Origin of the sequence: Anaerovibrio slackiae, from assembly GCF_009695585.1 — a bacterium.
GTDB classification, from domain to species: Bacteria; Bacillota; Negativicutes; order Selenomonadales; family Selenomonadaceae; genus Anaerovibrio; species Anaerovibrio slackiae.
Genome location: NZ_VUNR01000004.1, coordinates 1 through 55866, shown reverse-complemented (window position 1 = coordinate 55866; position 55866 = coordinate 1). Strand labels below are relative to the sequence as shown.

The 55866-nt window shown below is 45.9% G+C and carries 67 protein-coding genes and 1 pseudogene (1 of these 68 only partly in view); 65 read left to right on the top strand and 3 right to left on the bottom strand.

The features are described from left to right. The 12 genes and pseudogenes from FYJ84_RS03015 to FYJ84_RS02965 all read left to right on the top strand — a co-directional run. On the top strand, positions 1 to 555 hold the 3' portion of the coding sequence (locus FYJ84_RS03015; RefSeq protein WP_205764072.1) for a PhoH family protein. Its footprint begins 420 nt before the window's first position; the window shows 555 of its 975 coding nt (coding positions 421–975); the start codon falls outside the window, past its left edge; the stop codon is at positions 553 to 555. Positions 556 to 569: 14 nt separating this feature from the next. Then, positions 570 to 1046: pseudogene (gene ybeY, locus FYJ84_RS14440) on the top strand (rRNA maturation RNase YbeY); the annotation flags it as partial. A gap of 105 nt (positions 1047 to 1151) precedes the next feature. Continuing rightward, a complete protein-coding gene (gene era / locus FYJ84_RS03010; RefSeq protein WP_328596316.1) occupies positions 1152 to 2051 on the top strand; it encodes a GTPase Era in 900 nt (299 codons plus the stop codon). Between the two features lie 21 nt (positions 2052 to 2072). Continuing rightward, positions 2073 to 3938: an OPT family oligopeptide transporter gene (locus FYJ84_RS03005; RefSeq protein ID WP_154406025.1), complete on the top strand. Its 1866-nt coding sequence runs from the start codon at positions 2073 to 2075 to the stop codon at positions 3936 to 3938. 6 nt (positions 3939 to 3944) lie between these two features. Next, the gene (locus FYJ84_RS03000; RefSeq protein WP_154406023.1) at positions 3945 to 4280 is read left to right on the top strand and encodes a PqqD family protein; all 336 of its coding nucleotides are present in this window, start codon (positions 3945 to 3947) and stop codon (positions 4278 to 4280) included. Positions 4281 to 4414: 134 nt separating this feature from the next. Beyond that, positions 4415 to 5290, top strand: coding sequence for an aldose 1-epimerase family protein (locus tag FYJ84_RS02995; protein ID WP_154406021.1), 876 nt, complete (start codon positions 4415 to 4417; stop codon positions 5288 to 5290). Positions 5291 to 5360: 70 nt separating this feature from the next. Then, positions 5361 to 5954, top strand: a complete 594-nt coding sequence (locus tag FYJ84_RS02990; protein WP_154406019.1) for a TetR/AcrR family transcriptional regulator — start codon at positions 5361 to 5363, stop codon at positions 5952 to 5954. Positions 5955 to 6057: 103 nt separating this feature from the next. Next, positions 6058 to 6207, top strand: a complete 150-nt coding sequence (locus tag FYJ84_RS14435) for a hypothetical protein (RefSeq protein ID WP_205764071.1) — start codon at positions 6058 to 6060, stop codon at positions 6205 to 6207. 169 nt (positions 6208 to 6376) lie between these two features. Beyond that, on the top strand, positions 6377 to 7747 hold the full coding sequence (locus FYJ84_RS02980; RefSeq protein WP_154406017.1) for a sensor histidine kinase: 1371 nt from the start codon (positions 6377 to 6379) through the stop codon (positions 7745 to 7747). A gap of 92 nt (positions 7748 to 7839) precedes the next feature. Continuing rightward, complete coding sequence (locus FYJ84_RS02975) at positions 7840 to 8574, top strand: response regulator transcription factor (protein ID WP_154406015.1); 735 nt, start codon at positions 7840 to 7842, stop codon at positions 8572 to 8574. Positions 8575 to 8755: 181 nt separating this feature from the next. Beyond that, the gene (locus FYJ84_RS02970) at positions 8756 to 10606 is read left to right on the top strand and encodes a glucose PTS transporter subunit IIA (protein WP_154406013.1); all 1851 of its coding nucleotides are present in this window, start codon (positions 8756 to 8758) and stop codon (positions 10604 to 10606) included. Between the two features lie 107 nt (positions 10607 to 10713). Further along, positions 10714 to 12165 (top strand): glycoside hydrolase family 32 protein, encoded by a 1452-nt coding sequence (locus tag FYJ84_RS02965; RefSeq protein WP_154406011.1) that lies wholly within the window; start codon positions 10714 to 10716, stop codon positions 12163 to 12165. A gap of 402 nt (positions 12166 to 12567) precedes the next feature. On the opposite strand, the gene FYJ84_RS02960 is transcribed toward FYJ84_RS02965, so the two are convergent. Beyond that, a complete protein-coding gene (locus tag FYJ84_RS02960) occupies positions 12568 to 13044 on the bottom strand; it encodes a type 2 periplasmic-binding domain-containing protein (protein ID WP_154406009.1) in 477 nt (158 codons plus the stop codon). A gap of 541 nt (positions 13045 to 13585) precedes the next feature. On the opposite strand from FYJ84_RS02960, the gene FYJ84_RS02955 reads away from it, so the two are divergent. The 41 genes from FYJ84_RS02955 (at position 13586) to FYJ84_RS02755 (ending at position 37914) form a co-directional block, all read left to right on the top strand. Continuing rightward, complete coding sequence (locus FYJ84_RS02955) at positions 13586 to 13726, top strand: hypothetical protein (RefSeq protein WP_154406007.1); 141 nt, start codon at positions 13586 to 13588, stop codon at positions 13724 to 13726. Between the two features lie 416 nt (positions 13727 to 14142). Next, on the top strand, positions 14143 to 14388 hold the full coding sequence (locus tag FYJ84_RS02950; RefSeq protein WP_154406005.1) for a ribosomal L7Ae/L30e/S12e/Gadd45 family protein: 246 nt from the start codon (positions 14143 to 14145) through the stop codon (positions 14386 to 14388). 128 nt (positions 14389 to 14516) lie between these two features. Beyond that, positions 14517 to 14897: a 30S ribosomal protein S12 gene (rpsL, locus tag FYJ84_RS02945; protein WP_154406003.1), complete on the top strand. Its 381-nt coding sequence runs from the start codon at positions 14517 to 14519 to the stop codon at positions 14895 to 14897. A 42-nt stretch (positions 14898 to 14939) separates the two neighbouring features. Beyond that, complete coding sequence (gene rpsG, locus FYJ84_RS02940) at positions 14940 to 15410, top strand: 30S ribosomal protein S7 (RefSeq protein WP_154406001.1); 471 nt, start codon at positions 14940 to 14942, stop codon at positions 15408 to 15410. 31 nt (positions 15411 to 15441) lie between these two features. Then, positions 15442 to 17520 carry an elongation factor G gene (gene fusA / locus FYJ84_RS02935; RefSeq protein WP_328596312.1) on the top strand — a complete coding sequence of 693 codons (2079 nt, stop codon included), beginning with the start codon at positions 15442 to 15444 and terminating at the stop codon, positions 17518 to 17520. Positions 17521 to 17535: 15 nt separating this feature from the next. Further along, entirely contained in the window at positions 17536 to 18723 is a 1188-nt protein-coding gene (gene tuf, locus FYJ84_RS02930; protein WP_154405999.1) for an elongation factor Tu, read from the top strand. A gap of 267 nt (positions 18724 to 18990) precedes the next feature. Next, positions 18991 to 19302: a 30S ribosomal protein S10 gene (gene rpsJ, locus FYJ84_RS02925; RefSeq protein ID WP_154405997.1), complete on the top strand. Its 312-nt coding sequence runs from the start codon at positions 18991 to 18993 to the stop codon at positions 19300 to 19302. 14 nt (positions 19303 to 19316) lie between these two features. Next, positions 19317 to 19961, top strand: a complete 645-nt coding sequence (gene rplC, locus FYJ84_RS02920) for a 50S ribosomal protein L3 (protein WP_154405995.1) — start codon at positions 19317 to 19319, stop codon at positions 19959 to 19961. A gap of 23 nt (positions 19962 to 19984) precedes the next feature. Beyond that, entirely contained in the window at positions 19985 to 20608 is a 624-nt protein-coding gene (rplD, locus tag FYJ84_RS02915) for a 50S ribosomal protein L4 (protein WP_154405993.1), read from the top strand. Then, positions 20608 to 20889 (top strand): 50S ribosomal protein L23, encoded by a 282-nt coding sequence (gene rplW, locus FYJ84_RS02910; RefSeq protein ID WP_154405991.1) that lies wholly within the window; start codon positions 20608 to 20610, stop codon positions 20887 to 20889. The genes rplD and rplW overlap by 1 nt, the downstream gene beginning before the upstream one ends. A 22-nt stretch (positions 20890 to 20911) precedes the next feature. Continuing rightward, the gene (rplB, locus tag FYJ84_RS02905) at positions 20912 to 21739 is read left to right on the top strand and encodes a 50S ribosomal protein L2 (protein WP_328596311.1); all 828 of its coding nucleotides are present in this window, start codon (positions 20912 to 20914) and stop codon (positions 21737 to 21739) included. Positions 21740 to 21767: 28 nt separating this feature from the next. Continuing rightward, entirely contained in the window at positions 21768 to 22049 is a 282-nt protein-coding gene (rpsS, locus tag FYJ84_RS02900; RefSeq protein ID WP_154405989.1) for a 30S ribosomal protein S19, read from the top strand. 25 nt (positions 22050 to 22074) lie between these two features. Further along, the gene (gene rplV / locus FYJ84_RS02895; protein ID WP_328596310.1) at positions 22075 to 22407 is read left to right on the top strand and encodes a 50S ribosomal protein L22; all 333 of its coding nucleotides are present in this window, start codon (positions 22075 to 22077) and stop codon (positions 22405 to 22407) included. Between the two features lie 18 nt (positions 22408 to 22425). Next, positions 22426 to 23094: a 30S ribosomal protein S3 gene (gene rpsC, locus FYJ84_RS02890; RefSeq protein WP_154405987.1), complete on the top strand. Its 669-nt coding sequence runs from the start codon at positions 22426 to 22428 to the stop codon at positions 23092 to 23094. Then, the gene (gene rplP, locus FYJ84_RS02885) at positions 23094 to 23540 is read left to right on the top strand and encodes a 50S ribosomal protein L16 (protein WP_154405985.1); all 447 of its coding nucleotides are present in this window, start codon (positions 23094 to 23096) and stop codon (positions 23538 to 23540) included. Before rpsC ends, rplP begins: the two co-directional genes overlap by 1 nt. Further along, positions 23530 to 23721, top strand: coding sequence for a 50S ribosomal protein L29 (rpmC, locus tag FYJ84_RS02880; RefSeq protein ID WP_154405983.1), 192 nt, complete (start codon positions 23530 to 23532; stop codon positions 23719 to 23721). The genes rplP and rpmC overlap by 11 nt, the downstream gene beginning before the upstream one ends. Before the next feature lie 46 nt (positions 23722 to 23767). Next, positions 23768 to 24025 carry a 30S ribosomal protein S17 gene (gene rpsQ / locus FYJ84_RS02875; RefSeq protein WP_154405981.1) on the top strand — a complete coding sequence of 86 codons (258 nt, stop codon included), beginning with the start codon at positions 23768 to 23770 and terminating at the stop codon, positions 24023 to 24025. Positions 24026 to 24064: 39 nt separating this feature from the next. Beyond that, the gene (gene rplN, locus FYJ84_RS02870) at positions 24065 to 24433 is read left to right on the top strand and encodes a 50S ribosomal protein L14 (RefSeq protein WP_154405979.1); all 369 of its coding nucleotides are present in this window, start codon (positions 24065 to 24067) and stop codon (positions 24431 to 24433) included. Next, the gene (gene rplX / locus FYJ84_RS02865; RefSeq protein WP_405722845.1) at positions 24433 to 24783 is read left to right on the top strand and encodes a 50S ribosomal protein L24; all 351 of its coding nucleotides are present in this window, start codon (positions 24433 to 24435) and stop codon (positions 24781 to 24783) included. The genes rplN and rplX overlap by 1 nt, the downstream gene beginning before the upstream one ends. 22 nt (positions 24784 to 24805) lie before the next feature. Continuing rightward, complete coding sequence (gene rplE / locus FYJ84_RS02860) at positions 24806 to 25345, top strand: 50S ribosomal protein L5 (protein ID WP_154405975.1); 540 nt, start codon at positions 24806 to 24808, stop codon at positions 25343 to 25345. Positions 25346 to 25363: 18 nt separating this feature from the next. Continuing rightward, the gene (locus FYJ84_RS02855; protein WP_027397562.1) at positions 25364 to 25549 is read left to right on the top strand and encodes a type Z 30S ribosomal protein S14; all 186 of its coding nucleotides are present in this window, start codon (positions 25364 to 25366) and stop codon (positions 25547 to 25549) included. Between the two features lie 345 nt (positions 25550 to 25894). Continuing rightward, the gene (gene rpsH, locus FYJ84_RS02850; RefSeq protein WP_154405973.1) at positions 25895 to 26293 is read left to right on the top strand and encodes a 30S ribosomal protein S8; all 399 of its coding nucleotides are present in this window, start codon (positions 25895 to 25897) and stop codon (positions 26291 to 26293) included. A gap of 26 nt (positions 26294 to 26319) precedes the next feature. Then, positions 26320 to 26871: a 50S ribosomal protein L6 gene (gene rplF, locus FYJ84_RS02845; RefSeq protein ID WP_154405971.1), complete on the top strand. Its 552-nt coding sequence runs from the start codon at positions 26320 to 26322 to the stop codon at positions 26869 to 26871. Between the two features lie 23 nt (positions 26872 to 26894). Next, positions 26895 to 27254: a 50S ribosomal protein L18 gene (gene rplR / locus FYJ84_RS02840; protein ID WP_277008581.1), complete on the top strand. Its 360-nt coding sequence runs from the start codon at positions 26895 to 26897 to the stop codon at positions 27252 to 27254. Between the two features lie 22 nt (positions 27255 to 27276). Further along, a complete protein-coding gene (gene rpsE / locus FYJ84_RS02835) occupies positions 27277 to 27777 on the top strand; it encodes a 30S ribosomal protein S5 (protein ID WP_154405969.1) in 501 nt (166 codons plus the stop codon). A gap of 13 nt (positions 27778 to 27790) precedes the next feature. Further along, on the top strand, positions 27791 to 27973 hold the full coding sequence (gene rpmD / locus FYJ84_RS02830) for a 50S ribosomal protein L30 (RefSeq protein WP_154405967.1): 183 nt from the start codon (positions 27791 to 27793) through the stop codon (positions 27971 to 27973). Positions 27974 to 27996: 23 nt separating this feature from the next. Beyond that, positions 27997 to 28437: a 50S ribosomal protein L15 gene (gene rplO, locus FYJ84_RS02825; RefSeq protein WP_154405965.1), complete on the top strand. Its 441-nt coding sequence runs from the start codon at positions 27997 to 27999 to the stop codon at positions 28435 to 28437. Position 28438: 1 nt separating this feature from the next. Next, positions 28439 to 29695, top strand: coding sequence for a preprotein translocase subunit SecY (gene secY / locus FYJ84_RS02820; RefSeq protein WP_154405963.1), 1257 nt, complete (start codon positions 28439 to 28441; stop codon positions 29693 to 29695). A 12-nt stretch (positions 29696 to 29707) separates the two neighbouring features. Continuing rightward, positions 29708 to 30349 (top strand): adenylate kinase, encoded by a 642-nt coding sequence (locus tag FYJ84_RS02815; protein WP_154405961.1) that lies wholly within the window; start codon positions 29708 to 29710, stop codon positions 30347 to 30349. An 11-nt stretch (positions 30350 to 30360) separates the two neighbouring features. Beyond that, positions 30361 to 30579, top strand: a complete 219-nt coding sequence (gene infA, locus FYJ84_RS02810; RefSeq protein ID WP_009645081.1) for a translation initiation factor IF-1 — start codon at positions 30361 to 30363, stop codon at positions 30577 to 30579. Positions 30580 to 30623: 44 nt separating this feature from the next. Next, positions 30624 to 30737: a 50S ribosomal protein L36 gene (gene rpmJ, locus FYJ84_RS02805; RefSeq protein WP_058965281.1), complete on the top strand. Its 114-nt coding sequence runs from the start codon at positions 30624 to 30626 to the stop codon at positions 30735 to 30737. A 23-nt stretch (positions 30738 to 30760) separates the two neighbouring features. After that, positions 30761 to 31129, top strand: coding sequence for a 30S ribosomal protein S13 (gene rpsM, locus FYJ84_RS02800; protein ID WP_154405959.1), 369 nt, complete (start codon positions 30761 to 30763; stop codon positions 31127 to 31129). Between the two features lie 14 nt (positions 31130 to 31143). Beyond that, complete coding sequence (gene rpsK, locus FYJ84_RS02795; RefSeq protein WP_027397572.1) at positions 31144 to 31536, top strand: 30S ribosomal protein S11; 393 nt, start codon at positions 31144 to 31146, stop codon at positions 31534 to 31536. Between the two features lie 17 nt (positions 31537 to 31553). After that, positions 31554 to 32147 carry a 30S ribosomal protein S4 gene (rpsD, locus tag FYJ84_RS02790; protein WP_154405957.1) on the top strand — a complete coding sequence of 198 codons (594 nt, stop codon included), beginning with the start codon at positions 31554 to 31556 and terminating at the stop codon, positions 32145 to 32147. A gap of 77 nt (positions 32148 to 32224) precedes the next feature. Then, positions 32225 to 33238 carry a DNA-directed RNA polymerase subunit alpha gene (locus FYJ84_RS02785; RefSeq protein ID WP_154405955.1) on the top strand — a complete coding sequence of 338 codons (1014 nt, stop codon included), beginning with the start codon at positions 32225 to 32227 and terminating at the stop codon, positions 33236 to 33238. Positions 33239 to 33276: 38 nt separating this feature from the next. Beyond that, complete coding sequence (gene rplQ / locus FYJ84_RS02780; RefSeq protein WP_154405953.1) at positions 33277 to 33624, top strand: 50S ribosomal protein L17; 348 nt, start codon at positions 33277 to 33279, stop codon at positions 33622 to 33624. A gap of 188 nt (positions 33625 to 33812) precedes the next feature. Further along, on the top strand, positions 33813 to 34649 hold the full coding sequence (locus FYJ84_RS02775) for an energy-coupling factor transporter ATPase (protein ID WP_154405951.1): 837 nt from the start codon (positions 33813 to 33815) through the stop codon (positions 34647 to 34649). Beyond that, a complete protein-coding gene (locus FYJ84_RS02770) occupies positions 34634 to 35515 on the top strand; it encodes an energy-coupling factor transporter ATPase (protein WP_154405949.1) in 882 nt (293 codons plus the stop codon). The genes FYJ84_RS02775 and FYJ84_RS02770 overlap by 16 nt, the downstream gene beginning before the upstream one ends. Further along, the gene (locus FYJ84_RS02765; RefSeq protein ID WP_154405947.1) at positions 35509 to 36309 is read left to right on the top strand and encodes an energy-coupling factor transporter transmembrane component T family protein; all 801 of its coding nucleotides are present in this window, start codon (positions 35509 to 35511) and stop codon (positions 36307 to 36309) included. Before FYJ84_RS02770 ends, FYJ84_RS02765 begins: the two co-directional genes overlap by 7 nt. A gap of 27 nt (positions 36310 to 36336) precedes the next feature. Beyond that, a complete protein-coding gene (gene truA, locus FYJ84_RS02760; protein WP_154405945.1) occupies positions 36337 to 37110 on the top strand; it encodes a tRNA pseudouridine(38-40) synthase TruA in 774 nt (257 codons plus the stop codon). A 15-nt stretch (positions 37111 to 37125) separates the two neighbouring features. Beyond that, complete coding sequence (locus tag FYJ84_RS02755) at positions 37126 to 37914, top strand: type 1 glutamine amidotransferase family protein (protein WP_205764070.1); 789 nt, start codon at positions 37126 to 37128, stop codon at positions 37912 to 37914. Between the two features lie 68 nt (positions 37915 to 37982). Here the strand turns inward: FYJ84_RS02755 and FYJ84_RS02750 are convergent, their stop codons facing one another. Together FYJ84_RS02750 and FYJ84_RS02745 are read right to left on the bottom strand one after the other, a co-directional pair. Then, positions 37983 to 38174 (bottom strand): hypothetical protein, encoded by a 192-nt coding sequence (locus tag FYJ84_RS02750; RefSeq protein WP_154405941.1) that lies wholly within the window; start codon positions 38172 to 38174, stop codon positions 37983 to 37985. A gap of 21 nt (positions 38175 to 38195) precedes the next feature. Next, on the bottom strand, positions 38196 to 39002 hold the full coding sequence (locus tag FYJ84_RS02745) for an Rpn family recombination-promoting nuclease/putative transposase (RefSeq protein WP_154405939.1): 807 nt from the start codon (positions 39000 to 39002) through the stop codon (positions 38196 to 38198). Between the two features lie 155 nt (positions 39003 to 39157). Between FYJ84_RS02745 and FYJ84_RS02740 the strand changes: the two genes are divergently transcribed. The 12 genes from FYJ84_RS02740 to FYJ84_RS02685 all read left to right on the top strand — a co-directional run bounded on the left by FYJ84_RS02740 (position 39158) and on the right by FYJ84_RS02685 (position 55667). Beyond that, the gene (locus FYJ84_RS02740; protein ID WP_154405937.1) at positions 39158 to 39403 is read left to right on the top strand and encodes an AbrB/MazE/SpoVT family DNA-binding domain-containing protein; all 246 of its coding nucleotides are present in this window, start codon (positions 39158 to 39160) and stop codon (positions 39401 to 39403) included. Beyond that, positions 39403 to 39645, top strand: coding sequence for a type II toxin-antitoxin system Phd/YefM family antitoxin (locus FYJ84_RS02735; protein ID WP_154405935.1), 243 nt, complete (start codon positions 39403 to 39405; stop codon positions 39643 to 39645). Before FYJ84_RS02740 ends, FYJ84_RS02735 begins: the two co-directional genes overlap by 1 nt. A gap of 424 nt (positions 39646 to 40069) precedes the next feature. Continuing rightward, a complete protein-coding gene (locus tag FYJ84_RS02730; protein WP_235901331.1) occupies positions 40070 to 41611 on the top strand; it encodes a phosphoadenosine phosphosulfate reductase domain-containing protein in 1542 nt (513 codons plus the stop codon). Between the two features lie 51 nt (positions 41612 to 41662). Further along, on the top strand, positions 41663 to 42592 hold the full coding sequence (locus FYJ84_RS02725) for a DUF4007 family protein (RefSeq protein ID WP_154405933.1): 930 nt from the start codon (positions 41663 to 41665) through the stop codon (positions 42590 to 42592). Further along, on the top strand, positions 42592 to 46224 hold the full coding sequence (locus FYJ84_RS02720; protein WP_154405931.1) for a restriction endonuclease subunit S: 3633 nt from the start codon (positions 42592 to 42594) through the stop codon (positions 46222 to 46224). The genes FYJ84_RS02725 and FYJ84_RS02720 overlap by 1 nt, the downstream gene beginning before the upstream one ends. A gap of 24 nt (positions 46225 to 46248) precedes the next feature. After that, entirely contained in the window at positions 46249 to 47394 is a 1146-nt protein-coding gene (locus tag FYJ84_RS02715; RefSeq protein ID WP_154405929.1) for an aminotransferase class V-fold PLP-dependent enzyme, read from the top strand. A gap of 27 nt (positions 47395 to 47421) precedes the next feature. Further along, complete coding sequence (locus tag FYJ84_RS02710) at positions 47422 to 49578, top strand: DEAD/DEAH box helicase family protein (protein WP_154405927.1); 2157 nt, start codon at positions 47422 to 47424, stop codon at positions 49576 to 49578. Further along, entirely contained in the window at positions 49578 to 49757 is a 180-nt protein-coding gene (locus FYJ84_RS02705; RefSeq protein WP_154405925.1) for a hypothetical protein, read from the top strand. Before FYJ84_RS02710 ends, FYJ84_RS02705 begins: the two co-directional genes overlap by 1 nt. Beyond that, positions 49754 to 51778, top strand: coding sequence for an AAA family ATPase (locus FYJ84_RS02700; RefSeq protein ID WP_154405923.1), 2025 nt, complete (start codon positions 49754 to 49756; stop codon positions 51776 to 51778). The genes FYJ84_RS02705 and FYJ84_RS02700 overlap by 4 nt, the downstream gene beginning before the upstream one ends. A 4-nt stretch (positions 51779 to 51782) precedes the next feature. Further along, a complete protein-coding gene (locus FYJ84_RS02695; RefSeq protein ID WP_154405921.1) occupies positions 51783 to 52331 on the top strand; it encodes a hypothetical protein in 549 nt (182 codons plus the stop codon). 51 nt (positions 52332 to 52382) lie between these two features. Continuing rightward, on the top strand, positions 52383 to 54560 hold the full coding sequence (locus tag FYJ84_RS02690) for a DUF262 domain-containing protein (RefSeq protein ID WP_154405919.1): 2178 nt from the start codon (positions 52383 to 52385) through the stop codon (positions 54558 to 54560). Between the two features lie 285 nt (positions 54561 to 54845). Continuing rightward, positions 54846 to 55667, top strand: a complete 822-nt coding sequence (locus tag FYJ84_RS02685; RefSeq protein WP_154405917.1) for an HNH endonuclease — start codon at positions 54846 to 54848, stop codon at positions 55665 to 55667. Positions 55668 to 55866: the final 199 nt, after the last annotated feature.

Below are 55866 nucleotides of genomic sequence, written 5' to 3'. Positions count from 1 at the left end.
GGCAAGACCTATCTGGCAGTGGTGCTGGCATGTGCGGCTCTCAGGAACCGGGAGGTGGAGAAGCTGATTCTTACCCGTCCGGCAGTGGAGGCCGGTGAGAAGCTGGGCTTTTTGCCGGGGGATTTGCAGGAGAAGGTTGACCCCTATCTGCGCCCCTTGTACGATGCCCTGCAGGATATCCTGGGGCAGGATGTGTTTCAGAAACTGATGCTGAAGGGCGTGATAGAGGTGGCTCCCCTTGCCTATATGCGTGGCAGGACGCTGGAAAATGCCTTTGTCATACTGGATGAGGCCCAGAATACCACGGATAAGCAGATGAAGATGTTCCTGACTAGATTGGGCTTTGGCTCCCGGATGGTGGTCACTGGTGACCCGGGGCAGATTGACCTGCCCAGGGGTGTTACCTCCGGCCTGGTGGAGGCGGCCAAGATTCTTGACGGGGTAAAGGGCATCGGCATCGTCCGCATGGAGCCGATGGATGTTATCCGCCATGATGTGGTAACGAGGATTGTGGAAGCTTATGCTGCCTATGAAAAGAAATTGCAAAAATTTTGATAAAGGAGATTTTAATGGAGATTATTATCGGGCGTGAGCCTGAAGATTTGCAGCTGCCTGAGGCGATGGGCAGCCTGGAGGAACTGGAAAATATTGTCAGGCGGGCGGTGGAGATTACCGGCCCTTTGTATGATGTGGAAAACAGCGAGGTCAGCGTAACCCTGACTAATGACGAGCATATACATAGTCTTAACCGGGAATACCGGGGACTGGACAGGCCTACAGATGTGCTGTCCTTTGCCTTTGTGGACAGCGAGGAGCCGGAAATCGAGGATGGGCCGGAGACGGAGGTGCTGGGGGATATTATTATCTCCCTGGAGCGTGCCTGGGCGCAGGCACAGGAATACGGCCACAGCATGGAAAGGGAGCTGTCCTTTTTGACCGTGCATGGCATGCTGCATCTTCTTGGGTATGACCACATGGAAGAAGAAGAACGCATGGAGATGGAGGAGGAACAGCGGTACATCATGGGAAAGCTGGGGATTTCCCGGGATGGCAAGGGCATGGTTCTGCCGCTGGCTCAGGAAGCCCAGGTGACCAGGAGCAAGGGCAAGGAGATAAAGCTGGCAGAATTGCCGTCAGAGCCGAAGCTGCAGATTGATCCCAAGACGCACAAATCCGGCTTTGTGGCAGTGATTGGCCGTCCCAACGTGGGCAAGTCAACCCTGATTAACAGCCTCATCGGGCAGAAGATTGCCATTATGTCCGACAAGCCACAGACTACCCGTACCCGTATTATGTGCGTGCTTACCCAGCAGGATGCCCAGATGGTATTTCTTGATACGCCGGGCATTCACAAGCCGAAGCACAAGCTGGGTGAGTACATGGTGCGTGCTGCCGAGGGAACCCTCAAGGAAGTGGATGCCATTATCTTCGTGGTGGATGCCACTGAGAAATTCGGCCCCGGGGAGCAGTATATCCTTGAGAGGCTGCAGGCCACTGAGAGGCCGGTAATACTTGCCATCAACAAGCTGGATTTGCTGGAGGACAAGGAGCAGCTGCTGCCGATTATTACCGGCTACAATGGCAGGTATAACTTTGCGGCTACAGTGCCGATTTCTGCCAAGGAGGAAAACAACCTGGACGGCCTTTTGGCGGAGATCAAGAAGCATCTGCCCAAGGGGCCTCAGTATTATCCTGAGGATATGGTGACGGACCAGCCGGAAAGGCTGATTGTGGCGGAGCTGATCAGGGAAAAGGCCCTTTTGCAGACCAGGGAGGAAATTCCTCACGCCATTGCGGTGGATATTGAGGAGATGAAGCCAAGGGACAATGGTGATATGTATGTCCGTGCCACTATCTATGTGGAGCGGGATTCCCAGAAGGGCATCGTCATCGGCAAGCGGGGGGCACTTTTGAAGGAAATCGGTGCCCAGGCCCGTGCCGATATCCAGATGCTGCTGGGGTGCAAGGTTTTCCTTGACCTGTGGGTAAAGGTCAAGAAGGACTGGCGCAACCGGGATAATATCCTGAAGGATTTCGGCTTTCAGGATTAATTTATATAAAGGAGAATCTATATGTCAACAGAAAAATTTAAGCCCTATATTGCGGCTGACAAGAAGCCTTTGGAGCTGACTGTTACAGCGGTTATTGTAGGCGTGCTGCTGGCTGTGCTGTTTGGCGGGGCCAATGCGTATTTAGGCTTGCGTGTGGGTATGACCATTTCAGCCTCCATACCGGCAGCAGTTATTTCGATGGCGGTTATCCGCGTGCTGATGCGCAGGGATTCGATTTTGGAGAACAATATGGTGCAGACCATTGGTTCAGCTGGTGAATCCCTGGCTGCCGGGTGTATTTTTACGCTGCCGGTCTTGTTTATGTGGGCGAAGGAATGGGGCACTGAGCCGCCGCCTATACTGGAAATTACGGTTATTGCCTTCATTGGCGGTATTCTTGGCATCTTGTTTATGGTGCCTTTGCGCCAGGCTCTGATTGTCAAGGAGCATGGCGTGCTGCCCTATCCGGAGGGTACTGCCTGTGCGGATATTCTGCTGGCAGGCGAGGGACATTCCTCCAAGGCAGGCAAGATTTTTGCCGGGCTGGGCTTTGCGGCAGTATACAAATTTATTGCAGACGGCTTGAAGATTTTTCCAAGTGAGGTTGACTGGTCTTTGGATAAGTTCAAGGGAGCAGGGATCGGCTGTGATGTCCTGCCGGCACTGCTGGGCGTGGGTTACATCTGCGGCTACAGGGTTTCCAGCCTGCTCTTGTCCGGTGCTGTCCTGAGCTGGTTCTGCCTTATGCCGTGTATTGTGATGTTTGGCGGTGATGCAGTGCTGTTTCCGGGCAAGGCGCCTATCAGCGAGCTGGGGACCTGGGGGATCTGGTCCAGCTACGTCCGCTATATTGGAGCCGGTGCGCTGGCTGCCGGAGGCATTATCGGCCTCATCAAGACCATGCCGATGCTGGTAACTACCTTCCGCCAGTCTCTTGCCACTATTGGCGGCTCTTCCGGAGCTGCTGTGCGCACCAACAAGGATTTGCCTATGACGGTGATTATTGGCGGCGTCATTCTCATGGTGCTGCTGATTGGCCTGCTGCCAATTATTCCTCTGGGCGTGCTGGGGGCATTTCTGGTAGTTATCTTCGGCTTCTTCTTTGCTACTGTGTCTTCACGGATTGTAGGTGTAGTTGGTTCTTCTAACAACCCTGTGTCCGGCATGACTATTGCGGCAATGCTCTTTACCACCTTTGCCTTTATCCTGGCAGGCAATACAGGCCAGCCGGGCATGGTGGCAGCTGTTACAGTAGGTTCTTTGGTAGCGATTATTGCAGCTATGGCAGCAGATACCTCTCAGGACCTCAAGACAGGCTATATTCTGGGGGCAACACCTTTCAAGCAGCAGCTGGGCGAGGTGGCAGGCGTTGCCGCTGCCGCTTTGTCTGTGGGCGGCATCCTGTACCTGCTGGATGCGGCATGGGGCTTTGGCTCCCAGGAGCTGGCTGCCCCTCAGGCTATGCTGATGAAGATGGTAGTGGAAGGCGTTATGTCGGCCAATCTGCCTTGGTGCTTGATTGGCATGGGGGTAGCAGTGGCTATCGCTATGGAAATTTTGCAAATTCCTGTCCTGGCAGTGGCCATAGGCATGTATTTGCCTATTCACATGAGCCTGCCAATGTGGATAGGCGGCATTATCCGCAAGTATTTTGACAGCCGCAAGCAGGCTGCTGAAGATGACTGCGTTGAAAATGGCACTCTTTTTGCTTCCGGCATGATTGCCGGTGAGGGCATACTTGGTATCTTGCTGGCACTGATGGCGGTTCTCAATGTCAATGCCGATATGTCTGATGTGCTGTATCTGGACAATGCCGGCGGCGTGGCTGCCTTTGCCCTGCTGATAGCCATTTTTGTGGCGTATATCTTAAAGGGCAGGAAGGCGTAATTTTCCATGCTGAAACCTAAAAATATTTTTGACCTTGCCTATGCAAGGAATCCTGCCATCAGCTGGCGTCAGGATGAGGAAGGGCTGGTGGAGCTGACCGTGGAAAACAAGGGGTTTTTCAACCGCTTGGTGCAAAAGGTTTTCAACCGCCCTGCCATCAGCTATATCAAGCTGGATGCTATTGGCAGCCTGGTCTGGCTTCAGCTGGGGCAGAAGGATGATGTGCTGTCTATTTCCGAGGCTGTCAAGGAAAAGTTCGGGCAGGAGGCAGAGCCTCTCCTGCAAAGGCTGGGACAGTTTTTCAATATCATGGAGCAGCATCAGCTCATCATCAGAAAATAATTCATAAAGCAATCAGGCTGTGCCGGAGAAAAATATCTCTGGTACAGCCTGATTTGCATTTTGCATGGGATTGGCATACAATGGGAAAAGAGGGGATTTCCCTCTGGTGTCATGTTTTATAAGGGGTGTTTTTTATGTATACTTTGGAAAATGAATTTTTGCGGATAAAGGTCCGCGAGCATGGCGGCGAGCTGAGAGAGGTGCTGGACAGGCAGGATGGAACCCAGTATTTGTGGGATGGCAATCCTGAGTATTGGCAGTACAGCTCCCCGGTGCTGTTCCCAATTGTGGGCAGGGTAAAGAACAATAAATACAGGTATCAGGGACAGGAGTATGAGATTCCCAGCCACGGCATCGGCAGGATTTCCGAGTATAAGCTGGCAGGGCAGACGGAAAACAGCATTACCATGGCTCTTGACTATGATGAGGAAACTTTGAAGGTGTATCCGTTTAAGTTCCGGCTGGAAATTACCTATCGGCTGGAGGGGAAATCTGTAGCTGTCCATTGGAAGGTCATCAATGCTGATGAGAAGGAAATGTATTTTTCCATCGGTGCCCATCCGGCTCTGCGCTGCCCAATTGGCGGTGAGGGGCGGTTCGAGGACTGCTATCTGGATTTTCCACGGGAGGAGGCAAGCGGTGCCTACGATTTGGCACCGGGCTGCCTGCTGAAGCATACCAAGCAGGATTTTTTGCAGGGCAGGACTTTGCCACTGAATTATGATCTGTTCAGGGAGGATGCCCGCATTGTGGATGATCTGCGCTCTGATACCATCATGGTGCGTTCCGCCAAAACCAGCAAGGCTGTGGGCATCAGGGCAGCAGGTTTTCCTTATTGGGGCATCTGGTCCCCTAGCCAGGGCGGTGCGCCTTTTATCTGCCTGGAGCCATGGCATGGCCATGCTGATTATGATGATTTTGAGGGAGAAATCAGCGAAAAGGAAGGCATCATCAGCCTGGCAGCAGGCAAAAGCTTTGAGGCTGAATACAGCATCGTGATTGAAGGGTGAGCCGGTATGTGTTGACATAAGGGCGGAATTTTGCTAGTATGAAAGTGTTCACTTGCATGGAGGTGGGGCTTTGGAGGATACCAGCAGGAAAATCGTGGAGGCAGCCATGAGGCTGGTGCGGGAAAAAGGCTATACGGCCACGACTACGAAGGAAATTGCCCAGGTGGCAGGGGTAAATGAATGTACTTTGTTCCGCAAGTTTGGCAGCAAGAAGGATATAGTGCTGGCAGGCGTCAGCCAGGCGGCATGGCGTGCCAATATTACGCCGGAGCTGTTTGCTGATGTTAAATGGGAGCTGCAGCAGGACCTGGAGATGTTCATGGAAGCATACATGGCAAGGATGACAACGGATTTTGTCAATCTCTCCATCGGCCTCAGGGCACCGCAGCTGTATGAGGAAACTGCTCCCTTTATCATGAAGGTGCCGGAGGCTTTTATATCAGCCCTGACGGATTATCTGCAAAAAATGCAGGAGCTGGGCAGGCTGCCGGGCTTTGGCAGGGAAGTGCTTGAGGCAAGGGTGCTGGCTTTTTTCTCCGCTGCCTTTGGCTATGTCTTTTTAAAGGCTTCCTTCGGGGACAAGCTGTCCGGGGTGGAGCAGCAGGCGTATATTAAGAGCAGCGTGGATATGTTTATCCGAGGGCTGCCGGGAATAGAAAAATAAGTTAAGTGGCTGGCATTTCGGTACTGTCTTTTGGCAGTACCGAAAAAAATACCTGTTATGCAAGCGAGTACATGCATGTATAAATACAGAATAATGTACAGGCATGGGAAGCTTGATAGAGGAATATAGATGGCTGATTGGCAGGACGGGAGAGGAAAACTCCTTGGTCTGCCTGACTGAGCAGGTTCCGGGTAATGTGCTGGAGCGTGAGGATGGCTGGCGCGGCTTCTACCTGTCCTTTTATAATGTCTGAACAGAATCCACGAAATATCAAACTACATCATCAGTATATGCACGAAGTAACGAATAACCACTACGACAAACTGAAATTTATATTTTAGTGGAAGGGAAAAACTGCTGATGTTATAATATCATTAACGAATTTTTGCGGTTATTTATCAGGGCATTGGCAGGTGGTGTTGATGTTGGTGCGTGATTTTGTGAAGGGGCGTGCGGACAGGGTGCATGTGATGATGACAGCCTACAATGGGGCTGTCATTTTGCTGTTGGCACTTTTCATGGGGGTAACCCAGCAGAAGATAAGTGCCGGGATGGTGGCAAGGGATTTTCTCTACAGGGTTTCACAGCTGCCCATGCCGGCAGAGGAAATGCTACTGGGAGCTGTCTGTTCTTTTACGGTGGTTGCCTGCTGCGGCTATATCTATAGCAATGTGCGGCGGCTTCCCCAGCTGTTTCGTTATTGCGTGTTTTTTGTAGAAGTAGCGGCATGTATCTTTCTCCTGCACAGCACCAGCCTTTTTTATGATGGCGTGGTGCTTTTGCTGCTGGCGGATTTTATGTATTGCTATCAGGGGGAGAAGCAGCTGAAAATCATGCTGCTTCTGATGCTGGTGGTTTATGGTGTCATTGTTTATAGTGCTTCCATGCTGAAGATGGATATTATTTCCTTTGATGTTTATCTGGCTTATTACAGCTCCGAGGTGCAGGGGATTTTGCTGGCAGTCAGGAATTTTGCCGGTTACGGCAATATCATGTTCTTCGTTGTGTACATGGTAGTGCTGCTGCAGGATAAGAGCAAGGAAAATGCTGAGATTGCAGATTTGAATTACCGCATGATTATGACCAATGAAATGCTTAATGAAAGCAACAACAGGTTGAATGAGTCAAATACTGAATTGAATCTGGCAAATAAAAAATTGCGCGAGTATGCTATGACTATCGCCAGCCTGACGGAAATCAAGGAGCGCAACCGCTTGGCAAGGGAAATTCACGATACACTGGGACATGCCCTGACAGGCATCGTAGCGGGGCTGGATGCCTGCATGGTGACGGTGGATTATGCCCCGGAGGTTACAAAAAAGCAGCTGGCGAAAATCAAGGCGGCTGCTCAGCGGGGCATTACGGATGTCAGGCGCAGCATGCACATGCTGAGGCCGGATGATTTGGAAAAGCTGGTTTTCAGGGATGCTCTGCGGAAGCTGGTGGAAGATTTTTCGGATGCCAGCGGTGTAAAGGTGGAGCTGCAATTTGACAGCTTCCCGGAAAATCTCAGGCAGGATCAGACTGATGTGCTCTATCGTATTGTGCAGGAAAGCCTGACCAATGCCAGCCGTCACGGCCATGCCAGCCGGGTGAAGATATTTATGGCAGGAGCCGGGGATATGCTGAATATTATCATTTCGGATAATGGTGTGGGCTGTCCTGAGATCAAGAAGGGCTTCGGCCTTCATCACATGGCAGAGCGGGTGGAGCTTCTGGGCGGCACTTTGGCATACTGGGGCGAGAAGGGCTTTGTGCTTGAAGTAAATCTGCCCCGGAATATGCAGGGATAACTTTGACTGTAATTTGGAAGGCAATGTCATCTTTCAGAAGATGTTTGCCCGGTGGCTAAAAAAGATTGTGAGTTGGAAGGGATGGGAATGGCATGATAAGGGTGATGATAGCAGATGACCAGGAGCTTATCCGGGAAAGCTTGCAGATTGTGCTGGATATCAACGAGGATATGCAGGTTGTAGGCGTGGCGCAGAATGGTGCGGAGCTTTTGGAGCTTTTGGAAGAACAGGCGGCGGATGTAATCCTCATGGATGTGCGGATGCCCAAGATGGATGGTGTGCAGGCAACCAAGGCGGTAAAGAAAAAATATCCTGCTACGAAGATTATTATCCTTACTACTTTTGATGATGATGAGTATGTGATGAACGGGCTGAAATATGGTGCCAGCGGCTATCTGCTGAAAGGGATTTCCGTGCCGGAGCTGTCAGCAGCCATCCGCAAGGTGGCAGAGGGCGGTGCCATGCTGAATACGGACATTGTGACCAAGGTGGTGAAGCTGTTCAGCCAGATAACGGCCACCAACAGGATTATTGAAGGCTGGGGCGGTGAGCCTGTCAGCACGGCGGAGCAGGAGGAACGGCAAAGGGGATTTTCCATTCAGGTTGACATGTGCGGGGTAAAGGAGCTCACCAGGACGGAGCGGAACATTGTGCGGCTGGTGGGGCATGGCATGTCAAACAGGGAAATTGCGGAAAAGCTGAACTTTTCCGAAGGAACGGTGCGGAACAGCCTAAGCATTGCCCTGGGCAAGCTGGCACTGCGGGACAGGACCCAGATGGCGATCTGGGCAGTGCAGACAGGCATGGCACAGCAGCCTCTAGAATAATTGCTCACGGCTGTGTTCAGCCCGTGAGATGGAAAAATGACATTTGTCATGCAAAATACGGCAAAAATTAATGATAAAAATCAGATTAAATACCTCCCCAAAATCCGTAAAATAATACCTGTAAATAAGAATCTTGAGAAGTCTTGGAGAAGCATTTACAAAGTATTGGGGAGGTTTTAACATGAAGGACATCAGGCTGGACAGCCCTTTGCAGGGAGAGCTGATTGCCTTGCAGGAGGTCAATGACCCTGTGTTTTCCGGGGGGATTATGGGGCGCGGCGGTGCCGTGAAGAATCCGGCAGGCAGGGTGACAGCTCCTTTTGATGGCGAGATAACATCTGTTTTTGACACGAAGCATGCCATCGGCTTGCTTTCTGATGATGGGATTGAATTGCTGATTCATGTGGGGCTTGATACCGTAAATTTGAAGGGGAAGTATTTTACCGCTCATGTTCAGGCAGGTGACAAGGTGAAAAAGGGCGATTTGCTGCTGGAGTTTGATGCGGCAGGTATCAGGCATGAGGGCTATGATACGACTACGCCTGTGGTAGTTGCCAATGCGGATGAGTTTGGCAAAATTACTTTGGAGCTGCAGGGCAGCAAGGTGAGTTCTGTTAATGAGTCAGCCGGAGAAAATGATAAATCGGCAGCGAGAATGGGGGATAACAAGATGGAGAGCCGTGAGGAAAGGGTTGCCGCCAGGATTGCAGAGTGTGTGGGCGGCATGGCCAATATTCGTTCTGCGGAGCATTGCGCTACGCGCCTGCGCCTGATTTTGCATGACAAGTCCAAGATTGATGAAAAGGCGATTGAGGCTATTGACGGTGTCAAAGGGCAGTTTTTTGCGGCAGCCCAGTATCAGATTATCCTGGGAACCGGCTTTGTGGATAAGGCATATGACGCTTTAGTGCATCAGAATACTTCATTGGCTGGCGGCAGCAATAAGGAAGCAGCCTATGACGAGATGACTGTGGCTCAGAAAATCTCCCGTACTTTTGGTGATGTGTTTGTGCCGATTATTCCTGTGCTGGTGGCAACAGGACTCTTTATGGGGCTTCGGGGCATGACCTTGAGCCTTGGCATGGAGTTCAGCGAGAATTTTCTGCGCATGAGCCAGATTTTGACGGATACGGCGTTTGCTTTTCTGCCTGCCCTGGTGTGCTGGTCTACCATGAAGAAATTCGGCGGTACGCCTGTTATCGGCATTGTGCTGGGATTGATGCTGGTGGCACCGCAGCTGCCAAATGCCTATGCCATCGCCGGGGGCGAGGCACAGCCTATTATGATGGATGTGCTGGGCATCAATGTTCCCGTAGTTGGCTATCAGGGCTCTGTGCTGCCTGCCCTGGTGCTGGGAATTTTTGCTGCCAATATGCAGAAATTCTGCAAGAAGTTCGTGCCTGATGTGGTGGATTTGATTGTTACTCCTTTCGTTACGCTGCTGGTTTCCATGCTGCTGGGACTTCTGGTGGTTGGCCCTATTATGCACACTGTTGAGGCAGCTGTGTTCGGGGCAGTTCGTGCTTTCCTTGAGATGCCTTTCGGCATTGGCGGCTTTATTGTGGGCGGCGTGCATCAGGTTATTGTGGTCAGCGGCGTGCATCATGTGTTTAATGCCCTGGAGGTACAGCTTTTGGCGGCTACCGGCAGGGATGCCTTTAACGCTATTATTACCGGTGCTATTGTGGCGCAGGGCGGTGCTGCAGTAGCTGTTGCTGTGAAGACTAAGGATGTCAAGAAACGTGCTTTGTACATTTCTTCTGTTATTCCTGCCTTTTTGGGGATTACAGAGCCGGCGATTTTCGGCATCAACTTGCGCTTTATGAAGCCTTTCCTCTATGCTTTGGTGGGTGGCGCTTTTGCCGGTGGTCTTGCCAGCTTTATGCATCTGGCCGGTACCGGCATGGGCATTACGGTGCTGCCGGGAACGCTTCTCTATCTTGACAATCTGCTGCCTTACCTGATGGTGAATCTGACAGGTTTCGGCATTGCCTTCGGACTGACTTTTATGATGTTTACGCCGGAGGAATAATTGAAAACGGGCGGTGTGATATTCATACCGCCTTTTCTGATAGCAGAAGATAATTTTGTTAGTTATGTAAGATGATTTGCTGGATATGGCAGGAAGGGTGTATTGGCATGAGGTGTATAGATAAAAATCAGATTGAGGAAAAGCTGCAGCAGGGATATCCGTTGTCCGGCAGGTGGCATAACGGCTTTCACTTGGAGATGCCTTTCGGGCTGATTAACGATCCTAACGGGCTGGTTTTTGCCAATGGTCAGTATCATATTTTCTTTCAATGGAATCCCCTGGGGTGTGAGCACAAAAATAAATGCTGGGCATATACAAAAACTGAGGATTTTGTACATTATAGCCGTCCGCGGCTTGCCATGCAGCCGACAGATGCCCATGATAAGGATGGCTGCTACTCAGGCTGCGGCTTTGAGGAAGAAGGCTGTGTCAGGGTGCTCTATACCTGCAATGCCAAGGATGAGGCAGGTGTGCGCACTCCTGCCCAGCGGCTGGGCACTTTGCTGGCTGATGGAACCGTCCGCAAGGATGAAATCATCGTGCCGGGGGAGGCGGCAGGCTATACGGCTCATTTTCGTGATCCATACGTTTTTGTGCGTGATGGCAGGCGGTATTTTGTGCTGGGGGCTCAGAATGAGGCTTTGCAGGGCAGGGCGGTAGTATATGGGGAAATGGCTGCCGATAATGGCGGCAATTGGGAATTTATGGGAGAAATAAAGACCATGTATCCTGATTTTGGCTATATGTGGGAATGCCCTAACCTTTTGCAGTTCGCTGATGGTGATGTGCTGATGTTTTGCCCTCAGGGGCTGACGGCAGAGGCTTATGCCTATCAGAATCGTTATCAGAGCGGCTATGTATCAGGCAGGCTGAATCTTGACAGTATGGTGATGGAGCATGGGGCGTTTTGTGAGCTGGACAGGGGTTTTGATTTTTATGCGCCTCAGGTATTGGAGGCGGATGGACGTCACATCATGCTTGGCTGGATGGGGATGCCGGAGGAGGAGGCATTTTATCCTTCTGCGGAAGATGGCTGGCTTTATAGCCTGACTGTGCCACGGGAGCTGACTTTGCAGGATGGCGTGATTTATCAGCAGCCGGTGGCGGAGCTTTTGGCATTGCGCAAGCAGAAAAGCGAACAACAGGTGATGGCAATTAGTGCTTACGAATATCAGTCCTTGTTGCCTGAGCTGTGCGAGGCAAAGCTGACTATTCAAATGGGGGCAGCAGAGCATGTGAAGCTGATGCTGGTTTATGGAGAAGAAAGATTGATGTTTTGTTATGACAGGCTGCGGCAGGTTATGACTATTGACCGCAATGGCATGAAGCTGGGGGCACGAGGTGTGCGCAGCTTCATGCTGTCAGCAGGGAATGTACTGAATTTTCAGCTTTTGGTGGATAAATCAGCTGTGGAAGTATTTTTTCAGGATGGGAGAGAGGCGGCTTCAATGCTGATTTTTCCGGAGACGGAAACGGCACCGCAGCTTATAGTACAAGGTGATTCTAGTCTGAGCAAGATAGAAGGAAGCATCTGGGAGCTTTCCTCTTATAAATTGTAGCTTAAATTTCAGTTTATACAGCGGTCGGCAGTAGCAAGTTTCGTCAGCCTCCCGGCTCCCCCTTTTCAGCTTTTTCGTAAAGTCAGATTGATTACCTTGGTAGCGTACAGCAGAGTATAGTTGATAACTATGTGCATATCTGTTCAGACACAAAGAGGGACAGGTGCGGCATGTACCCAAAGAAAACCTTGAGTGCAGCCTCGCTTCTTAGCAAGTGCGAGCGTAAGCGATGCAGGAGCTTAGAAGCGCGAGGCTGTGCTAAGAGCGAGAGCGAGTTTTCTATGGGTACTGCCGCTACCTGTCCCTTTTAAATGTCTGAACAGAGTCCACGAACTATCAAACTATTTCATTCAGTATATGCACGAAGTAACAAACCAGCACTACGATAAAATGAAATTTATTTTATTTTGGGAGGGTTTTTAAAAGCTCAAAGGTCAGCCGTGGATATTTTGCCCGGGAGCTGATGCCCATAAGGATATCTCCCTGCGACGTATTTACCGTCAGCGCATAAAAAGATGTCTTTGCAGCATCTGTGCCAAGGTCATGTGTGTCCATGAGGGGGCTTAAATCCTGCAATGCTCCCAGCTGGATGTATTTTTCAAAATCTTCAGGGGGAATCACGAATATGTCAGGCTCGCTACCAGTGAGAAAAACTCGTGCCAGCCATTCATTATAATCGGCTTTAGTTATGTCGTTTGTTATCCTCAGGCTGGCGTTTGGATGCTCGGCACGAAAGACAGCTATTTCTTCAGCTGCTTCAAGTGGGCATTCAGCATACATGCCGATAACAATGGTCTGCTGGTAACCTCGTGGGATATAGTATACTGCCGCCAGTAACAGAGAAAAAACGCATAGCAGTAAAACAAGCTTTTTTTGCATATGTACCACCTGCCAAATTTCTAATTTTATACTATTGTAGCAGATAAAAAAGGAAAAAAACAAATTTTTGCTATCGCAACCGAAGAAATTGCAAATATCATGACATTTTTTCAGTATATCTGGCTGGCTGCTGTTATGTAATCTGTTATGGAGAATGAAAACACAATAAAAGGGTTGTTTTCGATAAAACAATGAATAAAATTTCACAACTAATACAGAATAAATCTCAAATAACAAAATAGTCACAAAATTTATTGCAATACCATAAGAAATGCTGTATAATGTGGAAGAAATCAAAAGTTGAATATATTAGAAAGGAGTTTTTGCGTATTTTATATTGATTTCAATAAGGTTAAAAAGGTGAGGAGAATGTACAAAAAGAACTGGGGGAAATGGTTTGAAAGCAAAGCGTAAAAAAAATGACGAAGAAAGTCAGTTGATTCGTGCGAGTGTGGATATTTTCACGGATAGCATACTTTTTTCGGAAGACCGTATGCAGCGATATCTTCGTAAAAGGGAAAATATATTGCAGTGCAACCGTATGCATTCCCGTTGCAGCTACAGCCTGGAGATGGAATTGCCTGAGTGCAAGGATATTGATTCATTTCTCAGGAAGATGAAGCGTTATGTGCCAGGAATTGTCAGCTGGCATATAGGTATTGTGGGAAGCAGTGTTTTGTAGGTAAGTATAAGGGATGCACTGGAGGTACGGTGTGTCCCTTATTTTTTCTAGAGCTTAAAATTGAGCAGATACTGGTCAGATTTGGGTGCGTTTTTGGCAATTGTATATTTTATTTGGGTAAAATTATGTCAGGTTAGGAATTTTTTTTGAGAAATTCAGCAAAAAAATTTCTTTGCATCAGGTTTACAGTTTTTTTCATATTTTGGCTTTTTCGGGGAAAATTGTAAATTTGTAACATTATATCCTCTATGAATGGAAAAAAGTATAATAAATATGCACAACATCAACAAAATGATACACGAGGTAGCGTGTGCAAGTAAAAACCTTATTTAACAGGGGTTGACAAAGGTTTTTAGGGGTGTTATTATACTAGTGCGCCTAAGGTATGGGTAATTTCAGGCGAAGGAGTGAAGGGCATGACACTGGAAAGGTTAAAGAAGGCGGAGCGGGTTATCGGTATCAAGCAGGTAACCAAAGCCATCAACAAGAACCAGGCGTTGTGTGTGTTCATTGGTACTGATGCAGACGGCAGGGTGATAGATCCTATCAGGAGCCTCTGCAATGAGAAGACCATACCGGTAGAAGCAGCATATACCATGGGGGAGCTGGGCAGGGCCTGCTCCATCGAAGTGGGGGCTGCTGCGGTGGCAATCCTCAGATAGGCCGGGGATTTTCCATCAGCGTATCAGTGTAACGCACTATTAGAGCATTATATAGTTAAAAACCTGGCGGCACTGCCGCGGGTTTTAATAAATACTAAATACTCATTTTGAAGGAAGGAGGTGCATGTATGCCTACAATTAACCAGTTGGTTCGCAAGAGCAGAGAGAGCATGCAGGAGAAATCCACAGCACCGGCATTAAAGAATTGCCCACAGAAACGTGGCGTTTGCACAAGAGTTTATACCACAACTCCTAAGAAGCCAAACTCCGCACTCCGTAAGGTTGCCCGTGTTCGTTTGACTAATAGCATTGAAGTAACCGCATATATCCCTGGCATTGGCCATAATCTTCAGGAACATAGCGTAGTTCTCATCAGAGGCGGACGTGTAAAGGATTTACCAGGTGTGCGTTATCACATCATCCGTGGTTCCTTGGATACTGCAGGTGTTCAGGACCGCAAGCAGGGTAGGTCCAAGTACGGTGCTAAGCGCGCTAAGCAGAAGAAATAATTCTGCCTAAAGACTGAAAGATTATGGAAGGAGGCAAAATAGATGCCAAGAAAAGGTTCTGTACCTAAGCGTGACGTTTTACCGGATCCGGTTTATCACTCCAAGATCGTCACCAAGTTCATCAACAAGGTAATGCTTTCTGGTAAGAAGGGCGTTGCTGAGCGAGTTGTATATGATGCATTCGATATTATCCGTGCAAAGACTGGCAAGGATCCTCTTGAGGTTTTTGAGACTGCATTGAAGAATGTTATGCCTGTACTGGAGGTTCGTGCCCGCCGCGTAGGTGGTGCCAACTATCAGGTACCTGTTGAGGTTCGTCCTGACCGCCGCATGACTCTGGGTATCCGCTGGATCGTGAACTACGCAAGGCTGCGTGGCGAGAAGACCATGGATGAGAGACTGTCCGGCGAGCTGATGGATGCCGCTAACAATACCGGCGCAGCTATCAAGAAGAAGGAAGATACTCACAAGATGGCTGAGGCCAACAAGGCTTTCGCTCATTATCGTTGGTAATATTGTTTGTGTAATTAAGGAGCGATAAATAGTGGCTAGAGAGTTTTCACTTGAAAAGACTCGTAACATCGGTATCATGGCTCACATCGATGCCGGTAAGACTACTACTACAGAACGTATCCTCTTCTACACTGGTATCAATCACAAGATCGGTGAGGTTCATGAAGGCGCAGCTACCATGGACTGGATGGCTCAGGAGCAGGAGCGTGGTATTACTATTACCTCCGCTGCTACTACCTGCCATTGGAAGAACCACCGCATCAACATCATTGATACCCCGGGTCACGTTGACTTTACTGTAGAGGTTGAGCGTTCCCTGCGAGTATTGGACGGTGCCGTAGCAGTTCTCACTGCCCGCGGCGGCGTTGAGCCTCAGACTGAGACCGTATGGCGTCAGGCTGAGAAATATAATGTACCGCGTATGGCTTATGTAAATAAGATGGATATTACCGGTGCAGATTTCTATAATGTAATCAAGATGATGAAGGAGCGCCTCAACGCCAATGCAGTTGCTATCCAGCTGCCAATCGGCGCAGAGGATGATTTCCAGGGCATCATTGACCTCATCAAGATGGAAGCCATCGTGTATGAGGATGACCTGGGCAAGGTAGCCGATGAGGTTGCTATTCCTGAGGATATGCAGGAGCTTGCCGAGGAGTATCGTGAGAAGCTGTTGGAAGCAGTTGCAGAAGTTGACGACAGCCTCATGGAGAAGTATCTGGGCGGTGAGGAGATCACCGAGGCAGAGATCAAGACTGCCATCCGCAAGGCTACTATCGCCTGCACCATGACTCCTGTTACCTGCGGTACTTCCTACAGAAACAAGGGTGTACAGCCTATGCTGGACGCTATTGTAGACTTCATGCCTGCACCTACCGACATTCCGCCAATCAAGGGTGTAAATCCTGATACCGGTGAGGAGGATCACCGTCCTTCCAGCGACAGCGAGCCATTTGCTGCCCTGGCATTCAAGATCATGGCTGATCCATTTGTTGGTAAGCTGGCATTCTTCCGCGTATATTCCGGTACCCTTTCCTCCGGCTCTTATGTGTTTAACTCCACTAAGGGCAAGAAGGAGCGTATCGGCCGTATTCTCCAGATGCACGCCAACAACCGTAAGGAGCTGGACATCGTATATAGCGGTGACATTGCTGCTGCTGTTGGCCTGAAGGATACCACCACCGGTGATACCCTGTGCGATGAGAACCATCCGATTATTCTGGAGTCTATGGAGTTCCCTGATCCGGTTATTTCCGTAGCTGTAGAGCCAAAGACCAAGAACGACCAGGAGAAGATGGGCGTTGCTCTGCAGAAGCTGGCTGAGGAGGATCCTACCTTCCGTGTCCGCACTGATGAGGAAACCGGTCAGACCATTATCTCCGGTATGGGCGAGCTCCATTTGGAGATAATCGTTGACCGTATGCTCCGTGAGTTCAAGGTTGACTGCGCTGTAGGTAACCCTCAGGTTGCTTACCGTGAGACCATCCGCTCCGAGGTTGAGTGCGAAGGCAAGTTTGTACGTCAGTCCGGTGGTCATGGCCAGTATGGTCATTGTAAGCTGCGTCTCATTCCGCAGGAGCCTGGCGAGGGCTTCAGCTTTGAGAATCAGGTTGTTGGTGGTGCAATTCCTAAGGAATTCATCAACCCTATCGAAGCAGGTATTAAGCAGGCTATGGAAGGCGGTATTCTCGCCGGCTATCCTGTTGTTGATGTTAAGGCTATCGTATTTGATGGTTCTTATCATGAGGTTGACTCCTCCGAGGCTGCGTTCAAGGTTGCCGGTTCCATGGCATTCAAGAACGGTGCCCTCAAGGCTAACCCTGTTATCCTGGAGCCAATCGTAAAGGTAGAAGTTATCGTTCCAGAGGAGTACATGGGCGATGTAATTGGTGACCTGAACTCCCGTCGCGGCCGTATCGATGGTATGGAAGCCCGCAACGGTGCCCAGGTAATCAACGCTTTCGTTCCGCTGTCCGGCATGTTCGGCTATTCCACTGACCTGCGTTCCAAGACTCAGGGCCGCGGTAACTACTCCATGGAAGTTTCCCACTATGAGGAAGTTCCAAAGAATATTGCAGATGGCATCATTGCTAAAAACAAAGGTGAATAAGGAGGAAATTTCTAAATGGCAAAGGCTACATTCGAAAGAACTAAACCACATGTAAACATTGGTACTATCGGTCACGTTGACCACGGCAAGACCACCCTGACTGCAGCAATCACCAAGGTTCTGGCAGAGAAGGGCATGGCTCAGTTTGAGGACTATGCTGATATCGATAAGGCTCCAGAGGAGAGAGAGCGTGGTATTACCATCAACACCGCTCACGTAGAGTATGAGACTGACAACCGTCACTATGCTCACGTTGACTGCCCGGGTCATGCTGACTATGTAAAGAACATGATCACTGGTGCTGCTCAGATGGATGGCGCTATCCTGGTAGTTTCCGCTGCTGATGGCCCTATGCCTCAGACCCGTGAGCACATCCTGCTGGCTCGTCAGGTAGGCGTTCCTGCTATGGTTGTATTCCTGAACAAGGTTGACCAGGTAGACGATCCTGAGCTTCTTGAGCTGGTAGAGATGGAAGTTCGTGAGCTCCTCAGCTCCTACGAGTTCCCTGGCGATGAGATTCCAGTAGTTGCTGGTTCCGCTCTGGGTGCCCTGAACGACGATCCTGAGCAGAAGGAGAACATCCTGAAGCTGATGGCTGAGGTTGATGCTTACATTCCAACCCCTACCCGTGATACTGACCTCCCATTCCTGATGCCAGTAGAGGACGTATTCACCATTACCGGTCGTGGTACCGTTGCTACCGGCCGTGTAGAGCGTGGTCAGCTGAACCTGAACGATACTGTTGAGATCGTAGGTATCGCTGAGGAGACTACCAGCACTGTTGTAACCGGTATCGAGATGTTCCGCAAGCTGCTGCCTAGCGCACAGGCTGGCGACAACATCGGTGCTCTGCTCCGTGGTATTGACCGCAAGAACATTCAGCGCGGCCAGGTTCTGGCTAAGCCGGGTTCCATCAACCCTCACACCAAGTTCAAGGGCCAGGTTTATGTACTGACCAAGGAAGAGGGCGGCCGTCATACCCCATTCTTCAACAACTATCGTCCTCAGTTCTACTTCCGTACTACTGACGTTACCGGTGTTGTTAACCTGCCAGAGGGCACTGAGATGGTAATGCCTGGCGATAACGTAGAGATGAGCGTTGAGCTGATCACTCCAATCGCTATCGAGGCTGGTCTCCGCTTCGCTATCCGCGAGGGCGGCCATACCGTTGGTGCAGGCCGTGTAACTGAGATTGACGAGTAATCCTCGGTCTTAGTACAGCTAAGTAAAAATTCTTTCCTTAATATAAGGGCGGCTAATTTAGTCGCCCTTATAATTAAGGTTTAGGTACTCTCTATATTGACTAAAACAATATAGTAATGTTATAATGAGAAGCGGTGTGCTTCTAAGTATAAGTACCCCTGATGCGATGACGTGGTAGATGGCTTGACACGATATAAGGCGTGATCAAGGGAACTACTACGGAGAAATGTTTGGGCCTGGAGCCCGGACGAGAAGGAGGAAAATAAATTGTCTAAGCAGCAGAAAATCAGAATCCGTTTAAAGGCTTATGATCACAAGGCACTGGACCAGAGCGCAGTTAAGATTGTCGAGACTGCCAAGAGGACCGGCGCCAGCGTATCCGGCCCGATTCCACTCCCTACAGAGAAGCAGATTTATACCATTCTGCGTTCCCCACATGTAAATAAGGATTCCCGTGAGCAGTTCGAGATGAGAACCCACAAGCGCCTTATTGACGTGCTGGATCCAACTTCCAAGACTGTAGATGCACTCACCCGTCTTGAGTTGCCAGCAGGTGTGGATATTGAACTTAAGCTGTAATAGGAGGTGGAATGATGGCTAAAGCAATTTTAGGTAGAAAGCTGGGCATGACTCAGATCTTTACTGAAGAAGGTCAGGTCGTTCCAGTAACAGTTGTTGAGTCTGGCAATAACGTAGTTATCCAGAACAAGACTGTTGAAAATGATGGTTATAATGCAGTTCAGATTGGCTTCGGCGCAATCAAGGAACACAAGGTAAACAGTCCTATGAAGGGTCATTTCGCGAAGGCTGGCGTTGCTCCAGTAAAGTATGTTCGCGAGATGCGTCTGGAAAATGCTTCTGAATATAACGTTGGTGACACTATCAACGTTGACATATTTTCCGCCGGAGAATTAGTTGACGTAACCGGTACTTCCAAGGGCAAGGGTTTTGCCGGCGGTATCAAGCGTCATAATTTTGCTCGTGGACCAATGGGACATGGTTCCAAGTCTCATCGTGAGCCTGGTTCTACAGGTGCGATGATCAGTGGTCACGGTGGTCGTGTATTGAAGGGCAAGAAGCTGCCAGGTCACATGGGCAGCGAGAGGGTTACTGTACAGCGTCTGACCGTTGTTCGTGTTGATGCTGACCGCAACCTGCTCCTCATCAAGGGTGCAATTCCTGGACCTAAGAAGGGCCTCGTAATTGTCAAGAGCACCGTTAAGCCGGGCAAAAACTAATTCGGAAGGAGGATTAAGCAATAATGCCTACAGTAGCAGTTTATGACATCGCAAACCAGCAGGTTGGCGATATCGAGTTGAATGAGAATATTTTTGGCGTAGAAGTGAATGCAGGTCTCTTGCATCAGGCTGTTGTTATGCAGCTGGCATCCCAGCGTCTTGGCAATCATGCAACCAAGACCCGTGGCATGGTAAGAGGCGGTGGCCGCAAGCCTTGGAAGCAGAAGGGTACCGGCCGTGCACGCAGTGGTTCCACCCGTTCCCCAATCTGGGTAGGTGGCGGTACCGTATTCGGTCCATCTCCACGCTCCTACTCCTTCAGCATGCCTCGCAAGCAGCGTCGCCTTGCACTCAAGTGCGCCCTGTCTGACAAGGTAGCCAACGGTGAGTTGGTAGTATTGGACAGCATTGATTTCGCAGCTCCTAAGACCAAGGCAGTTGTAGAGATGCTGAACAAGTTTGATGTAGATAAGAAGGCTCTTATCATTACTGCTGATTATGCAGAGAATGTTGACAAGTCTTCCCGCAATATCCCTGGTGTTAAGACCATTAGCACCATCGGCCTGAATGTATTTGACATCCTGAACGCTAACAAGCTGTTCATCACTAAGGATGCTATTGCTCGTATTGAGGAGGTATATGCATAATGGAAGCACGCGACATCATTATCCGTCCTCTGATTACTGAAAAGAGCACTACTCTCATGGCTGAGGGCAAATATGTATTTGAGGTAGCAAAGTCTGCCAACAAGATTGAGATTGCCAAGGCAATCTCCCAGATTTTCAAGGTTAAGGTGGCAAGTGTAAACACCATTAACGTTGAAGGCAAGGTAAAGCGCATGGGCCGTTCCGTCGGCAAGCGCTCTGACTATAAGAAAGCAATCGTAAAGCTCGCTGCTGGCGAGACTATCGAGTTCTTTGAAGCTTAATAGGGAAAAGGAGGTTAATTAAGTGGCAATAAAGAGTTTTAAACCATATTCCGCAGGTAGACGTTTCATGACCGTAGCGTCCTTTGATGAGATTACTACTGACAAGCCTGAAAAATCCCTCGTTGAGCGCCTCAAGAAGAACGGTGGCCGCAATCAGCAGGGCAGGTTGACCGTCCGCCATCAGGGCGGCGGCCACAAGCGTCTGTATCGTATCATCGACTTTAAGCGCAACAAGGATGGCATTCCAGCCAAGGTTGCTACCATCGAGTACGATCCAAACCGCAGCGCACGTATTGCACTTTTGAACTATGCAGACGGTGAGAAGCGTTACATCATCGCTCCTAACGGTCTGAAGGTTGGCGACCAGGTTATGTCCGGCCCTGAGGCTGACATTAAGCCAGGTAATGCCCTTCCACTGAAGAACATTCCAGTTGGTACCCTGATCCACAACGTTGAGTTGAAGATCGGTGCCGGTGCACAGCTGGTTCGCTCCGCTGGTGCTTATGCACAGCTCATGGCTATCGAGGGTGACTATGCTACTCTCCGTATGCCATCCGGTGAAATGCGCAAGGTACATGTTAACTGCCGTGCAACTATCGGTGTAGTTGGCAATGCCGAGCACATGAACATCACTATTGGTAAAGCAGGACGTGCCCGCTGGATGGGCAAGCGTCCAGAGAACCGCGGCGTTGCTATGAACCCTAATGACCATCCACATGGTGGTGGTGAGGGTCGTTCCCCAGTTGGCCGCAAGCATCCTGTTACTAAATGGGGTAAGTGCGCTATGGGTGCCAAGACCCGTCGTAAGAAGGCTTCTGATAAGTTGATCATCAAAGGCCGTACCAAATAAGTGATAAACACCGGAAGGAGGAAATAAATTGTCAAGATCTGTTAAAAAGGGACCTTATGTTCATGAAAGCTTAACTAAGAAGATTGATGCCCTGAATGAAGCTAACGACAAGAAGGTTGTAAAGACCTGGTCCAGAAGCTCCACTATTCTGCCAACTTTTGTTGGTCACACTATCGCAGTACATGATGGCCGCAAGCATGTGCCGGTTTATGTAACCGAGGACATGGTTGGCCACAAGCTTGGTGAGTTCGCACCAACCCGTACTTTTAAGGGCCATGCCGGTGAAGAGAGAAAGACCGGTCTTAGATAAGTCAGATTGAAAGGAGGATTCCTCTGTGGAAGCAAAAGCAGTTGCTAAAAATGTTCGCATTGCACCTCGCAAGGTTCGCGTTGTCATGAATCTCATTCGCGGCAAGAAGGTTGCAGATGCAATCGCGATTTTGAAGTTCACTCCAAAAGTTGGCAGTGAAGCTATATATAAGGTTCTCAAGTCTGCAGTAGCAAACGCTGAGAACAATTTCGACATGAATGTTGATAACCTCTATGTATCTTCTTGTTTTGTAGATGAGGGACCAACCATGAAGCGCATTCATCCGCGTTCCCGTGGTCAGGCGTTCAAGATTTTGAAGCGCACTTCCCACATCACTGTAGCAGTAGAAGAAAACTAATAAAGGAGGGTATTAACTTTGGGTCAGAAAGTAAATCCGCATGGTATAAGACTTGGCATCGTAAAGACTTGGGATGCTAAGTGGTATGCTGGCAAAGATTATGCAGCTAATCTGCATGAAGATATTAAAATCCGTGAGCACCTGCAGAACACTTTGCAGAGTGCCGGTGTTTCTAAGGTTGAAACTGAGCGTTCCAAGAACCGTCTGAAGCTGACTATCCATACTGCAAAGCCAGGCATGGTAATCGGCCGTGGCGGTTCCGGCATCGAGCAGGTAAAGGCTGGTCTGAAGAAGTTCACCAGCTGCAACATCGATATTAACATTGAAGAGATTAAGCAGCCGGATATGGATGCTACCCTGGTGGCAAAGAACATTGCTGAGTCCCTGGAGCGCCGTATTGCCTTCCGTCGTGCTATGAAGCAGGCTGTTGGCCGTACTATGCGTCTGGGTGCCAAGGGTATCAAGGTTATGGTTAGCGGCCGTCTCGGCGGTGCAGAAATCGCCCGCAGCGAGTCCTACCGTGAGGGTTCCATTCCTCTGCACACCCTGAGAGCAGACATTGACTATGGTACTTACGAGGCAGCTACTACCTATGGTCGTATCGGCGTTAAAGTTTGGATCTTCAAGGGTGAGGTCCTTCCTGAGAAGAAGCAGCCTGCTGCTGCTGTTGAAGGGAGCGAAGCTTAATGTTATTACCAAAGAGAGTTAAATATCGCAAGCAGTTCCGTGGCCGTATGAAGGGTAAGGCACAGCGCGGCAACAAGGTTTCCCACGGCGATTTTGGCCTGGTAGCTCTTGAGCCGGCTTGGATTACCAACCGCCAGATTGAGGCAGCCCGTATTGCAATGACCCGTTACATCAAGCGTGGCGGTCAGGTTTGGATCAAGATTTTCCCTGACAAGCCTGTAACTGCAAAGCCTGCTGAGACCCGCATGGGTTCCGGTAAGGGTTCACCTGAGTACTGGGTAGCAGTAGTAAAGCCGGGCCGTGTTCTCTTCGAGATGGACGGCGTTTCCAAGGAAGTTGCTGCTGAGGCAATGCGTCTGGCAGCTCACAAGCTTCCAATCAAGTGCAAGTTTGTAACTCGCGAAGAGACTGAAAAGGCAGAGGGCGGTGAAGTAAATGAAGGTTAATGAGATTAGAGATTTGAGCGCTGAGGAACTTAACCAGAAACTTGCTTCTCTCAAGGAGGAGTTGTTCAATCTCCGTTTCCAGCTGGCTACCGGCCAGTTGGACAACCCAATGCGTATCAAAGAAGTAAAGAAGACTATTGCCCGCATTAAGACTGTACAGACTGAGCAGGCTAAGGCTTGATTTGATTCGGCATTTGCAAGATACGTATTAGGAAGGAGGCTCCTTAATGAGCGAGAGAAATGAACGCAAGACTAAAGTTGGTAAGGTAGTAAGCGACAAGATGGATAAGACTGTTGTTGTAGCAGTTGAGGATATCGAGCAGCACGCACTTTACAAGAAGGCCGTTAAGAAGACTGTAAAGTTCAAGGCCCATGATGAGAATAACGAGGCTCATGTTGGCGACATCGTTTCCCTGATGGAAACCCGCCCACTGTCCAAGGACAAGCGTTGGAGAGTTGTAGAGATCGTTGAGAAAGCAAAATAATTTCCGCTTTGTGGAAATTCTGGTTGAGGAGGTTAACTGATGATTCAGCAGCAGACTTTGCTCAATGTTGGCGACAACACCGGTGCTAAGGAAATCATGTGCATCCGTGTATTGGGCGGCTCCTATCGCAAGTATGCCAACATTGGTGATATAATCGTGGCAGCAGTAAAATCCGCATCCCCTGGCGGTGTTGTAAAGAAGGGTGACGTTGTTAAGGCCGTTGTAGTTCGCAGCAAGAAGGGCCTGCGTCGTGGTGATGGCTCCTACATTCGCTTTGATGAGAATGCAGCCGTTATCATCAAGGAGGATAAGACTCCGAAGGGAACCCGTATTTTTGGACCAGTAGCAAGAGAGCTTCGTGAGAAGGATTTCATGAAGATTGTTTCCCTGGCTCCTGAAGTTCTTTAATGTTAGGAGGTGCGACTTTGGCAATTACGAAACTGCATGTAAAAAAGGGTGATACCGTCCTGGTATTGTCCGGTAAGGATAAAGGCCAGCAGGGCAAGGTTATTCAGGCTCTGCCAAAGAAGGGTAAGGTTGTAGTTGAGGGCGTTAACAAGGTTAAGCGTCACACTAAGCCTAACCAGAGCGCTCCTCAGGGTGGCATTCTGGTAAAGGAAGCTCCTATGTTTGCAGCAAAGGTTATGCTGGTTTGCCCGGCTTGCGGCAAGGCTACCCGCGTGGCACACAAGGAAGTAAACGGCAAAAACGTTCGCGCATGCAAGAAGTGCGGCGAAGTTATCGACCAGACTAAATAAGAAAGGAAAGGAGGATACTTAGTTGGATAGATTACAGGAAAAGTATATCAACGAGGTTGTTCCAGCATTGACTGAGAAGTTCGGCTACAAGAATGTTATGGAACTGCCTAAAATCGAGAAGATCATCATTAACATGGGTGTTGGTGAGGCTGTAGGCAACCCTAAGGCTCTCGACGCTGCTGTTAGCGATTTGACTATCATCACCGGTCAGAAGCCAATCCTGACCAGGGCAAAGAAGTCCCTGGCTGCCTGGAAGCTTCGTCAGGGCATGCCAATCGGCGCAAAGGTTACCCTGCGCGGCGTGCGCATGTATCAGTTCCTGGACAAGTTCATGAACGTGGCTCTGCCTCGTGTTCGTGACTTCCGTGGTATCAGTGCCAATTCTTTCGATGGTCGCGGCAACTATGCAGTAGGCCTGAAGGAGCAGCTCATTTTCCCTGAAATTGAGTATGACAAGATTGACAAGCTCCGTGGTATGAACATTGTTGTTGTTACTACTGCAAAGACTGACGAGGAAGCTCGCGAGCTGCTGAAGCTCATGGGCATGCCTTTCAAAGCATAAGAAAGGGAGGTACTGACTGTGGCCAAGAAGGCAATGATTGAAAAGTGGAGCAAGGAGCCAAAGTTCCCTGTTCGCAAGTATAACAGATGTAAGATTTGCGGCCGTCCGCATGGTTATATCAGAAAGTTCGATATGTGCCGTATTTGTTTCAGAGAGCAGAGCTACAAGGGTGCCATCCCTGGCGTAACTAAGGCTAGCTGGTAATTATGCGCTTGCAGCTTGCGCGTGGCATTTGCGTACAGCATTTGTTCAGGCGTGGGCAAGGTTATATGAGAACTAAAAAAGGGGCTGTCCTGTTAGATAACTAGCAGGCAGCCCCTTTTTATGTCTGAACAGAGTGCACGAAATAGAATTAACTACAATATAAATAACTAAGGAAAACTACGAAATTGCCTGCAAAAAACACTGCAATGACTACGAATAAAATAGTTTTCAAAATACCCATAAATTACTCAGCAATATATTGACAACCCACCACAAATTTTGATACAATCTATCAAGTGAGCCTATGCGCTCTCACGAAATTTTGAAAGGAGGATATCGATTTACATGGTAATGACTGATCCTATTGCAGACATGCTGACTCGTCTGCGCAACGCAAATTCCGTATTCCATGAGAAGGTAGAAATCCCTGGTTCCAAGATTAAGAAGGCTATTGCTGAGGTACTCAAGGAAGAGGGTTTCATCAAGGACTACACCTTCACTGAGGATGGCAAGCAGGGTGTAATCACTGTTTCCCTGAAGTATGGCCCTAATCGTGAGAAGGTAATTACTGGTATTAAGCGTATTTCCAAGCCAGGCCTGCGTCAGTACGCAAAGGCAGCTGAGCTCCCTCGTGTTCTCGGCGGTTTGGGTATCGCCATCATTTCCACTTCCAAGGGAATTATGAGCGATAAGGATGCTCGCAAGGCCGGTCTCGGCGGCGAGGTTGTAGCTTATATCTGGTAATTATTTAGAAGTTAGGAGGTGTACTAATGTCAAGAATTGGTAGAGCACCTATCACTATCCCTGCCGGCGTTACCGTTAAGGTAGAGGATGGCAACAAGGTGACTGTAAAGGGTCCTAAGGGTGAATTGGTACGCAACATTCATCCGGACATGAAGATTAACGTTGAGGAGAATACTCTCACTGTAGAGCGTCCTTCTGATAATAAGGATCACAGGTCCTTGCACGGCCTGAGCCGTACTCTCATCAACAACATGGTTGTTGGCGTAAGCGAGGGTTATGCAAAGACTCTGGAGATTAACGGTGTTGGTTACAGAGCTGCTGTAAAGGGCAAGAACCTTGAGCTGGCTTTGGGCTTCTCCCATCCTGTAGTTGTTGAGCCGCCAGAGGGCATCAAGTTTGAGTGCCCGGCTGCTACCAAGATTGTAGTAAGCGGTATCGACAAGGAGGTTGTTGGTGCAATTTCCGCAAAAATCCGTGATTACAGAAGACCTGAACCATATAAGGGCAAGGGTATTAAGTATGAAGGTGAGTTTGTTCGTCGCAAGGTTGGTAAGGCCGGCGCCAAGGGCAAGAAATAATTAGCAGAAAGGAGTAACCGACAGTGTTTGTTAAGGAAGATAAGAATAAGGCTCGTCAGAAGCGTCACCTGCGTGTACGCAATCACATTTCCGGCACTGCTGAGAGACCACGTCTTAACGTATTCCGTAGCTTGAGCAACATCTACGCACAGGTTATTGATGATGTTAACGGTGTTACTCTCGTATCTGCCAGCACAAAGGATAAGGATTTCCAGAACTACGGCGGCAATGTAGAGGCTGCAAAGGCAATCGGCGAGGCTATTGCCAAGCGCGCTCAGGAAAAGGGCATTACCGAGGTAGTATTCGACCGTGGTGGTTATGTATATCATGGCCGTGTTGCAGCACTTGCTGAGGCAGCTCGTGAAGCAGGCCTGAAATTCTAAAATTTGTAAAGGAGGTACATTAATGGCTAGAATTGACAACGAGACTCCTGAGTTCCAGGAAAAAGTTGTATATATTAACCGAGTTGCAAAGGTTGTTAAGGGCGGCCGTCGCTTCTCCTTCAGCGCATTGGTAGTTGTTGGTAACGAGAAGGGACAGGTTGGTGCAGGCCTGGGCAAGGCAGCAGAGGTACCTGAGGCAATTCGCAAGGGCGTCGAGGATGCCAAGAAGAATTTGATTGATGTTTCCCTGAAGGATACCACTATTCCTCATGAGATGATTGGTATCTTCGGTGCAGGCCGTGTGCTCATGAAGCCGGCAGCAAAAGGTACCGGTGTTATCGCCGGTGGCCCAGCCCGTGCGGTTCTTGAGCTTGCAGGTATTAAGGATATCCTGACCAAGTCTCTGGGTTCCTCCAATCCTAACAACATGGTTCGCGCAACTTTGAAGGGTCTTGAGCAGCTGAAGCAGGCTGAGAAGGTTGCTGAGCTCCGCGGCAAGACTGTACAGGAACTTTTGGGTTAAGGAGGATTTGATAATGGCAAAGTTGAAGATTACTCTGACCAGAAGCCTGATTGGCAGACCTGAAACCCAGCGCAAGACCATTAAGGCATTGGGTTTAAAGAAGTTGAATTCCTCAGTTGAGCTTCCAGATAATGAGTCCGTTCGCGGCCAGCTCCACAAGGTAGAGCATCTCATTACTGTTGAAGAGCAGGCTTGAGTTCAGGGAGGTGCAATAGACAGATGAAATTGAATGAATTATCTCCAGCTCCTGGTTCCCGCAAGGCAGCATTCCGTGTTGGCCGTGGCCTGGGTTCCGGTAACGGCAAGACCTCCGGCAAGGGCCAGAAGGGCCAGAAGTCCCGTGCTGGCGGCGGTGTTCGCACCGGCTTTGAGGGTGGTCAGATGCCTTTGTATCGCAGACTGCCAAAGCGTGGCTTCAAGAATATCTTTGCTGATGTATATGCAGAGGTTAACGTTGAGACTTTGAACCGTTTTGAGGACGGCGCAACTGTTGATGCAGTAGCTTTGATTGAGGCTGGCGTACTGAAGAACGTGCGTGATGGCGTTCGTATCCTCGGCAATGGCGAGCTCACCAAGAAGCTGACCGTTGTTGCAAACGGCTTTACCAAATCTGCTCAGGAGAAGATTGAGGCAGCAGGCGGAAAAATTGAGGTGATCTGATTTGGTTTCAGCCCTCTCAAACATCGTTAAGATTCCGGAGCTGAGGTCAAAGATCATCTTTACTCTGGTCATGTTCGCCGTATTCAGAATGGGTACCCATATTCCTGTTCCTGGCGTTGACCCATCGGCTATCGAGCGGCTCTTTAACAGCGGAACTCTTTTCGGTTTGTTGGATTTGTTCTCCGGTGGTGCTCTGAGCAAGTTTTCCATTTTTGCTATGAGTATTACCCCTTATATTAACGCGTCCATCATCATTCAGCTGTTGAATGTAGTTATACCGACACTGGAACAGTGGTCAAAGGAAGGCGAAGAGGGGCACAAGAAAACCACCAAGGTCACTCGCTACTTTACGGTAGTGCTGGCGTTCCTGCAGGCTATGGGCATGTCCATAGGCTTGAAGGAAGCTGTTCTGAATCCGGGTCCTATGTCCACGCTGATTATAGCAATCACGCTGACAGCGGGCACGGTATTTCTCATGTGGGTTGGCGAGCAGATTACCGCCAACGGTGTGGGAAATGGTATTTCACTAATCATTTTTGCAGGTATCGTGGCTGCATTGCCAGCCAATATCGGTAAGATTTATCATTATTTGCAGGCAGGAACCATTTCATATATAAATGTGTTCTTCTTTGCAGCGATTGCGGTAGCTATGATTGTGCTGGTTATAGCAGTGCATACGGCGTTCCGCAGGGTTCCAATCGCTTATGCGAAAAGGGTTGTCGGCCAGAAGCAGTTTGGCGGGCAGTCCAGCTTCATCCCGCTGAAGGTAAACCATGCGGGAGTTATTCCAATAATCTTTGCGTCATCCGTGCTGATGTTTCCAGTAACTATTGCCCAGTTTATTGATATCCCCTGGGTAAAGACTTTTGCCGGGTATTTTGCGTGGGGTACACCGCTACATTCAACAGTGTACGCACTGCTGATTATCTTCTTCACGTATTTTTACACCGCGGTTACTGTAAAGATATCGGATATGGCAGAGAATCTGAAAAAATACGGCGGGTTTATCCCGGGCGTCCGTCCGGGTGAGCCTACTGCAGAATATTTAGATCATGTCATGACTCGTATCACCCTTGCAGGAGCATTCTTCCTTGCATTCATTGCTATATTGCCGACGATTATCGCCAGTGCAACCCACATGGACGGTATCAATTTCGGCGGCACGGCACTGCTGATTGTTGTGGGCGTAGGCCTTGACACCATGAAGCAGATTGAATCCATGGTAGTGATGCGACATTACGAAGGATTCATGAAGTAAGGAGGAAATACAATGCATATTCTGTTAATGGGACCTCCTGGTGCTGGTAAGGGTACTCAGGCAGCAAACATTGTCAAGAAGTTCGCGATCCCGCATATTTCCACTGGCGACATGTTCCGTGCCGCTATCAAGGAAGGGACCGAGCTGGGAAAAAAGGCGAAGGCATGTATTGATGCCGGCAACCTGGTTCCGGATGAGATTACCGTAGGCATCGTCAGGGAGCGTCTGGCTCAGGACGATTGCAAGAAGGGCTTCATCCTGGATGGCTTTCCTCGTACCGTTGAGCAGGCTGATGCCCTCAGCAAGATTCTTGCCGAGCTGGGCATTGACCTCAAGAGCGTAATCAATATTACTGTTCCATCTGCCGACCTGGTGGAGAGGGCAGTAGGGCGCAGGATCTGCAAGAGCTGCGGTGCTACTTATCACGTGAAGTTCAGCCCGTCCAAGGCTGAGGGCAAGTGCGATGAGTGCGGCGGCGAGCTTTACCAGCGGGCAGACGACACCGAGGAAACCATGAAGAATCGGTTGTCAGTATACGAGGCACAGACAAAGCCATTGATCGAGTATTACCAGAAGGCTGGTCTTTATGTAGAGATTGATGGTCGTCAGGCAATCGACAAGGTTTTTGCAGACGTTGTTGAAACCCTGAAGTAAAAGGAGTCATTATGTCTAAGCAAGATGTAATTGAAGTTGAAGGTAAGGTACTGGAGGCATTGCCTAATGCCATGTTCCAGGTAGAGTTGGAGAACGGCCATGTAGTTCTGGCCCATGTTTCCGGCAAGATTCGCATGAATTTCATCCGCATCCTGCCGGGTGACAAGGTAACCATTGAGCTGACGCCTTATGATCTGACTCGCGGCCGTATTACCTATCGTTTTAAATAGTCAAAACAAGGCTTTTGGCAGTAATATGAAAGGGGCATAACGCAATGAAAGTTAAACCGTCGGTTAAACCTATTTGTGAAAAGTGCAAGGTTATTAAGCGTAAGGGTCGCGTAATGGTTATTTGCGAAAACCCAAAACATAAGCAGAGACAAGGATAATTTTAGAAGGAGGTGCTTGATGTATGGCACGTATTGCCGGTGTAGATTTGCCACGTGATAAGAGAATTGAGATTGCATTAACATATATCTATGGTATTGGTCTTACTACTTCCCAGAAATTGCTGAAGGAGACCGGTATCAACCCTGATACCCGTACCCGTGATTTGACTGAGGACGAGGTTGTAAAACTGCGTGATATCATTGACAAGAATGTTATCGTAGAAGGTGACCTTCGTCGTGAGCAGTCCCTGAATATAAAGCGACTCGTTGAGATCGGCTGCTATCGCGGTCGCCGTCATCGCATGGGTCTGCCAGTTCGCGGACAGAATACTAAGAACAACGCACGCACCCGCAAGGGCCCTAAGAAGGCTGTTGCTGGTAAGAAAAAATAAGGGAGGGCTAAAGAGTGGCAGTTAAGAAGTCTGTACGTCCTAAGAAGAAGGACCGCAAAAATATTGAATTTGGTGTTGCTCATATCAGCTCCACCTTTAATAACACTATCGTTACCCTGACTGATAAGAATGGTAATGCACTTTCCTGGGCAAGCGCTGGCGGCCTCGGTTTCCGTGGCTCCAGAAAGAGCACTCCGTTTGCAGCTCAGATGGCAGCAGAGGTTGCTGCAAAGGCTGCTATGGAGCATGGCTTGAAGCAGGTTGATGTCTATGTAAAGGGTCCTGGTGCCGGCCGTGAGGCAGCTATCCGTTCCCTGCAGGCTACCGGCCTCGAGGTTAGCATGATTAAGGATGTTACCCCGATTCCTCATAATGGATGCCGTCCGCCGAAGCGTAGAAGAGTTTAATAGGAGGTGCAGAATAAATGGCAATTGATAGAGTACCAGCACTGAAAAGATGCCGTTCTCTCGGCATTGAGCCAGGCGTTGTAGGTCTTGGCAAGAGTTCCAAGCGTCAGCCTCGCCGCACCCGTGGCAAGGTCAGCGAGTATGGCACTCAGTTGAAGGAAAAGCAGAAGGCAAAGTTCATTTATGGTGTACTTGAGAAGCAGTTCCGTGCTTACTACACCAGGGCGAAGAAGATGCCGGGCATCACTGGTGAGAACCTCATCAGCCTTCTGGAGAGAAGACTTGACAATGTAGTATTCCGTCTGGGTCTGGCTGCAACCCGCAAGCAGGCTCGTCAGGTTGTTCGTCATGGTCATATTACTGTAAATGGCAAGCGTTGTGACATTCCATCTGCACTTGTTGATGTAAATGATGTTGTTGCAGTAGCTGAGAAGGCTCGCGGTAATGCGTTCTTCAAGGCTTTGGCTGAGTCCAACAATGCACTCAGCACTCCTGCCTGGATTACTGTTGGGGCTGATAGCTTCACCGGTACTGTAAACCGTTTCCCTGCCAGCGAGGACTTCGATGTTCCTGTTGACAGCCAGGCTATTGTCGAGTTGTACTCCAAATAATAATTTCTGTGTATTTTTTGCATTCGTTATCGGATATGTACATAGATGCATTGAGTTATTGAGGAGGGCAATTCCACATGATCGAAATCGCAACACCTAAGATTGAGATACAGGAAAATAATGAGGATCTTTGCTATGGTAAGTTCGTCTGCGAGCCTATGACTCGCGGCTACGGCATCACCATTGGAAACAGCATGCGCCGCATACTGTTATCCTCTATTCAAGGTGCAGCCATTACCTCGGTGAAAATCGAGGGCGTGCTGCATGAGTTCTCCACAGTTCCTGGAGTTCGGGATGATGTTACCAACATCGTCCTGCACTTGAAGGAGCTCTGCCTCAAGATGCACAGCGATGAGCCAAAGGTCATCCGCATTGATGTCAAGGGTGAGAAGGAAGTGACGGCAGCGGATATCATCCATGATGCCGATATTGAGATTCTCAATCCTGACCTGCATATTGCAACGGTCAATGAGGCAGGTTCCCTGAAGATAGATATGGTCGTGGAGCATGGCCTTGGCTATGTTCCGGCTGAAAAGAAAAAGACACAGGACCACACCATCGGTGTAATCCTTGTGGATTCTATCTTCTCGCCGATTCGTCGAGTAAATTACAAGGTTGAGGATATCCGTGTTGGCGATGCTGTTGACTACGACAAGCTGACTCTGGAGGTATGGACCGATGGTTCCATCCAGCCGGAGACGGCTGTCAGCAAGGCCGCAGCTATCCTGATCAGCCGCCTGAAGCTGTTCCAGAACCTGACTGTACTGCCTGAGATAGAGGCGGTGCCTGAGGTGGAGGCAGAGGAAAGCGGCGAGTCTGCTGCCAGCAACCCGGAGCTGGATTCTATTCTGGCCACCAAGGTAGAGGATATGGATCTGACTGTCCGTTCCTTTAATTGCTTGATGCGGGCAGATATTAAGACTGTTGGTGACCTGGTAAGCAAGACTGAGGAGGAGATTATGAAGGTTCGTAATCTCGGCCGCAAGTCTTTGGATGAGGTTAAGGACAAGCTTAAATCCATGGGATTATCCTTAAAGGAAAGTGATGCTTCCAAGCTGGGTGACTACCTTGCGGACGATTCGGAAGCTTGATTTACATTATTTTTTGATACAAGGAAAGAGGGAAATAAATGGCTTATAGAAAGTTAGGTCGTGATTCTAGCGCCCGTAAGGCACTGTTCAAGAGCATTCTGACTTCCTTCTTCAAGCATGAGCGCATTGAGACCACCGAGGCTAAGGCTAAGGAGATCAGCGGCCTTGCAGAGCAGTTGATCACTCTCGCAAAGCGCGGTGATCTGGCAGCTCGCCGTCAGGCTATTGCTCAGCTTGCTGATGAGGATGTTGTTAGAAAGCTGTTTTCTGAGATTGTTGAGTACGACTCCGTAAAGAACCGTCAGGGTGGCTACACCCGTATCATGAAGCTGGGTGTTCGTCGTGGTGACGCAGCTCCAATGGTTATTCTTGAGTTGGTGAAATAATCATAGTATAATAAGGCTGTTGCTTCTGTTTGAGGCAATAGCCTTTTTCTTTTGCTGGCTTTTGGAGAAGCAGAATGGGAAATGATAGTGCAATATAGTCAACCGATATTCATAATATAGTTGACTGTACTGTGGGGCAGAAGTAAAATAGAAGCAGATTGAGTTTTAGTGTGTACAAGGAGCAGATCATGGCTTTTATAGAATGCAGGGGCTTATACCACGATTATAATGCCGGGATGGAAAATGAATACAGGGCGCTGGACAATGTCAGCCTGAGGGTGGAAAAAGGGGAATTCGTGACGATTTTGGGCACCAATGGCTCCGGCAAATCCACTTTGGCAAAGCATTTTAATGCCCTGCTGCAGCCCACCCAGGGCAAATGCCTGGTGGATGGCATTGATACCTCTGACGAGGCAAGGCTGTGGGATATCAGGAGCAGGGTGGGGATGGTATTCCAGAATCCAGATAATCAGATTATTGCCGCCATCGTGGAGGATGATATCGGCTTCGGGCCGGAGAATATCGGCATGGAGCCCCACGAAATCAGGCGGCGTGTGACAGCTGCCCTAAAGGCGGTAAATATGGAGGAATTTCGCCATTTTGCCCCCCATCTTCTGTCTGGTGGTCAGAAGCAGCGGGTTGCCATTGCAGGTGCCCTGGCCATGAATACGGAGTGCCTGGTGCTGGACGAGCCTACCGCCATGCTGGACCCTGCAGGCAGGCGCGAGGTGATTGACACGGTGTGCCGCCTGAACCGGGAGCAGGGGATTACAGTAGTTAATATTACTCACTTTATGGAGGAAGCTGCCCTGTCGGACAGGATTATCGTCATGAACAAGGGGCGCATCATGAAGGAGGGCAGTCCGGAGGAAATCTTTCAGGATATTGGCGGCATGAGGCAGCTGGGGCTGGATGTGCCGGTGGCAACGGAGCTGGCCTACAGGCTGTCCCGGAAGGGCTTGCAGCTGGACAGGGCGATTATTAATCAGGAGGCATTGGTAGAAGCATTATGTCGATTGAAGTAAGGAATATATCATATATATACATGCCAAAGTCCCCCTATGAGCGTTTGGCACTGGATGATGTGACCATCACCATCCCGGAGGGGAAAATCACGGCTATCGCCGGTCATACGGGCTCAGGCAAGTCAACACTCATCCAGCATCTGAACGGGCTTATCAGCCCAAGCCAGGGCTGCGTGCTGGTGGACGGAGTGGATATTGCAGCCAAGGGGCAGGCAGCCAGGCAGGCGCGCCGCTCCGTGGGCATGGTGTTTCAGTACCCGGAGCACCAGCTTTTTGAGGAAACGGTGGAGCAGGATATTGCCTTTGGCCCGAAGAATTATGGCCTGACGCCGGAGGAGGTCAAGGAGCGGGTGCGTTTTGCCATGGATTTCGTGCAGCTGGATTATGAGGAATACAGCCAGCGTTCACCTTTTCAGCTCAGCGGCGGCCAGATGCGCAGGACGGCCATCGCCGGTGTGGTGGCGCTGCGGCCCAAGTACCTGGTGCTGGACGAGCCTACGGCAGGGCTGGACCCCAAGGGCAGGGAGGAGCTGATGCAGCGGATATTGAAGCTGCACCGGCAGGAAAAGAATACTATTGTGCTGGTGTCCCACAGTATGGATGATATTGCAAAGTTTGCAGATAATGTGGTTATTATGAACCGGGGCAGGGTGCTGATGGAAGGCACGCCCCGGGAGGTCTTTGTCCGGGAGGATTTTATCCGCCAGGCAGGGCTGGATGTGCCACAGATTACGAATATTGTCAAGGCATTGAAGGCCGGGGGAATGGATATCCCTTCTGACATCTATACTATGGATGAAGCTGTGGATGCCATCGTCAGGGCGATGAGAGGAAAAAACAGGGCAGGAGGTGCGGAGAAATGTTGACGGATATTACCCTGGGGCAGTATTTTCCAGGCAATTCCCTGCTGCACCGCATGGATGCCAGGGTGAAGATAGTATTGCTGTTTTTTTACATAGTAGGGATTTTTTTATTTGACAATAACTGGTGCTATCTGATGAACACCATGCTTGCATTGGTTTTGGTGGGGGTGTCAAGGATTTCCCCCCGGGTGGTGCTGAAGGCCATCAAGCCCCTGTGGTGGATTTTGCTGCTGACCTTTATTATCCAGCTGTTCAGCGTGCCGGGGGAGGTGCTCATGAAAATATGGATTTTTGACCTGACCTATGAAGGGCTGGAGAAGGGCTTCTTCATCAGCCTGCGGCTTATTCTGCTGATTGGCGTATCTTCCCTTTTGATGTTCACCACCTCGCCATTGATGCTGACGGATGCTCTGGAGGCACTTTTTAAGCCATTGAAAAAGGTGGGCTTCCCGGCTCATGAGCTGGCCATGATGATGACTATTGCACTCAGGTTTATCCCTACCCTGATGGAGGAGACGGACAAGATTATGAAGGCACAGAAATCCCGCGGCTCCGATATAGGTGAGGGGAACCTGATTGCCAAGGCAAAGAGCATGATACCGATTCTGGTGCCCCTGTTCATCTCGGCTTTCCGCAGGGCGGATGAGCTTGCCATGGCGATGGAGGCCAGGAGCTACCGGGGCGGCGAAGGGCGCACCCGCATGAAGGCCATGCGCATGCACAAAAGTGATGGCTGGGCCATAGGCAGCATGGCCGTGTATCTGGCGGCATGTGGTGCAGTGTACTGGCTGGTGTAATTGCTATAATTGTATTGGAGATGTGTGATGAAACCTGAACACAAGGAGATAATGAAGGCCCGCAGGCGCAATATCAGGCTGACGGTGTCCTATGACGGCACGGCGTACAACGGCTTCCAGCGGCAGAATCCGCCCCAGGTGGCGGTGCAGAACGTGCTGGAGGAAAAGCTTGCCGCAGTCTGCGGTGACAGCGTGGAGCTGGCGGCCTCGGGACGGACGGATTCCGGCGTGCATGCCATGGGGCAGGTGGTGAATTTCTTCACGGATGGCACGATCCCCCTGGACAGGCTGCCACGGGCGGTAAACAGCATCCTGCCGCCGGATATTGTGGTGCTGGATGCGGCGGAGGCGGACAGGGATTTCAGTGCCCGGCACAGTGCCAAAAGCAAGATTTATATTTATCGGATTTTGCAGGGGTATATTCCGGATCCCTTTGAGCGGAATTACAGCTGGAATATCCACAAGGAGCTGGACACGGAGTCTATGAAGGAGTGCCTGCGCATGATAGAGGGCACCCATGATTTCAGTGCCTTCCGGGCTGCCGGGGGGCCGCCTGTGAGCCCGGTGCGGACTATCTATGAGGCATCACTAGAAAAAAAGGGGCGCATTGTGGAGCTGAAATTCTTTGCCAACGGCTTTCTTTACCACATGGTGCGCAATCTGGTGGGCACCTTGGTCAATGTGGGCATGGGGCGCACCAGCGTCCAGCGTTTCGGGGAAATCATGGCATCCCTGGACAGAAATCAGGCAGGTGCCACGGCACCTGCCCAGGGCTTGTATCTGTATAAGGTTAATTATTAGATGGGGTAAATGGACATGGTACATATTTTTTTGACAAGCAGCCCCACCGGGCCTCTTGATGGCAGTCGCAGGGTTGACGGCATCGATAAGTGGAATGGCTTTGGGGACAGGCTGCATGAGGTGTGGCAGGCGGATTCACGCTGCCTGATGATTGCCGCGGCGCCGGATAATGCTGCCCTGATGGATGAGATGACAGGATTTTTCTGGCATACCTGGCTGCGGGAGGGCTTTAGTATGCAGTGCATGGACAAGCTGGATTACCGTTACCATGGCAGCGGCTGGGACAGCGTGCATGGGCATATCAGCCGTGGGGATTTGCATAGCTATGATGTGTTGTTTCTGGCTGGCGGCCATGTGCCAACCCAGAGGCATTTTTTTGAGGCAATCGGGCTGCGTGAAAAACTGCAGGGCTTTCAGGGGATAATTATCGGCATCAGTGCAGGCTCCATGAACAGTGCTGACATGGTTTACATTCAGTCTGAGGAACCGGGGGAGGCAGTGGACAGAGGCTTTCGCCGCTGGGGCAGGGGGCTGGGGCTGACAAAGCGGAATATCCTGCCTCACTATCAGATGGTAAAGGATAATTATCTGGATGGCATGAGGCTGTATGAGGATATTACAATGCCTGACAGCTATGGGCATGAGTTTGTGGTGTTGTGCGATGGCAGCTATTTGCGGTTTGAAGCTGAATGGGCTGGGGCACCGCCAATTAGTGAAACCGTTTATGGTGAGGCATATATTATTCGGGAAGGAACTGTTAGTGAGCTGTGCAGGCATGAAAAGATGTGTGCCTTGTTAAGCTGATTTCACAAAATTGATTGATTTATTAAATAAAATAGCCATCCAGGCAAAATGTCTGGATGGCTATTTGCTTACAATACGGCAGCTTTTTTTCCTATGTTCATAACCTGTTCAGCTGTCATCTTGGCAATACGGGCAACGGTATCAATATTCATACCATCACGCAGCATATCGGTTAAAATTTCATAGCGTCCTTCCGTACGTCCTTCAACACGTCCCTCAGCACGTCCTTCAGCTCTATTTCGTTCAATAACTTCGCACATTTCGTTCATCCTTATATATTGTCACAACAAAGCCAATTTTCTGAAATTGGCTTCGGTCATATCAGCCGCATCTGCAGCTTCTTTTAAGGTCAGTTTATTCAGTTTTACTAGCTTTGTCAGTAGAGATAACTGCCCCTCTACACGTCCTTCAGCACGTCCTTCAGCACGTCCTTCAGCACGTGCTTCAGCTCTATTTCGTTCAATAACTTCGCACATCTCGTTCACCCCTTCTTCAGTAGTTTTGAATATACGTTTTCGCTCAGATATAGCAGGAAACTTGTCATCATAATATGAGTCTTCTACAAAAACTTTCATCAGCTTGGCGATGTCGGAGTTATCATCGATTTCGGCATTTATGTATATTTCCTGGGTGCCATTGTATACTTTGTCACCTGTTTCTTTGATGATGCGCTCTACATGATATACAGCTTTGCCACGTTTGAAAACATCAAATTTAGAAATAAAGACAGAAATCACATCAGGTATATCGCGGAATTTTGTTCCCGGATCGGCAATATTGGAAGTAAGCAGTGATGAATTATAACGTACCCTTCTCTGGTGGTCATCATCATCAGCTTTTTGCACTTCTATATGTACAATTTTTCCCGAAGACAGGCGGCATTTCAAATCAAGGATGCAGGAACGCCCCTGTAGATTTTTGACAATGCTCTGGGGCACGTTCTCCAGAACGATTAGTTGCTTATCTCTGAGGAAAATCCTCAGCATTTCCTGGCAAACTTTCAGGCTTTCAGCCATCTTGACAAAAAGTGCATCATCTATGGGATTGAGGCTCATAGCATCAGCACGTATCTTTGCGTTGTAGCTCATGGCACCACCTCCAAATCTAGCTATATTATATCATAAAAACATTTGTATGAAAAGAGCGTTTTGAGGCTAATATAATACATAGAGTTTGTTAATGAAAAGTATGGTTGATTGTTTATTGCTTCATGTATATACTATATGCAGGAGGAGGGAATAGGATGGGGATTGTTATTGAAACTTTTGGAAAATGTAATGCTAGCTGCCTATCAAAAGCGATTATGTTTCAAGCAGGCAGTTCACCTGATGATAAGGTATCAATAAATGTGGAACATGAATGTATTACAGTGAAAAAAATCCCTGCTTCCAAAGCTGACCGATTCATGGAGTTGTTTGGTGATTATCAGGGTGAATGGAAAGGTAATGAGATAGATACTGGTTATGCTGTTGGGAAAGAGGTGTTGTAATGCAGGTAATGAATGCAACTAAATTTAGGGAAAATCTGTTTAGTATTATTGAAAATGTAGGAAAATATAATGAACCATTATGTATAACTGGAAAAAATAGTGAGGCTGTCTTGCTTAGTTTAGAGGATTATAACAATTTAATTGCGACGATGGAAATCAACAGTAATCCAGCTTTGAAACGTAAAATAGAAGAAGGTTTGAATACACCGTTAAAAGAATGTTTGTCTGCATGTTCTTGGTAAAAATTTTTTACAAAATATAGCTAATGTGTTATTATAAAGGTGGACTTTTCCTAATGCTATGCGTTAGGAAAAGTCCACAAGCAACTTGGTCAAGTTATCCACAAGCAACTTGGTCAAGTTATCCACAAGCAACTTGGTCAAGTTATCCACAGGTAACTTGACTTTTTTGTTGCAATTTTTTAGGTGGGATGCCAAGTATTATTTGACTACGTTAGGTGATTTTATGTGGTGTCCAACCTGTGAGATAAAAACAAATGAGCCGGTATGTACTGTCTGTCAGCAAAAAACTGTTGAAGATATTGAAATACCCATTGAGGTGTACTGGTGCAATGAGTGCAGTACACCTGTGATTATGAGCCGAGATGATGTTAAGTCATGTTTGATAAATAACAAGCCTGTAGTTTGCCCTGTGTGCAGCTGCAATATGGCATATTTGGCAACAGATATAAAGCCGGTCTTTCCAGAGGAACGCCTTTTATTGGAGTTGTTGGAGAACAGGGAAATATTTTCCTTGCAAAAGGCAAATGTTTGGGCACATGAAAATAAGTACTACATAGATGGAAAAAAACATATCGTATCCTTGAAAAAATTTGAGGATGCAGATATTTCTTACTTGCAGCAGGGCATTGAAGCTAACAAACTCAAGGTTTCATATGATGAGTTTAATGTTCAAATAGATAGATTTATTAAATACAATAGAAAAAGATTTAATAATATAAAATATGAAGCCCATGAATTTATCAAAAGGGAAGCAGGTAAATATCAGGAAGATAATATAGTTTTATCATTTTCCGGGGGCAAGGATTCCACTGTAGTAGCGGATTTAGTAATCAAGGCTTTGGGAAATCCATATTTGGTTCATATTTTTGGCGATACAACGCTGGAGTTTCCTATGACAATGGAGTATGCCAAGAGATATAAGGCTTCTCATGCTTTGGCAGATTTTTTGACGGCAAAAAACAGGGAGCAAATTTTCTTGGATGTGTGCAAGGATATAGGGCCCCCTGCCCGGATGATGAGGTGGTGCTGTTCCATGTTCAAGACCGGTCCTATTACCAGAGTAATTTATGAAAATTACCGCAATGAGCAGATACTGACATTTTATGGTATCAGAAAACACGAGTCTGTTAGCAGGAGCAAATACAATCGGGTGGAAAAAGGCTCTGAATCTGTAAAAATTCAGCAGCAGACTGTGGCCGCACCTATTTTTTATTGGACGGATATAGATGTGTGGCTGTACATATTTAGTGAAAAAATTGACTTTAATGATGCATATAGGCTTGGTTATGACAGGGTAGGCTGCTGGTGCTGCCCGAATAATAATAGCAGGGCGCAGTTTTTATCCAAAATTTACATGCCAGAGCAGGCAAAAGTATGGCAGGATTTTCTAATAGATTTTGCAAAAAAAATCGGCAAGCCAGATGCAGAGGAATATGTTAATTCAGGCAAGTGGAAGGCAAGGCAGGGGGGGAATGGACTGGCATCTGCCAGTGATGTAAAAATCCAGTTTACAAACTGTACCAGCGAGGAACATGCCAAGATATATAAGCTGACCAAGCCGTACAGTGATGAGCTCATCAATATGTTTGTGCCCTTTGGGCGTGTTGCCCCTGAGCTTGGCAATAAATTGCTGCATGAGGTAATTGTTTTGGATATAAAGACAAATGTGCCGATTTTGTCTATTCAGCCTTTTAGCCAGGATGGCTATAATTATGCAGTTAAAATCAAAACCATGAATGTAAAAAAGCACGCAGATTTGCAGCGTATGGCAGGTTATCAAGTGAGGAAATACAATGCCTGCCGTCAATGCCTGAAATGTGAATCTTTATGCCGTTCGGGAGCAATTTCTATTATAGGAGATGAATATCACATCAATGCAGAGAAATGCGTGCATTGCAAAGTTTGTGTCAATCAAAAATATCTGGCAGGTGGCTGCATGATGGATAAGTATTTGCGTACAAAGTAGCAATAATCGCAATCACAATAACGTTAATGATAATTGGAAGGGTGTCAGAGGATGAAGTTCAGAGGTCACGAAACATTTTTTATTAGAAAAGGCTGGCTGGGAAAAGGTCTGAAAAATGTTGCTGATAAGGCGGATGTTTTTGTGACCAAAGAAGTTAATCCCATGGATATTCTTGGTATCGGTTCCAATATGGTGAAGTCGCTTCGATATTGGATGCAGGCGGCAGGTCTTGCCACGGAACCCAGGTCTGGCAAACGAGTGCAAACGTTGACAGACTTAGGGAGAATTATTTATCAGCAGGATCCGTATTTGGAAGAACTGGGGACTTTGTTGCTATTGCAGTATGAGCTGGCAACTAATATTGAATTGGCAACTTCCTGGTATTTCTTTTTTCAGGAATTTAATATGCAGGAATTTACCAAGGATGATTTTGTGAGGGCATTAGGTAATTATTTGGCTTTAAACGCACCGGAGGCAGCTCCCTCCGACCGTTCTATAACAGATGATTTTAATTGCATAGCAAGTACCTATATACCTCGTAATAAATCGAATCCTGGAAAAATTTCGCCGGAGAATAATATAGACTGTCCATTGGGGGAATTGGGGCTCATTGATATAGCAAATAAGGAAAAGAAAGTTTATAAAAAATCTATTCCAGCTGCTAAGATATTTCATCCCTTTATTGTTCAGGCAATGATATTGAGAGGTATGGCTCAGCAAAAAAATGTATCTGACAAATCACAGCAATTAGAAATAGAGATTAATAGCTTGCTGCATGGTAAGAACAGCATAGGCAAAGTATTCAATCTGGACACTATTACATTGTTGGATGTTCTGCGTAATGCAGAGCATAGAAAGGTATTGAAAATAATTCGTACCGCTGGCCTGGATGTAGTTCAATTAGATGCCTGCTGTCCAGCAATAGAATGTGTAAGGAAATATTATCAGGATTTAAATTATTTAGATAGGGAGGAAGCATAGTGAAAGATATGCTAACAATTGCTTCCGGATTTCAATATTCCGTAAATATAGCTTTTGATTTATACAATGATGAAAAATTAGAAAATTATATACCGACTAAAAATGCTTTGGGCTTTATAGCGGAAATTATGGCTTCCACTGATATGTCAGCAAAGGATAGGGCACGGGTGCTGGTGGGGGCCTATGGCAGGGGAAAATCTCATATAGTGCTGAACATAGTTTCTTTGCTCATGCAGAGGGATAAGCATTTATTTCAAAATATATGGCAGGCAGATAATGAGCATAAGCTTAGTGCCATCGTTAATCGTTATTATGAAAATTGCAATAAGTTATTGCCGGTTATTATTTCAGGAAGCAATACCAGCCTGACACAGGCATTTATTATTTCCCTGCAAAGAGCATTGCAGGATAATCAGCTGCTGGATGTGATGCCGGAGACTAATTATCAGGCGGCGGCAAAGTGTATCGAGCGATGGGAGCATGAATATCCTGATGTATATGGGAGATTGGCAGAGGCTGTTGACATGCCGGTAACAGAGTTTACAGCTGCCCTGCAAAATTATGATATTGGTGCGTACAAGCAATTTGAACAAATTTACCCGGCTTTGACTGCTGGCAGCATGTTCAATCCTTTCCTGGGATTTGATGTAGTTGAATTATATGAAAGCGTAGCAAAAGCAATTGCTGCTAAGGGATATGGCGGAATTTTTGTCGTATATGACGAATTCAGCAAGTACCTTGAGGCAAATATCAAGGAAGCCACTGTCAGCGATACGAAAATGTTGCAGGATTTTGCCGAAAAATGCAATCGCAGTGGTGAGCTGCAAATGCATCTGCTGCTTATCTGCCATAAGGAAATTGCCAATTATATCAATAAGCTGCCAAAAGAAAAAACTGATGGCTGGCGTGGCGTATCGGAACGCTTCAAGCACATACAGCTAACCAATAATTTTGCTCAGACATATGAAGTTGTCAGCAAGGTTATAAAAAAAGACACGGTACAATGGGAGAGATTTCTGCTTAATCATAGAGGCTTATTTCAAGGCTGGCAGGATAAATATGGTAAAAGCAGAATGTTTTCTGATGTAAATGACACAGAATTATGTCATGTCTTTGAGCACTGTTATCCGTTGCATCCTGTGTCCCTGTTCCTGCTTCCACGTCTATCTGAAAAGATAGCACAGAATGAACGTACTTTGTTTACCTTCTTATCAGCAGAAGGCAGATTTACTATGTCTGCTTTTATTGCGCAACAGCCAGCTGATGAGGAGGCTTTTATTTTGCCTGATTTAATCTATGACTACTTTCAGCCTCTTATGCAGAAGGAATTTTATACAGGCGATATTCATCAGCAGTATGTATTGGTATCAGCTGCTGTGCAGGATTTGTCTGATGATTCAGTAGAAACAAAACTGATAAAGACGATTGCCTTGATTTATATGGTGGGTGAGTTTGAAAAGCTGTCACCTAAAGCGGATGTACTGCTGGATATTTATGGCAACTTGTATGGTTATGATGTGGTAGAAAAAGCACTGCTGAATTTAGAAAAAAATAATTTAATGGTTCGGCTCAGGCGCAATAATGGCTTTTTGCGTTTAAAGGAATCTTCCGGGGTTGATGTATGGCAGAAAATTCATGATGGAGTTGCAGCAGCAGGGCAGCGGTATTCTGTAAAAGAAATACTTAATAGCATGAATTTTGAGAGATATGTATATCCATCACGTTACAATGATGAAAAGGAAATGACGCGTTATTTTCAGTTTGAATTTATTGATGGTGATGAGATTGCTGATAATAATGGTCTGCCTGCCAAAAGTGGAAGGATTCATGCGGATGGTATTATTTATGGAGTTTTGCCACGGGACGAAGAACAATTAGCGAAAATAAGAAGTATTTTACCAAGTGCAGAAGATGAAAAAATCATTTTTGTACTACCGAAAGAATATAGCGATATATCTCGCAGTGTAAGGGAACTGGAAGCAGTTGCACAGCTTCGGGCAGAGGCTGCAAATGACAAGGTTTTGTGCAACGAGTATGGGATTATTTATGATGACCTGTATGAAGTAGCGGATGATTATATCAAGGGTTTTGTCAGGCCAGAAGCTGGAACGGCAGATTATTTTTATCAGGGTGTGAAGAAGCAGTTTTTCAGGAAGTCACAGTTATCGGAATTTTTATCACAGATAATGGATAAAATATATGCAGATACGCCTGTGATTAACAATGAAGTAGTGAATAAAGACGAGATCACAAGCGTGGCTATTACTAGCCGCAGCAAAGTAATTGCGGGCTTGCTACGCTCCGAATTGGAATATGACCTGGGACTCAAGGGGAGTGGCCAGGATATGGCCATTATGCGCAGCACGCTGCTGAGAACCGGGGTGTTGCAGCAGGATGTCGTGCAGTCAGTCTGCCTGAATCTGTCTCCGTCAACCAATACTGCTTTGGCAACTGTGTTGCAGAGAATTAAAAATATACTTTGGGATGAGCTGGGCAGTGAAAAAATGTGCATGGCAAAGGTGTATGACTATCTGATAAATCCTGCATATCACGTTGGCATGAGGCGAGGTATTATACCGATTTATCTGGCTGCAGTGCTGCATGGCATAAAAAAGGGGTTAGTGTTTTCCAACAGCTTTGGCGAGGTTTCCTTAGATGCAGAGCTTTTGCATCAAATAAATATAGCCCCGGAGAATTTCTTTGTAGAAAAAATAAATTGGAATGAAGCAAAAGAAAAGTATTTGTATCATTTGGAAAAGCTATTTGCTGATTATGTGGAATATGATGCACAAGATGCAGGCGCTGCGAATTATAATCAGGTTTATATGGCTATGGAACGCTGGTATCGGGCTTTGCCACGTTACAGCAAGGAAATTACCTGCTATTTGAATGGCAGGCCTCTTGAACGGGAAATGAAGAAATTTATAAATATTTTCCGCAATAGGCGAAATAGTGCGAGAGAGGCATTGTTTATTGCTATGCCTGCTATTTGGAATATTAGCGAGGATTATGCACAGCTTTCACACAATATAATGTATACCAAAAAAATGTATGATGAAGCCAGTATGGTATTGCTGCAATATCTGGGGAATTTTTTACGCAGGAATTTTCTAGCAGGAGCAAATCCACGGGCAACAACTGTTTCTGTACTAAAAAATTGGCTGGATGGTTTGCCTGCCGGGATTATGCAGGAGGCATTTGCTGATAATACAGATAGATTTTTGCAGATTATTCAGGAAGCTTCGGCAGATGAACAGGAGTTAATACAAAAAATGTCTTCCCTGCTTGTTGGCCTGCGTGTGGATGATTGGTCTTTTGATGAGGTTGAAACCTTTAAAGCAAAGGTGATGAAGCATAAGGAGACGGCAGAAAATTATCATGCTGATATTGTGCCAGATGCAGGAGGTCAGGCAGAGTTTATTGCTGATGTCAATGCCAGGGAAGGATATGAAATAAAGATATGTGATGAGCAGGGAAATTGTTCTATTAAGCGATTTGACAGAGTGGCTTATGCTCCGAGAGGAAAAAGGGTATTAAATACGCTGAATGCCCGCTTGGAGGAAGCCGGGCAGGGGCTGACAATGGCAGAAAAGCGGCAGATTGTCATGGAGCTGCTGTCAGGCTTGATTTAAGAAAAATTGTTAGGTGGTATTAACATGGCATATTTTGATAATGCTGCAACGACATATCCAAAACCTGATGCAGTGTATCAGCAGATGGATAATGTTTATCGCAGTATTGGTGGCAGTGCAGGCAGGGGAGAGCATAGCGGCAGCAAGGCTATCGGCAGGTTGACAGGGGAACTCAGGGAAGCAATAAAATTGTTATTGCATTGCCCGGCTAAGCAGGTGATGTTTACACCTACCGGGACGCTGGCACTGAATATGATCTTGCAGGGGTTATTGCAGTCTGGCATAAAAAATGTTTATATAACTCCTTTTGAGCATAATGCGGTTACCAGGATATTGCATCATTATGAGCAAAAGACAGGTATCATTGTCAGGCAGCTGGCGGTGAAGAAGCATAATTTTATTTATGATTTGCAGTCCATAAAAGCAGCCTTTAAGGAAAATAAGCCGGAGCTCGTTGTTGTCAGCCACGCCAGCAATGTTACAGGCTTGCTGGCACCTATAGAAGAAATATTTGCTATGTCTAAAGATTTTGGGGCATATACGGTAGCTGATATGTCCCAGACAGCAGGTCTGGTTGATATGCAAGTGGGTGAAATTTTTGATTTTGCTGTTTTTGCCGGACACAAGACACTCTATGGCCCTACGGGGATATCGGGATTTGTTATGAAGCCGGAACTAAAGCTGCCGTCTATTTTATTTGGCGGTACAGGCTATGATTCTGCCAATCAGGATATGCCGGATAGATTGCCGGAAAAATTTGAAATGGGGACAATGAATATTTCAGGGATGGCGGGCTTACATGCAGCATTAGCATGGCTGCAGGAGCAAGGCATCGAGCATATACGGGAACGGGAGCAATGTAACAGGCAGAGATTGTTGGAGCTATTGAGAAAATATTCCTTTATTCAGCTTATTGGGATAAGCAATGAGGCTGATTATGTGGGAGTTGTTTCCTGCCTGGTAAAGGGCATCAGCAGTGACAGCGCAGGGATGATTTTCAATGAGCGGGGAATTGCCGTGCGTACAGGTTTGCAGTGTGCTCCCTTGGCACACCAATTTCTGGGGACGTATCCAGCCGGTACGGTGAGGTTTAGCGTAAGTTACTTTACTTCGGATGAGGATTTTTGTGAGCTGGAAGATGCTTTGGATGATATAGAGGATAATTTGTAAAATATCTGGGTTCCTGGGGGAATGATGATGAGCTTGCAGGATATTGTTATAGAAGCTGAATACAGAACTTTGAGTGTTGATATGGCAAATGATTTTTATATTCCGCTTTTAAGAGAGGCGATTTTGTATAAGAGGGCAGTGGGATTTTTTTCTTCATCTGCACTTGCAGCTATTGCACCAGGATTATTTGAAATTTACAAAAATAAAGGAAAAATTCGTTTAGTAGCTTCACCAAACTTGTCTGATGATGATATTCAAGCTATTGAAGATGGATATAAGCAGCGTGATGAGGTTATTGCTGATGCGTTATACAGGGAATTAAAAGATTATGATGATTTCTGCAAGATGGAAAGCTTGAATTTATTGGCTAATCTTATAGCAGATGGGATTATGGATATAAAAATTGCTGTAAGTGTGGGAAATAAGGGGATAGGTATTTATCATGAAAAAGTAGGCATTATTGAGGATGTATATGGAAATAAGGTGGCATTTTCTGGCTCTATGAATGAAACTGGTATGGCATTGGAAGATAATTATGAGGCTATTGATGTATTTTGTTCATGGGAGGGCGCGGATGCAGGTCGAGTAGTAAGAAAAGATGAAGCTTTTGATAAAATTTGGGAAAATTTGGATAATACCGTGGAGGTAAAGGCTTTTCCTGAAGTGAATAAGTTTTTGATAGAGAAATATCGGCGAGGAAGCATAACTGATATGTATGTATGCGATGGTAGTGCGGTATATAAAGTGAAGCAAGGTTTTGGATTTATCAAGCCATTTAATATAAAATTGCATGACTATCAGCAGGAAGCTATTGAGGCATGGAAGATAAATAATTATTGTGGCATATTCGATATGGCAACTGGGACAGGGAAAACATATACGGCTTTAGGAGCTTTGGCTGAACTATGCTTGCATGTAAAAAGGCTTGCGGTAATAATTGTATGTCCATATCAGCACTTGGTTGAGCAATGGGTAGAAGATATTAATGCATTTGGTGTGAAGCCTATAATTGCTTACAGTGGTTCGCCATATAAAGCCTATAAGAAGGCTTTGAAGAATAGCGTATTTAATTTCCGGATGAAGTTTAAGGATTTCTTCTGTTTTATTACGACAAATGCTTCGTATATTACAGGTGATATACGCAAAGAAATAGAAAAGCTGGGTGAGGATGCAATTTTAGTGGTAGATGAAGCGCATAATTTTGGTGCTGAAAATCTGCAAAAAACATTGAGGCAAAATTTCCAGTATAGGGTAGCTTTATCAGCAACTTTGGAGCGGCATAATGATGAAGCTGGTACGAATATGCTTTTAAATTTTTTTGGCAAAAAGTGCATCGAATACAATCTAGAGCGTGCTATTAAAGAGAAAAAACTTACACCATATTATTATCATCCAGTAATTGTCTATCTTACGGAAGATGAGTTAGAGCTTTATCAGGTTTATACACTTGAAATTGCTAGGAATATTGTTCGAAAAGATGGAAAAGTCATTATTACAACCCGGGCTAAGCAGTTTATGTTGAAAAGAGCAAGGCTTATTGCAGGTGCTACAGGCAAAATAGAAGAATTAAAGCGCATGGCTGGGGAATTTAAAGATGAGTATAACATGTTGGTATATTGCGGTGCTACTAATGTTCAGACTGATGTAGATGAATCAGTTGTTTCAAAGGATGAGATACGTCAAATCGACTGCATTTCAAGGATGCTGAATTTTGATTTTGGTATGCGGACAGCTCAATTTACATCCAATGAGAACATGGAAGAACGGCGCAGCAGGATAGAAGATTTTCAAAACCATGATTTACAAGCATTGATAGCGATAAAATGTCTTGATGAGGGAGTTAATATACCATCTATTCAAAAAGCATTTATTTTAGCTAGTACGACCAATCCAAAGGAATATATTCAGAGAAGAGGGCGTGTGCTGAGATTATATCCAGGCAAGAAATTTGCAGAGATTTATGATTTTGTTACATTGCCGAGGGAATTGAGTGTAGTTGCAAATACTTCTTCTGAATTGGCAAAGGCAGAAAGGTCTTTGGTGCTAAAAGAAATGAGGCGGATGTATGAATTTGGAAGGTTAGCAATTAATTTTTATGACACTGATAATATTATTGTGGATTTAAGAGATGCTTACAATATTTATGAAGATTTGGGTGAGTATGATGAGGAGGAGATTTTGTAATGGGTAATTTTGAGTTAAAGGATGAACTTATAAAAGTCATAAAAAATAGAGCTATAGTTATGGAAATGATGAATCTTCAAATGGCTCAAGACAGGAGAACACAACCATCAGAAATGTTAAATAAGCAGATAAATATGATAAAGACAGAATTGGCAGGAGAGAAGGAGAAATTGTTATGATTATATATTCTATCGAGTTAGAGAATTTTCGTCAATTTCGTGGATGTCATCATTTGGATTTTTCTATTGATAATGATAAAAATGTTACAGTAGTAATGGGGGAAAATGGTTCAGGCAAAACTACCTTGGAACAGGCATTTACGTGGTGTCTTTATGGTAAGACCACGTTTAAAGATAAGCAACTACTAAATAGGGAAGTATGTAATACTATGCCAATTGGTACAACTGAACAAGTCAAAGTGGAAATGGTGGTGCATACAAATAATGCTGAGTTTTGTATTAGGAGAAGGCAGACCGTAACGAAAAAGAGTGCATCTAAACATGTATCAAGTTTAGATGATTTTAATGTAAAACGGAGAAATGCAAATGGCGATTGGGAAGATGTCGGCAAGAGGTTACAGGCAGATTCTATAGTAGCTGAAATGTTGCCTGAGAAGTTATCCGGCTTTTTCTTTTTTGATGGTGAACGTATTGATAAGATGAGTGAAGATTTATTACAGAAAAGAAAAAGTGATGATTTTAAGGAGGCTGTGAGGGCATTAGTAGGATTGAATACATTGCAGGCAGCGATGGATAGATTTGGTCCGGATAATAGAATGAAGACTGTGGCAGGGAAATTAAAATCGGAAATGGATGATGAGGGAGAAGGGAAAATTGCTGAATTATCAACAGAAATAAATAGTTTAGTTTTGAATATAGAAAATAATCAAAATGAGCAGCAAAAAATAGTGGAAATGTTGGACAACGTTAAGAAAATGCTGTTGGATAAAGAATTTGAATTAAAAAATATGCAGGATAGTATTAATAATGGAGTGCAGTATGCAAAATATCAACAGAAAATTGTAAATGAAGAAAAACAGCAGGTTGCAGATGAATCAGAGTGCCTAAAATATTTTTCAAAGCATATATTTAGAGTTTTATTGTTGCCATTGTATAAGATGGCATTAACAGAAATAAAAGATGCTGGCAAGATAGATATGGGGATACCTCATATTCATTCTAAAACAATAGAGTTTTTATTGAACAGAGGTAAGTGTATATGTGGCAGTGATTTACATCAAAATGTTGAATGTTTGAAGAATTTACAGGCGCTTATGTATACATTACCGCCTCATAGTCTTGGCAATATGATTGGTTCCTTTTTAAAAGATATAAAAAATAATAGTAGAAATACAGATGGTTCTGTAGAGCATTTTATGCAATTAGTTAAAAATGCTTTATGTCATGATGAGCGTATTGCTGAGTATCACAATGAAATAAAGTTGCTGGAAAGCAAACTTCCCAACCAAGAGCGAGTGGCCACTCTTAACAGGGCTAAAAAAGAACTGGAAACAGAACAGCGTAAGCTGCAAAATGAATTGGGGATATGCAAGGAAAATATAGGGCGATTTAAGCAGGAACAGGAGCGTTTGGAGCGTAAACGCAATAACATTATAAGCAGTAGCAAGCGTAATAAAATTAATAAGCTTTATTATGAGTACGCTATGGCGGTATATCAAGAGCTAAAAAGTGATTATGAAGCAAAAGAAATAGCTACTCGTGAAAATCTGGAACAGGTTATCAATGAGATATTTGCAAAAATTTATGATAATCAGATTGGTCTTACCATTAATGATGATTATTCTGTATCCACATATCTAATGGATAATTCTATTGGGGATGGTGATTTAGAAAAAAATACGGCTCAGAGTTATGCGGTAATTTTTGCTTTTATTGCTGGTATTATTAAAATGCACATAGAAGGAAAAAAAGCAGAGATTAAATCAGATGTGACAGATAATGCTGATGTTAAAGAAAATGATGGTTTACCATTAGTTATGGATGCTCCATTATCTGCATTTGATAAAGACAGGATTAAACGTATATGTGAGGAATTGCCGAAAATTGCCAAGCAGATAATTATCTTTATTAAAGATACTGATGGAGATATTGCGGAAGAACACATGACTAATATAATTGGTAAAAAATGGCTTATTAAGGCTGATAGCCAGACCAGTTCAAAAATTCTCGAAAGGAATTGATATTATGTTTGATAGTGATATTCTTTTTTACGGAAAACATGCAGATTATTTGAGGCAATTAGCTCCATCGAAGCAGTATAAGGAAAAAACGGAGCAGAGAAGGACATTTTTCAATAGTAACATAGAAGCGGTATTAGCGGCAGCAGCGATTGGTTTTATAAAAGGGAAAAAATCACAAATTGAACGTGATACAAGGATTGCTGATAATAGGATTTTTTATGAGGCAGTTTCAAGGCATAAAGAGGAATTAGAGCTGATATACAGATTGATTATGTTACTTGATGACAAGGGTAATTTACCTGCAAATACGCGCATTGATAAGGCATTTAGGTATGATGCTAATGATGAATTGCGTAAGCCTGGTGATGAGGTATTTTGGGCTTACGTGCGTGGTGGTATAGAGTATTTGTATGATGTTTTGTATAAGGAATCAGAGAATACGCAGGAAGATATTCAAAAGGCTGTAGAATTTGTTGAATCTTTCAGAGTTACCTATCTGGAAGATGGCATGATAAATGAGATATATGGGATGTGCAATAAGACTGGAATTTAAAATAGTAGTATTGGCATAATACAATCAAATGTGTGAGAGGTGGAGAAGATTATGGCCAATGAAAATGTTTCTGATTTAACAAATATCATAGATAGAATAAATAAAAATGAAATATTGCTGCCTGACTTTCAGCGTGCTTTTGTTTGGCGAGATGAAGAACGTCAGAAAAAACTGATAGCATCTGTATTATGTAAGATGCCGATAGGTAGCATTTTGTTACTACATGCAGATCCAAATGATTACGCAGCCAAAGTCATAGGTTGTAAAAATAAAATGGTTAATACGTCTAATATTTCAGATAAGGTTGACTTTTTATTAGATGGACAACAGCGCATAACAGTGCTATCTAATGTTTTTTCCAATGTAATTCATGAAAATTGTCCAAAGGTTAGTGAATTAGTAGCTTCAATAGCCTTAAAGCGTAGATTTTTTTTGAAACTGCCTAGGTGGAATAATCCACCGGATGAGAATGAAGATTGGTTTGGTATTAGAAAGCTGTTATTTCCTATGGAGCAAGTGAATCATAAACCAAACTTTTTAACATCACAAGTTTATAGCTATATCCATGTAGAAAATTTCAATGCAAATGATGGCAAGCCATATAATCCTGCACAAAAATTATCAACTAAACTTGATGACTTTTGTATTAGTTATAGTGATGGGTATTTAATTCCTTTATTTTTAATGTGTCCATTCGGCATAAAGGCAGATTTAATGAGATTGCGTTTTTCGAATATTTTGGAACGTACATCAAATGGAATAAAAGATGAAATATTGAATCACTATATGTCGCTAATTGATAAGCAGGAAAAGTGTGATTTTGTAAAAAAGATTTTCCCAGATGTTGCAGATGAAATTTTAGATGATAATGATGATGAACAAGGCGAAAACTTTAAGATGCACATTGAAGGACGTGGACGTGTATGGCGTGACAAAATGACAGAGTACTTGAAGTCCTGTATTACTGGTCTGGAATTGAATCAGATAGGTGTGGATGCTTCTCAACGCGCAAGGGCAATAGATATTTATGAAAATCTCAATATGGGCGGAGTTTGTCTAAATACTTTTGATTTAATTATGGCAAGGGTTGCTAAAGTTAATAAGGAAAATTTCCATGCCAGAATGATTAGACTTATGTGTGCGCCTAAAAAGTATTCTGTGGATGTGTTACCAGGCAATATAAAGAAAATTATTAGAAATAGAATTAAGAATAACACATATAATGCTACTATTCAGACCCAGTGTTTCGTTGAGAAGAAAAATGAATTAAATAGCAGGTATATTGATATTTTCCTGAATGTGCTGGGAATACTATGCAGTTCACCAACGCTGGATACTAATCAAATAAAACTGGACAATATAAAGAAAGATTATATATTGTCACTAAATCCAGAGAAAATAGATAATAATTGCGAAAAAGTGATTGAGGCCGTGGATAGGGCGATGTTTTTCCTGCAATGTAGATGCGGAATAAGAAGTATTCAGGAAGTCAATTATTATTTAATGGTTGTGTTGTTGGCAGTTATTTTCGCAAAGGATGAGAATTTTGCAAATCATGATGTACATGATTTGCTAGAGGGGTGGTACTGGTCGGTGCTGTTTTCTGGTGAATATGATAAAGACCAAAATACAAGGATGATAAATAATCTAAAAAGTATGCTTGAAACTATCAATAAGCAAAAAGATATGGGGTGGCTTAACAGCATAAGAAATAACGTTTTTGCTTTGACAAATTTTTCAGAAAAAAGTTTGTTGTTGATGGAAAAAGTAAATGAAGATAGATTGCCGAAAAAGGTTTTGCGGAACTTTATTTGTCAGTACATGCTTTCTAAGACATATACTGATATGTTTGACGTGAATAAATGTATTAGCGTATTTTCAGATGAAGCAGATACTTTAGAGGCGCATCATATTATCCCGTTAGGGACGGTTAAGAAGGTAGGAGAAAATACAGCTAAATTGCGTGATAAGCCAGAACATATATGTAATTCACCGGTAAATTTTGCCTATATCACTCAAAAGGCAAATAAAGAAATTTCGGATAAACCTTTGTCTGTATATGTAACAAAAATAAGAGATGAGGCAAAATCTGTGTTACATTTGACATCGTATAAGTCTTCGGATGTGGCAGATACAGATAAAAAAATACATGATTTATTGGAAATCAGATTTAATGCTTTATGTGGTGACGTGAAAAATCATATAAATGAATGTTTTGCAGTATGGTAATGTAATGATGGTGCCAATAGTCTGTTTTTGTGGTATAATGGATTCAGTCAAACGTGTGCTGGGAGCGCAGAGGTGACCTTTCGTTATCACAGAGGCAGGTGATACATCGTGGCATGGAATTCTATATCAGGTGAAATAACATCTCATGCGGTGCCGGAAGATGAAATATGGGCGGAATTTAATGGCTTTTTTTCCAGCAATAGCAGAAAGACTGCTACATATAAGTATGGTTTTCTGAAATCTATCCTGGATAATTTGTTTTCCTGTGATGCTACTAGCAGGGGGATGGAGCTGACTTTTCAGCAGTTGTTTGAGAAGTTTACGGAAAATTACTGGAATTTGATTTTGAAGTATAATTTGAGGCAGATGAGCAATAATGGCAAGTCTGCCTATTCGAGTTTAGAAAAGATATTGATACAGGCAGCTAGTGAGAATGGGGTAATTCGCTATCTGGAATATAATTCTTTGCAGGCTGATGGAAGAAACGCACTTGTGTTAGAAGTCAAAAGGGTATGTAAGAGAAATGTCGTCGGTGCATTGTACGGAGATTTTGAAGGTAAGTTTTACGGTTTCAGCTTGAAAGAGGAACGTATCTGGATAAGTACCGTAGTGTATGCCTTTCTGCTGAAATATAAGCTGGAAATTGAAAAACTGAATTATTATGCCTGGGCGAAGCTTCTGGAAAAGATAAATGCTCATAATCCGCCTACGAAGCTGGTGGATAAGCTGGAATTGGCAACGCCAAAACGCAATAATTTATTATTTTATAGGCGTATTTTGCAAAAAGAATTTGAGGAACAGTGCTGCTTTTATTGTGGCAGGCAGCTCAATGAAAAAGTTCATGTGGACCATGTTATTCCGTGGCAGCTTGTCCGGGAAGACAGGCTTTGGAACTTTGTGTTAGCCTGTCCGGCATGCAATATCAGGAAAAATAATCGCTTGCCTAAAAAGGAGATGTTGGAGCTAGTGATTCAAAGAAACGAGATTATGCGAGTATCTGATATGTGCGTGAATAGTATTGCAGAAGAATTTAAGAATTATTCTGGTGACATGATGGTTAATTTGTGGCAATATGCGAAAATGGGTGGTTTTCGTGAGTGGATATAATTTGTGAGCATCGAAGGGAGATTTTATCTTAATGTGGCAGAAGACTCCTTGCCTCTATAGGCGGGAGATGAATGCCACGTCCACCGAATTTACGCAAGTAATTGAGGTGGACAATAGAACATAGTGGTGATATAATAGTAAGTGACAGGAGGTGAACGATATGTTACAGCAAAAAGGCTATCAGTATAGAATATATCCC

What these genes read in the sequence shown, in the direction of transcription:
- FYJ84_RS03005 (WP_154406025.1), top strand. Translation starts at nt 2,073, where the DNA reads ATGTCAACAGAAAAATTTAAGCCCTATATTGCGGCTGACAAGAAGCCT.
- FYJ84_RS03000 (WP_154406023.1), top strand. Translation starts at nt 3,945, where the DNA reads ATGCTGAAACCTAAAAATATTTTTGACCTTGCCTATGCAAGGAATCCT.
- FYJ84_RS02995 (WP_154406021.1), top strand. Translation starts at nt 4,415, where the DNA reads ATGTATACTTTGGAAAATGAATTTTTGCGGATAAAGGTCCGCGAGCAT.
- FYJ84_RS14435 (WP_205764071.1), top strand. Translation starts at nt 6,058, where the DNA reads ATGGGAAGCTTGATAGAGGAATATAGATGGCTGATTGGCAGGACGGGA.
- FYJ84_RS02980 (WP_154406017.1), top strand. Translation starts at nt 6,377, where the DNA reads ATGTTGGTGCGTGATTTTGTGAAGGGGCGTGCGGACAGGGTGCATGTG.
- FYJ84_RS02975 (WP_154406015.1), top strand. Translation starts at nt 7,840, where the DNA reads ATGATAAGGGTGATGATAGCAGATGACCAGGAGCTTATCCGGGAAAGC.
- FYJ84_RS02970 (WP_154406013.1), top strand. Translation starts at nt 8,756, where the DNA reads ATGAAGGACATCAGGCTGGACAGCCCTTTGCAGGGAGAGCTGATTGCC.
- FYJ84_RS02965 (WP_154406011.1), top strand. Translation starts at nt 10,714, where the DNA reads ATGAGGTGTATAGATAAAAATCAGATTGAGGAAAAGCTGCAGCAGGGA.
- FYJ84_RS02960 (WP_154406009.1), bottom strand. Translation starts at nt 13,044, where the DNA reads ATGCAAAAAAAGCTTGTTTTACTGCTATGCGTTTTTTCTCTGTTACTG.
- FYJ84_RS02955 (WP_154406007.1), top strand. Translation starts at nt 13,586, where the DNA reads ATGCATTCCCGTTGCAGCTACAGCCTGGAGATGGAATTGCCTGAGTGC.
- FYJ84_RS02950 (WP_154406005.1), top strand. Translation starts at nt 14,143, where the DNA reads ATGACACTGGAAAGGTTAAAGAAGGCGGAGCGGGTTATCGGTATCAAG.
- rpsL (WP_154406003.1), top strand. Translation starts at nt 14,517, where the DNA reads ATGCCTACAATTAACCAGTTGGTTCGCAAGAGCAGAGAGAGCATGCAG.
- rpsG (WP_154406001.1), top strand. Translation starts at nt 14,940, where the DNA reads ATGCCAAGAAAAGGTTCTGTACCTAAGCGTGACGTTTTACCGGATCCG.
- tuf (WP_154405999.1), top strand. Translation starts at nt 17,536, where the DNA reads ATGGCAAAGGCTACATTCGAAAGAACTAAACCACATGTAAACATTGGT.
- rplC (WP_154405995.1), top strand. Translation starts at nt 19,317, where the DNA reads ATGGCTAAAGCAATTTTAGGTAGAAAGCTGGGCATGACTCAGATCTTT.
- rplD (WP_154405993.1), top strand. Translation starts at nt 19,985, where the DNA reads ATGCCTACAGTAGCAGTTTATGACATCGCAAACCAGCAGGTTGGCGAT.
- rplW (WP_154405991.1), top strand. Translation starts at nt 20,608, where the DNA reads ATGGAAGCACGCGACATCATTATCCGTCCTCTGATTACTGAAAAGAGC.
- rplP (WP_154405985.1), top strand. Translation starts at nt 23,094, where the DNA reads ATGTTATTACCAAAGAGAGTTAAATATCGCAAGCAGTTCCGTGGCCGT.
- rpmC (WP_154405983.1), top strand. Translation starts at nt 23,530, where the DNA reads ATGAAGGTTAATGAGATTAGAGATTTGAGCGCTGAGGAACTTAACCAG.
- rpsQ (WP_154405981.1), top strand. Translation starts at nt 23,768, where the DNA reads ATGAGCGAGAGAAATGAACGCAAGACTAAAGTTGGTAAGGTAGTAAGC.
- rplN (WP_154405979.1), top strand. Translation starts at nt 24,065, where the DNA reads ATGATTCAGCAGCAGACTTTGCTCAATGTTGGCGACAACACCGGTGCT.
- rplX (WP_405722845.1), top strand. Translation starts at nt 24,433, where the DNA reads ATGTTAGGAGGTGCGACTTTGGCAATTACGAAACTGCATGTAAAAAAG.
- rpsH (WP_154405973.1), top strand. Translation starts at nt 25,895, where the DNA reads ATGGTAATGACTGATCCTATTGCAGACATGCTGACTCGTCTGCGCAAC.
- rplF (WP_154405971.1), top strand. Translation starts at nt 26,320, where the DNA reads ATGTCAAGAATTGGTAGAGCACCTATCACTATCCCTGCCGGCGTTACC.
- rpsE (WP_154405969.1), top strand. Translation starts at nt 27,277, where the DNA reads ATGGCTAGAATTGACAACGAGACTCCTGAGTTCCAGGAAAAAGTTGTA.
- rpmD (WP_154405967.1), top strand. Translation starts at nt 27,791, where the DNA reads ATGGCAAAGTTGAAGATTACTCTGACCAGAAGCCTGATTGGCAGACCT.
- rplO (WP_154405965.1), top strand. Translation starts at nt 27,997, where the DNA reads ATGAAATTGAATGAATTATCTCCAGCTCCTGGTTCCCGCAAGGCAGCA.
- FYJ84_RS02815 (WP_154405961.1), top strand. Translation starts at nt 29,708, where the DNA reads ATGCATATTCTGTTAATGGGACCTCCTGGTGCTGGTAAGGGTACTCAG.
- infA (WP_009645081.1), top strand. Translation starts at nt 30,361, where the DNA reads ATGTCTAAGCAAGATGTAATTGAAGTTGAAGGTAAGGTACTGGAGGCA.
- rpmJ (WP_058965281.1), top strand. Translation starts at nt 30,624, where the DNA reads ATGAAAGTTAAACCGTCGGTTAAACCTATTTGTGAAAAGTGCAAGGTT.
- rpsM (WP_154405959.1), top strand. Translation starts at nt 30,761, where the DNA reads ATGGCACGTATTGCCGGTGTAGATTTGCCACGTGATAAGAGAATTGAG.
- rpsD (WP_154405957.1), top strand. Translation starts at nt 31,554, where the DNA reads ATGGCAATTGATAGAGTACCAGCACTGAAAAGATGCCGTTCTCTCGGC.
- FYJ84_RS02785 (WP_154405955.1), top strand. Translation starts at nt 32,225, where the DNA reads ATGATCGAAATCGCAACACCTAAGATTGAGATACAGGAAAATAATGAG.
- rplQ (WP_154405953.1), top strand. Translation starts at nt 33,277, where the DNA reads ATGGCTTATAGAAAGTTAGGTCGTGATTCTAGCGCCCGTAAGGCACTG.
- FYJ84_RS02775 (WP_154405951.1), top strand. Translation starts at nt 33,813, where the DNA reads ATGGCTTTTATAGAATGCAGGGGCTTATACCACGATTATAATGCCGGG.
- FYJ84_RS02770 (WP_154405949.1), top strand. Translation starts at nt 34,634, where the DNA reads ATGTCGATTGAAGTAAGGAATATATCATATATATACATGCCAAAGTCC.
- FYJ84_RS02765 (WP_154405947.1), top strand. Translation starts at nt 35,509, where the DNA reads ATGTTGACGGATATTACCCTGGGGCAGTATTTTCCAGGCAATTCCCTG.
- truA (WP_154405945.1), top strand. Translation starts at nt 36,337, where the DNA reads ATGAAACCTGAACACAAGGAGATAATGAAGGCCCGCAGGCGCAATATC.
- FYJ84_RS02755 (WP_205764070.1), top strand. Translation starts at nt 37,126, where the DNA reads ATGGTACATATTTTTTTGACAAGCAGCCCCACCGGGCCTCTTGATGGC.
- FYJ84_RS02750 (WP_154405941.1), bottom strand. Translation starts at nt 38,174, where the DNA reads ATGTGCGAAGTTATTGAACGAAATAGAGCTGAAGGACGTGCTGAGGGA.
- FYJ84_RS02745 (WP_154405939.1), bottom strand. Translation starts at nt 39,002, where the DNA reads ATGAGCTACAACGCAAAGATACGTGCTGATGCTATGAGCCTCAATCCC.
- FYJ84_RS02740 (WP_154405937.1), top strand. Translation starts at nt 39,158, where the DNA reads ATGGGGATTGTTATTGAAACTTTTGGAAAATGTAATGCTAGCTGCCTA.
- FYJ84_RS02735 (WP_154405935.1), top strand. Translation starts at nt 39,403, where the DNA reads ATGCAGGTAATGAATGCAACTAAATTTAGGGAAAATCTGTTTAGTATT.
- FYJ84_RS02730 (WP_235901331.1), top strand. Translation starts at nt 40,070, where the DNA reads ATGGCATATTTGGCAACAGATATAAAGCCGGTCTTTCCAGAGGAACGC.
- FYJ84_RS02725 (WP_154405933.1), top strand. Translation starts at nt 41,663, where the DNA reads ATGAAGTTCAGAGGTCACGAAACATTTTTTATTAGAAAAGGCTGGCTG.
- FYJ84_RS02715 (WP_154405929.1), top strand. Translation starts at nt 46,249, where the DNA reads ATGGCATATTTTGATAATGCTGCAACGACATATCCAAAACCTGATGCA.
- FYJ84_RS02710 (WP_154405927.1), top strand. Translation starts at nt 47,422, where the DNA reads ATGAGCTTGCAGGATATTGTTATAGAAGCTGAATACAGAACTTTGAGT.
- FYJ84_RS02705 (WP_154405925.1), top strand. Translation starts at nt 49,578, where the DNA reads ATGGGTAATTTTGAGTTAAAGGATGAACTTATAAAAGTCATAAAAAAT.
- FYJ84_RS02700 (WP_154405923.1), top strand. Translation starts at nt 49,754, where the DNA reads ATGATTATATATTCTATCGAGTTAGAGAATTTTCGTCAATTTCGTGGA.
- FYJ84_RS02695 (WP_154405921.1), top strand. Translation starts at nt 51,783, where the DNA reads ATGTTTGATAGTGATATTCTTTTTTACGGAAAACATGCAGATTATTTG.
- FYJ84_RS02690 (WP_154405919.1), top strand. Translation starts at nt 52,383, where the DNA reads ATGGCCAATGAAAATGTTTCTGATTTAACAAATATCATAGATAGAATA.
- FYJ84_RS02685 (WP_154405917.1), top strand. Translation starts at nt 54,846, where the DNA reads ATGGAGCTGACTTTTCAGCAGTTGTTTGAGAAGTTTACGGAAAATTAC.